Below are 57,209 nucleotides of genomic sequence, written 5' to 3'. Positions count from 1 at the left end.
CCCGTTCCTCAACAACTTCAGTCTGTGGCTGACGGTGTCGGGTGCGGTATTGGTGATGATTTCGCTGTTTGTGGGCGAGTTTTCGACTGCAGGCTGGCTGGCCTATGCGCCATTCTCTGGGCTGGAGTACAGCCCGAGTGTGGGCATGGACTACTACCTGTGGGCGCTGAACATCGCCGGTATCGGGACGACATTGTCGGGCATCAACCTGGTGGTCACCATCGTCAAGATGCGTGCCCCCGGCATGACCTACATGAAAATGCCGGTGTTCACCTGGACCACGCTGTGTACCAACGTGCTGATCGTCGCCACCTTCCCGGTGCTGACCGCCACGCTGGCGCTGCTGACCGCTGACCGCTACATCGGCACCGCGTTCTTCACCAACGAATTGGGTGGTAGCCCGATGATGTATGTGAACCTGATCTGGATCTGGGGCCACCCTGAGGTCTATATCCTGATCCTGCCGGTCTTTGGCATCTTCTCAGAGATTGTGCCGACCTTCAGCAGCAAACGTCTGTTTGGCTATACCTCGATGGTGTACGCCACCTGTGTGATCATGGTTCTCAGCTATATCGTGTGGCTGCACCACTTCTTTACCATGGGGGCGGGTGCCAATGTGAACGCCTTCTTTGGCATCACCACGATGATCATCTCGATCCCGACAGGGGCCAAGATCTTCAACTGGCTTTTCACCATGTACAAAGGCCGCATCCGGTTCGAAACCCCGATGCTGTGGGTTATGGGCTTCATGATCACCTTTGTGATCGGAGGCATGACCGGCGTGCTGCTGGCGGTTCCGCCGGCGGACTATGTGCTGCACAACTCGCTGTTCCTGATTGCGCACTTCCATAACGTTATCATCGGCGGCGTGGTGTTCGGTATCTTTGCCGGCATCGTGTTCTGGTGGCCCAAGGCCTTCGGATTCTCGCTGGATCCGTTCTGGGGCAAGGTAAGTTTCTGGTGCTGGCTGATCGGCTTCTATCTGGCGTTCATGCCACTCTACATTCTGGGTCTGATGGGCGTCACCCGTCGTCTGAGCCAGTTCGAAGACACCTTCTATGCCGTCTACTTCATCATCGCGCTTGTAGGCGCTGTGTTTGTCGCCATCGGCATTGCGGCCTTTATCATCCAGATCGTTGTGTCGATCTTGCGTCGCGAAGAGCTGCGGGATCACACAGGTGATGCATGGGGAACTGGCCGTACGCTGGAATGGTCGACCTCGTCGCCGCCACCCTACTACAACTTTGCCTTTACGCCGCGTGTGCACGAAATCGACGCCTTCACTCATATGAAGCGCGTGGGCTTCACCCGCCCGTCCGAAGGCTACATGCCGATCCATATGCCGCGTTACACTGCGACAGGCGTGATCATCTCTGGCCTGCTGACTGTGCTGGGCTTTGCGATGATCTGGCACATGTGGTTCATCGCTGCGATGACCTTCATCGCAGCGGTGGCCTACGGCATCCTGCACACCTTCAACTACAACCGCGACTACTACGTCCCTGCAGACGAAGTGCGCGAGACTGAGCACAAGTTCCTCAGCAAATTGGCGGAGCCCGCGGAATAATGAGCGCAACCACCGCAAACCAACCGCTTGAGTTTTTTGTCACCGAAGATCCCCATGCAGCGCATGGGGACCATGGCGGCGATCACGCAGAGCACCACCACGAAACTGGCACCATGCTGGGTTTCTGGATCTACCTGATGAGCGACTGCCTGATCTTTGGTATTCTGTTCGCAACATACGCCGTTCTGGGCGGCAACTACGCTGCTGGTCCCGCACCTGTTGATCTGTTTGATCTGGATCTGATCCTGATCAGCACTTCGATGCTGCTGTTTTCGTCGATCACCTATGGCTTTGCGGTTTTGCGCATGGACAAGGGTGATCTGAATGGCACCACGATCTGGCTGATCGTCACAGGCGTTTTCGGCGCCTGCTTTCTGGGGTTGGAAATCTATGAATTCAACCACCTGTGGCACCTCGGCGCCACGCCGATGGCCAGCGCGTTTCTGTCGTCTTTCTTCTTTCTGGTCGGCACCCACGGTCTGCACGTTGCCTCTGGCACCTTGTGGCTGATCGTGCTGCTGGTGCAGTTGCGGATGCATGGCCTGACCCACGCCAACAAGCGACGCGTGATGTGCCTCAGCTTGTTCTGGCACTTCCTTGACCTGATCTGGATCGGCGTCTTTACCCTGGTTTATCTGACAGGAGTCCTATTGTGAGCGCAGACACCCATGAAGGCGGCCACGGGTCGCTGAAATCCTATCTCATCGGTTTTGTCCTTTCGGTTGTGCTGACCGCGGTTCCGTTCTGGATCGTGATGGGCGACGTGATGGACAACAAAACTCTGGCCGTGGTCCTGATCTTCGTCCTCGGCGGTATGCAGATGCTGGTGCATATCCACTACTTCCTGCATGTTACTATCAAGGCCGAAGCAGGCTGGCAGGTTATGTCTATGGGTCTGACCATCCTGCTCTTGGTCATCGTCCTGTCCGGCTCTATCTGGGTTATGTTCAACCTCGAAGAAAACATGATGCCGGCCCACGAACAGATCGAGCGGGTACGCAACCTGCCGTAAGGGATCACAGACGTGACCAAGCGACCTGAAAACACGGATCTGCCGGACGCCGTTCCGGCAGATTTGGTTCCACCCCATCGCCCACGCTGGATGACATGGGGGCTGCTGGTCGTGTCCGCTGGGCTGGTGGTGGTCTTTGTCCTTCTGGGCAACTGGCAGGTCAAACGCCTGACGTGGAAGAACGACTTGATCGCTACAGTGGATACCCGTGCCTTTGGCGTTCCCACCACGCTGCCCCCCATTTTTCGCCCCGAAACCCACGAATACCTGCGTGTCAGGGTAAGCGGCACACCACTAGAGCACGCGCTACTGGTCAAAGCGGTGACAGAGCTGGGGCCGGGTTACTGGGTGATGACCCCCTACCAAGTCGGCGCTGATATCCTCTGGATCAATCGCGGCTTTGTGCCCAATGACCGCAAGGATCCCGCCAATTGGACCGCTCCGAAACCCCAGCTAACCGGCCTGTTGCGCCCTACTGCGCCGGACGGCACATTACTGGAACCCAACCGGCCCGATATTGACCGCTGGGTGTCGCGCGACACGGCCGCGATGTCTTCACGCCTTGGTCTGGGCCGCACGCGGACCTACTTTCTGGACGCTGACCATGACGCCGCCCCTGACACGTGGCCGCGCGGCGGTATGACGGTGATCGCGTTTCCGAACAACCATCTGTCCTATGCACTGACTTGGTATGCGATGGCGCTGCTCTTTGCGTTGACTGTCGCGGTAATGGTGGTGCGGGTGTTGGATGTGCCCTTGATGTGCTGGCGCAGCCCCCCCGACTGAGGTCAGAGCGGGGCGCATTCGGCTAGACGCCCTGCCCCTCCGGTTCCAGCAGTCCCTGACGCGCGGCGACTGCGACTGCCGCGGACATCGTGCCTGCCCCCAGTTTCTTGCGGATGTTACGGCAGTGCATGTCCACGGTTGGCAGGGCAATTCCCAGCGCATGAGCAATTCTGTCCCGTCGCAACCCCGCCGCGGCAAGATCCAGAACCGATTTTTCCCGCGCGGTAAGCCGAACAGCAATAGCAGCAACCGATCGCTGCTGTAGATGCGGCAGAAATAAAACCACGCGCAGCCGATCCTGCTGGAAGGGCAGCACATTCAATTGGACCTCGCCCCGCAGATCGACTGTTCGGCAGCGCATCACTGATGCCTGTGGGGCAGTCGGACGGGTGGCCCGGGCAAGTGCCGCAGCAAATGCGGACCAAGGGACCGGCCGGAACCGCATCCCGACACCTGTACCATACTGACCGAGATAGGCCCGCGCCCGCTCACAGGCCGCAAGAATACGGCCAGATGGCGACACCTCGAAACAGGCAATTTCCAGAGCATCAGCCGGTGGCGGCGCTGAGGGCAAAGGCAGGGGCTGCTGTAGGGGCATCTTGGCACTCAACGGTTTGGCACCGCTGTCCTGGCTGTGAATGGCTGGACCTATCTCAGGCCAAACACCCGCCTGCCGCGCCCCCCAAATGGGGGGTATGCAGTTCGATTATTGCCCCTTAAGATCATTGAGCAGGCCAAATACCCCTATTGGACCCTTCACCGATGACCGATCAGAAACCAGTACAGACTGGCAGAACCCAGTTTATGGCAACCCTTGATGATGTGTTGCCGCAGACCCGCGCGGTCACTCTGGGATCAGAGGCAGCGCTGCTGAAACGATCAGAACAACAGGCCAGTTACGAACGGTTTCTGCATTGGCATTTCGCCCGCGTCAGCTACCCGCTGAACCTTTATGATCGCGACGGGCAGCGTCTGGTCGAGGGGCTGTTGGAGGGATCCGAGAATATCCTTCCTGACCACATAGTGATGCCCGCACCCAATGCGGCCGGCAGCCATTTTGTCGTCGTGGACGCGCAGCTGTTCTTCCTTTTTGACCGGCTGGACCGATGGCCCGACGCGCCGGCTGATGTGGCCTTCGTCGCGATTGAAGTGGCACGCGACCGGATACCGGGATTTCTGGGAGATGAAGTACCCGATAGCGATCTAACCAAAAGCGAATATGAACTTCTGGCCCACCTCCTTAGCGGTCTGGACCTGAAAACAGCGGCCGAAGTGCTGGGCGCCTCATACGACACCAAGCGTAAGCAGGTTCAGGTATTGCTCAGCAAGCTGGGCAGCCGGTCACAAAACGCCCTGCTGCGGCGACTGTCGATTGAAATCACCTCGCGCCTGCTGGATGAACTGCTGCTGCATCCTGAACGCAACAAGGAAACCGCCCTCGTCCGGCGACAGTTCGGGCGTGATGTGGTGGTGAATCGCATCAGCGTCGGCGAAGGCATCGAGGTGCCGATCTGGGATTTCGGCGATCGGCAGGGCCAGCCGGTCCTATATTTTCACAGCATGCTCTGCCCGACAATCTATCGCGATGATTTCTCAGAGAGCTTGAAACAAAACGGGCTGCGCTGGCTGGTGGTACCGCGTCACTTCCTCGGCTTTGGCGGCACGCAAAGTGCAGCGCAGCGGATGGCGCATGTATCCGCTGCGATCCGTGCGACGCTGGACTATCTGTGCGACCAGCCGGTCATCTGCCTGGGCGAAAGTGCGGGCGTCTCTTGGGCACTGCACTTCAGTCGTCACAACGCTGATATTGTAAACCACCTTATGCTGGTCTCTACCCCGCAGCCTGCCTATGCGTGGGAAACCGCCCGCACCACCTCGATCTATGCGGAACTGTCACTGCGCCTCAAACGGAACCCGCAGGTAATCACCGGTTTGGCGCGGGTCTATAATGCGCTGGCCCGATCAAACAGATTTGCGCAGAAGGGCCTGAATCACCTCTACCGCAACGCCCCCGCCGATCTGGCCGAAGTAGAACGCCTGTTCACCCAGGACACTTTCGCTGACTGGCTGCAACTGATCGCCAACGAAGCTGCGATGAGTTCTATGGATGAGTTTCAAAACATCAATCGCAACTGGGCAGCGGATCTGAAGCATGTGTCCTGCGGTATCAGCTTTCTACAAGGCGCGCAGGATCCGTTTTTTCCGCCCGACGAGATCGCAGAAATGGCGCGATCCCTGCCCGGTGCCTCGTTTGAACTGTTGGAAGAGGCAGGCCATCTGGCGATGGGGGCGGAGTTCCCCAAAATTGTCGCGCATCTGGCCCGCATCCCCCATGACAGCACGGCCAGCACCGCCTGATCTCTGCCCTAGAACTGATAAAACCAACCCAGTTCACAGGCCGTCGTTTCACGGGAATACAGTGCCACATTGGACCGCTGACGTTCATAGCTACAGCTGACCTTGGGCGTGGCGCCGAAAACACTGATCTTGCGATGGATGGCCGAGAGACCAACTGTCCAGACCCTGTCACGGCGTGCGTAATCCAATGCGGCAAAGTGGGCATCATACTGCCGAATGGTAAGACCGGCGTTCAGCCCCATGCGCAGATGGTCGGTCACCTTGGTTTCGCCGCCCAGCTGCACCCCCACGCCCCAGTAACGGTGATAGTCCAATTCTGTATTGCGCCGTTCCAACCGCAGGCCAAGGGTGCTCACCCTTCCTTTGGAATGGATGGTCCTGAAAGACCCGTTAAGGCTGAGCACAGGACCGCTAAACGTCGGGGTGTTCAAATAATCGCGCTGTTCAACCACGGCGCCGAGATTGAAACGGCGGCCCGCCGTCAGATCGGTGCTGAAGTTGGCGCGCACGCCATAACGCAACACTTCGGCGCTGCTGTCAGGGATATCGCTATAGCGCTTGCGGCTGGCAAAAATGCCCAGCCGCCAGTCTTGGGAAGGCCCGATTTGTTTCAAATCGGCCGACAGGCGCGCGCGCCAGAAACGCAATCGGTCGTGCTTATACAGCCCACGCGACAGCCCCCCCCCAAAGACAAGGCTGCGCCCTGTACCTAATGGCAACCGATAGGACAGATTGCCCCCCACTTCGGCACCGATACCGAATTCCTCTGCCCCGCCTTCACTGATATTGAAGCGCCCCAAAAGCGTATCAAAATGACGTTCCGAGGAGACATTATTAACGTTACTCGTTGGCCGCAGAACAAAGGATCCCGAGAGCAAGACAGGCTGCCTAAGCGCAAGACGATCAAGCGCCTGCAGGTAGACATCTGCATTCTCACGCTGCCCCGGCTGTTTGATCAGTCCGCGCAGGTATGTTTCGGCGCGGCGAGTCTGACCTGCCTGAAAAAAAAGCTCTGCCAGCAGCAGATGCGCTTGCGCGTTTTTCGGGTCTATTCGGGCCGCAGTGGCAAGGGCTTGCGCCGCTTGGCGTGGATCTTCGGCCTCTCTGCCGATCCGCACCAGCCTGTGATAGAGCTCTGCCCGATCCCCCCTTTTTTCCGCGCCTGCCGAAACGGGTTGACCAACTCCAAGCAACAAGGCGACAGCCATCAAACCGCCGCACAGAAACCGTATCGTAAAAAGACGCGCCCCTGCAGCATCAAGCCTGCAGGGGCGCTGGATGGTTGAATTAGTTCTCAATGGCTGCAAAACCGCCGGACACATTTTCCGTACCGCCGGATGTCGTCAGGGTTGCGTCGAAATCGCCCGTGGTGGCCAAATCGCCATTGTAGTCGAAGAAGTCACCGGCGATGACACCGTCTACTGTGATGTTGTCCGGCCCATCCACCAGCATGCCGTCGACATCAGCGTCAAATGTGGCACCAGAAACCGATCCGGCAGCGCCCGCGATGGTCAGCGTACCGCTGATTGCATCGCCTTGATTGCCGTTGCTATCATAAACATCAAAACCGGTGGCAGACCCAGACACCGATCCATCGTTGAAATCGACTGAAAGTGACAGGTTGCCAATCACCTCATCGTTGCCACTGTCACCTACGTCGCCAACGCCAATGGCACCGGTCATATCAACGGTACCTGACATCAGGGATGCGTCAGCGGCATTCAGCGACCCCGCATCAGCCCGCGTCAACAGATCCTCCAGATTGGAAAATTCCGCCGGCAGATCAATATCACCATCGGAATCACCACCAGAGGAGCTGCAGGCCGCCAGAGAGACCGCGACAGCGGCCGATGCTAGAATTTGGAAAGACTTCATGATTTCCCCTCAAATTTTGTTCCGCGCTTTGACTGATGCCAAAGCTGACAAACCTGAATGTGAGGAAACGCGCCACTGGCACAATCTGCGAGAAGTTGTAGGTTGACGCAGCGGTCAATCTATGTGGTTCAGAATTCAAAGCGCAGGTGACAGCGCGCGGGTATTCGGTCCGGGAAATCGCCGAACGGCTGGGTATCAGCACCCAATCTCGCTATACATGAGTGGCCAGATTTTCGGCACCTCAAAGGCAGACGGACCAAGAAGCGGACGTTCACCGCCTTAAGAAAGAGCTGGCTCGGGTCACGGAAGAACGTGACATCCTAAAATAGGGCGAGGCTTTTCCGCCATTAGCCCCTAGACAATGTCGACCGCGTGCTGCGCCAGAGATGCAAAGTGAGGTACGCGTTTCTTGATGCCATCGCAGAGAACATGCCGTCCGCCTCCTTTGCAGGGTCTTGCGGGAAAGATACCCCCTAATGACTCATGGTATCGTATCATTTCACCCCAAACAGACTTAAGCTTCTATTGGTTTATGACCTTGATTTTCAGAGCGATAATTTTCAGAGCGATCAAACCACGAGTTTCTGCTCTTTCAGCAGATCAATCTCAGTCCTGATCACCTCAAGAAAGGCCTGCCCGACTGCGCTGATCTGACGGTCGCGCGGGACAAACTGTGCAATTTCCCAGCTTATCGAAGGTAAAAGAGGTCGCGTAACCGCCTTGTCAGGATCCAGCAACCGGCAGGCAACCGGGTCCACAATCGCCAGTCCCATACCCATTTCCACAAGCTTTACCACACCGCGCAAATTGCGCATTTCTGCGGCGATCTCACGTTTTACGTCGATGGTCTGCATCAGGAAATCAACACGTGTTCGCAAAGGGCTCCCGAGAGACAGATCAATGAAGGTTTCCTGACGCAGCCTTGGAAGGGGCAAGACGTCAGTTTCGTTAAGGGGGTGATCTATGGGGAGAATACAGCAGGCTTCGCATCTGGCCAGCGTTGTCGCGGTCGCGCCGAAGGCTTCGGCGTCAAGCGTGATTCCCAGCGCCATGTCGCAAGTCCGTTCTGCCAGCATCCGGGTCATTTCCTCGAGCCCTACATCGACCAGTTTTACGCTGACGCCCGGGTGTTTCTCACGGAAAATGGCAACAGCATCCAGCAGGAACGTGTCGCAAAACACCGGTTGCGCGGCAATGACCAAATGCCCGGTTTTCTTGTTGGCAATGGCCACAGCTTCTTCTTCGGCGTCGCGAAGTGCTGCAAGGGTACGCTGCACAGTCTGGTGGTATTGAAGCGCCTCTGGAGTAGGCGTTAACCTGTTGCGTTTCCTTACAAAAAGAGCGAACCCGATCTGTGCTTCAAAAGTGACCAACAGGCGGCTGATCGCAGGCTGACTGAGGCCAAGCAATTCCCCGGCCCCCTTCATGTTTCCAAGACGCATGAAAGCGTCAAAAGCCTCTAACTCTCGCTGTTTAATCATCGCGCCCTCTCAGTATGAGGAAATATTATACTGAACGATACTATTGTCAAAAAAAATTATACTACAGATACTTGTTTCGTTATTACGGGCCGGACATCCGGCCTCATCTTGGGAGGAAACCATGAAGAAACTCATCACCGGATTGACATTGGCGGCAACGATGGCTGCTGGCGCGGCGTTTGCGGCCGACTATCCAGAAAAAGCGGTCACATTGGTGATCCCATACGGGCCTGGCGGCGCCTCGGATCTGGCGGGTCGTGCCTTGTCGGAAAGCGCCAAACCCTATCTGGGTCAACCTGTGACGGTCGTGAACAAACCGGGCGCAGGGGGAATGAATGGCGCGCGGTTTGTAACTGAATCCGATGCCGACGGTTACACGCTGTTGCTGGCCCGTGTCGGCATGGCACTGACACCGGCGGTCAACCCGCAGGCATCCGTCGATTGGGACGCCTACACCTTTGTTGGCGCTCTTGAAGCAACGCCAATGATCCTCGCGGTCAAGTCGGATGCGCCTTATGAAACAGTTAAGGATCTGACTGACGCAGTGACCGAATCGGGTGGGCGTATGGCTTATGCCGCCTCCGGTGCGACCTCGATTGATGGGTTTACGGTTCAGACTTTGCTCTCCGATGCAGGGCTTGACCCGCTGACGGCCGCGACGCTGGTGCCCTACAAAGGCGGCGGCGCCCTTGCGACTGCTCTGCTGGGCGGTCATGTCGACTTTCTTGCCATCTCGGCCGGGTCTTTGATGCCCCATATCGAAAGCGGAGACATGAAGGCGCTGATGGTTTTTGCACCTTCGCGCATGGACAACCTGCCGGATGTCCCGACCGCGTCGGAACTGGGCTATGAGCAAGCAGGTCAGGTCACAGGCTGGAGCGCGCTCTACGCCCCCAAAGACCTGCCCGCAGACGTCGTTGCCAAATGGCAGGGTGTTCTGGAGCAGGTCGCCACCGATGAAACCTGGCTGACGCTTGCTGAACGCCGCGGGTCGATCTCGACTGTCGGGTCCATCGACATGCCGGCCTATGCCAAGGCGCAATACGAACTGTTCAATGGACTGGCCAAAAAATTCGGCTACATCCCTGAATAAACTCCTTTGAAACGACAAAAGCGGCGCTCGATCATAGCTTGCGCGCCGCTTTACAATTGGCAAAGGAGTCCAGCTATGACTAAATCTCTTTTTCGCGGTATTTTAATCACCGTGCTGTTTGCTTTCGTCGCTTTCGTCCTGATCCCGATCTATGTTCCGCGACCAGCCTTCATCCCGGGATTTGCGCCCCCCCCTGACATGTGGCCCCGGGTGATCTCAATCATCGGTATGGGACTCGGACTTGTAGCGTTTTGCCTGACCCTGCTGGGCAAAGGCGAGGCCGAAGACCCCGCGCCGAAATCGGACGGCGCCCCCACCAAAACCCTTATTCTCAGAGCCTTCGGAGCCGCCGCTGCATTTGCCGGATTTATCGTGATCCTGCCGATTGTGGGGTTCGCGATCGGGGCGATGCTGTTGACCGGCGTCTGCATCCTGCTGACGGGCGAGCGCGGGCATGTGATCTGGGCGGTTGCCATCTCGGTGCTCGGTCCACTGGCGCTGACATTCTTTTTTCAAAAAGCGCTCGGCACGCAGTTCCCGCAAGGGGTGCTCGGTCCGGTTATCGGACTGTGAGGAGACACAGAAATGCTCAATGACATCCTAATGGCGCTGCAAGCAGTTGCCACTCTTGAAAACCTTCTCATCATGATCGCCGGGATCTGGGGGGGCGTCATCATCGGCGCCATTCCGGGCATGACCGGCACGATGGCAGTCACCCTGGCCCTGCCGTTCACGTTTTATATGGATCCGGTGCCTTCAATCCTGATGTTGGTTGCCCTCTACAAAGGGTCAACCTATGGCGGATCGGTCTCGGCCATTCTGATCAAAACGCCGGGAACCGCGTCGGCCGCCTGTACTGCGCTTGATGGATATCCGCTGGCGCAACAGGGCAAGGCGGGCAAGGCGCTCAATATGGCGCTTTATTCCTCCGTGACCGGGGACTTTATCTCGAACTTGTCACTGATCTTTCTGGCGGCCCCACTGGCCATTTTGGCGCTGCGCGTCGGGCCTCCGGAATATTTCATGTTGATGCTGTTCGCTCTGACAACTGTGGCGGGCGTATCCGGAAACTCCCTGCTTCTGGGCTTGGTGTCCGCAGCCATGGGTCTTTTGCTGGCCACCGCTGGTGAGGACATCTACGGTTCCTTCCGCTTTGCTTTCACCGAAGACATGCAGGCGGGGCTGTCAGTGGCACCGGTTCTGATCGGTCTGTTTGCGCTGCCCGAGCTGATCAAGATGATCGTCATGCGCGCGGCTCCTGACAATGAAACCGCCAAACTCGGGGACCAGAAGGTCAGCCGGGCGGAGTTCATGCGCTCGTTCAAGTCGATCCTGCGTGGCAGTTCAATCGGCGTGATCATGGGGGCCATCCCCGGGATCGGACCTTCGGCAGCAGCCTTCTTCTCCTATGGCGAGGCACAGCGCTCGTCCAAGAACGGGAAGAATTTTGGCAAGGGCGAGTTGGAAGGCATTGCAGCCTCGGAATCGGCAAACAACGGTGCCTGCGGGGCGACTATGATCCCTCTGTTGGCCTTGGGCGTGCCCGGTGACGTTATCACAGGGGTCATGCTAGGGGCTTTCATGATCCAGGGACTGACGCCGGGGCCGCTGTTATTCCAGACGAACATTCATGAAATCTACATGCTGTTCATCGGGATGCTGTTCTCGTCCGTACTTTTGTTCGGCGCAGGAAAACTGACCATGCGTATGTTCTCCTATGTCGCGCATATTCCCCAGACATTGCTGACACCGACCGTGTTGCTGTTGTGCCTGTTCGGGATCTATTCGATTTCGTCCAGCATGTTTGACGTCACGGTGCTCTTGATCATGGGCTGCGTCGGCTTTGGCATGTTCCTGCTGAACATCCCAGCCGCGCCGTTCCTGATCGCCTTCATCCTCGGCCCGATGATCGAAGACAACCTGCGCCGTGCACTTGCCATTTCGCGGGGCGAACCTGGTATCCTGTTGTCTTCACCGATAACATGGGTATTCGCAGCTCTGATCATCTTCGTTGTCACCCTGACCGTTCGAAGAGAAATTCACAAAGCCAAAGAACGTAAAGGTGAAGTAGCATGAGTATGACTGCAATGACTGTTGACACAATTCAGTCCCCATTGGAGCGCGCCAAGGCGCATCTGCAGAACCTGATCAGCTTTGATACGGTGTCTGACAAATCGAACTTGCCAAGTATTGACTACTTGGCAAGTCACCTCAAAGAACTGGGCGCCGAACTGACTATATTGCCTGACGCAAGTGGGGAAAAAGCAAACCTTGTCGCGCGTTTCGGCCCATCTGACAAACCTGGGATCGTCCTGTCCGGCCATACTGATGTCGTGCCTGTGAACGAGGGGGAATGGACAACCCCTCCATTTGAAATGCACGAACGCGATGGTCGGCTCTATGGGCGGGGCAGCTGCGACATGAAGGGCTTTATCGCCTGTGTCATGGCGATCGCCCCGGACATGGCCGCAGCCCAGCTTGAGCGCCCGTTCTACCTGTGCTTTTCTTATGATGAAGAGGTCGGGTGTTTGGGCGCGCCCGATATTGCACGCTATCTGGCAGGTCTGGATGTGCCCCCCGATTTTGCCATCATTGGTGAACCGTCTGACATGCAGCTCATCACCGGCCAAAAGGGTAAAATCGCAATGCGCGCGATTGTCAAAGGCACATCTGGCCACTCATCCCTGGCCCCGTGCCACGTGAATGCGGTCGAATATGCAGGACGGCTTCTGAACCTGATTACGGCACAAGCGGAGCGCTACGCCACCGAAGGCCCGTTTGATCCTGAATTTACCGTGCCCCATGCGACTTTCATGACAACAACGATTGCGGGTGGCGTCGCAACGAACATCACGCCGGATCGGTGCGAACTCACCTACGAGCTGCGTTCAATCGGTGAAAACGATCCCGAACGGGAAATGGCCCAATTCATGGAAGACGCAAAGCAAATAGAGGCCGAGATGCAGGCCAAAGCATCGGATGCGGGTTTTGAATGGCAACCGATTTTCTCATATCCCGCGATGAATGACGCCCGCAATTCCCATGGTTTCCGCAGGTTTTCAGATCTGATGCCGGACTATGGCGGGAAAGTCTCGTTCGGCTCCGAAGGTGGCGTTTTTGAGAAAATCGGCGGCATACCCTCTGTCATTGTGGGCCCTGGGTCTATCAAGCAAGCTCACAAGCCGAACGAATTTGTCGAGGTTTCTCAAATAGAAATCTGCTTGGATTTCTTGAGTGGTCTTGTCGCTGCTGAGACCCGTTGATCGCTTGCCACTCCCTTAGTTTTTCATGATTTCGGGACGACGTTGGGCAGCGGCCCGCTGTCTCTTTCTCTTTTGCTGGGCCACTGATTGCGGTTTTCTCATATGGTTGCCGAAACTGGTGGGGGTAAATTGAGCGCCTGATGTGAAGGGGTAAAGGTGTGTTGCCAAACCAGTCAGTCCTGCATCGCACGTGGCTGCAGGCTCTGCTCCGCAACACCTTCACACTGACGTTGATTTAGAGGCTATGATTGCCTGCGCAGCCCTCAAATAGCGCAAGGCAATCATAGCCGGGTCTCAGGCCCTGACAGTGGTTTTGCACAACCACACTGCAAGGGAGATCGACTATGGCTAAGACCACTATCCCACAGCACGGTCCTGTTTAGGTCGCGATTGATATCGCAAAGCCCACCATGACACATTGATCTCGGCTCCGTGCAGAACACGCCGGCGCAACTTGCCTACAAGGAGAGATCAAATCAAGTCGGGGAACGGGCCTGATCTATAAAGATAGTCATACAGTCTAAGCAGGTAGGCGTGCAGGTCTGCATCAGAATCGAAACTGACATCTGTTTGGTTCTCGTCGTCTACGGCGGTCACGTTTCTTTCCGCGAGAACATGCTCAAAATTCACTCGAAAACGATTGGCCCATAAACGTTGCCTCCGGCATAAATGAACATGTCATCTAACCATGCCTTCGTTCTTGGATCGATCATCATTTTACTCCTCGCAGCCTGGGGAAAATGACGACGAAACACTCTAATCACAAATGGCCCGATTTCCAGATTTCAGAGCAGGTGATCAGGCCAAGCAAGCAAAGGCTGAAATTAGACGCCAGTACAAAGAGCTGGATAAGCAGCAGGATGCGCTTGTCGAACGCATGGTCGAGACCTTGAATCCAAAGGTCATGGCTGCGCTCGAAAGCAAGATCGCGAAGCTGGGAGAGGACAGGTTTTTGCTGACAGACAAGCTATCCCAAAACACCAAACCGAAGAGTACACTCGGCGAAATTATCGAACTATTGAGAGAATTCCTCTCAAATCCTTGGAATATATACGAAAAGGGATCACTAGAAGTGCGCAAAACCATCCTAAAAACAGCTTTCAAAGCACCATTGGCATACGACCGCCAAAACGGTTATCAAATTCCACATACGCCTGTAGTTTTTGAGTTTTTAGCGGATTTCACATCAAAATGTGAAATGGTGCGGTCGAGAAGACTCGAACTTCCACTCCGGTTAAGGAACAGCGACCTCAACGCTGCGCGTCTACCAATTCCGCCACGACCGCACGTGCTCAGATGAGTGAGGGGTGTGTAGAACAGGCTTACAGGGATGTGAAGAGGCAAAAACGGCTTTCTCAAAATTTTCTTATCCATGCAAGAGAAAGAGAAAGCCCACCGAATACGGGCGGGCCTTCTTGGCTTTCATACCGTCGGGATTTCCGCCCGATGAGGGCGCAGGTTCTTATTCACCAAGGTTAAAATTGGGCAATGCACCGGTGTCTGTTGCGGGCATTGCTGCAACCTCACTCAGACCTTTCGCAGCCGCTTTGATCAGCGCGATCCGCTCGGGCTGCGCCGGGGCAAATACTGGTGCCGCGCCGCCTTCCAGCGCAGTGACGGCCAGCGCATACCAGTCGCGGGCATGATCAGTATTGGCGGCGGTGCCAAAGCCCTGCGACAGGTGGTGGCCCACCAGTTCCGCATAAGGCAACTGACCGACGCCCACCATCAACAGCGCTGAACCAAGTGCCACTGGCATGTTGTCACGTCGATAACCAGAATAGAGGCAGATCTGCGCAGTACTGGACAGTTGTTCAATCGACATACTGGCTGACAGAACAAACTTCTGCACATCGCTGATCACCTCTGTTGCGGGCTTCACGCCGAGGGCTGCGATATAAGGCGCGGCCGCCGGACCAAACGCATCACACTGACCATCAATCTGCGCGGCGGTGGCGCCTTGCACCTTAGCAACCAGCGCCTCGCCGTTACCGATGGCATAGCTGCGCGTCAGGCAGAACTGTTCGCCCAGCGCCAGATCAGGATCACGCAGAGTCGCAAGCGTCATGAAACCGCCGTTGGAATTGGTCATCAGCCCCACTTTGCTGCAGTGGCTAGCCAGTGACACCTCCGCTGGCGCATCCGCAGCAAAAGCAAACGGCTGAATGCCCACGGTGGGCGCTGTGGCCGCTGCCATCTGCGTTACAGGCTGCTGTGGTGTAGGCTGCACGGATTGCGGAACAACGCCCCCCGCCGTTGTCGTGACAGGGGCCGCCGTGAGGGCGGCCTGGGGATCGACCACCTGACACGCCGACTGCTGACATTGAAAATTGGCTGGGGTCAGGCCACCACGGGCCAGAAAGTCCGAGCGCTGATATCCCTGTGCACTGGAGGCGAAGACCATAACAGTACAATTCGCCGCCCCACACCAGAAGCTGCTACCCGAAACCGACGTGTCCAGAATATAGTCGTTGCGCCCATCGCCATTCAGGTCAGACAGTTGCATGAAACCAGAACGCTGCATCAACTGTTCCGCGCTGGGATCAGAACTGGCGGCAATTTCATCGATCGCTTGGCTCACTTCAATCGGCAACCCACCATATCCGGTGCCAAGGCTGGCCATCGAGCGGGTCGTGCCCATCGCCTCATCGCGCCAAGTCTGCAACAAGGCGCGCACGCCCGTCGGGCCCTGCATCGCCTTAATCACCTGTGGGCCACCAATCTGGGCCCGACTGTACGAGGACACAAGGAAATCCCGCTCGTATTGGGTCAATTGACCGGTGCTTGGGTAGCCCATGAATACCTGATACTGCGCCACTGCCGACCGCGAACGTTTGCCCATCACGCCATCGGGCGTGCCTGCGGGGAACCCGAAATAATTGAGTGCGCTCTGGGTCTCTCGATTTTGCTGGCGGGCAACACTATTGCTGGAGCTTTTTCGAGGGCTGTAGATCTTGCGTTTATTTTTGTTGGCTTCGTTGACCAGCGCGCCACCGATTATCCCCCCAATGAGTGCAGCGCCGACATTGTCCGCCAACACGGGCGCGGCACCTGACGTCATAAGAAAACTGGCCATCACTGCTGTCTTAATCGACTTGGAAAACATCTGCTTTCCTCCATATAAAGATAGAGTAATGGAATCATTTTAGCGCACTTTCATCCTGGCGCGAAACAAAACCAACGCACACACGTAAAGCGGTGTGAAATCAGCAGGTTCCCTCATGGTCGAATGGATCGTCAGCAAAGACCTCGTCCCCTATCAGGAGGCCGTCGATTTCATGGAGGCACGCGCCAACGCCATCGCAGCCGGTGAGGCCGAGGAATGCGTGTGGCTATTGGAGCATGCACCTCTTTATACCGCTGGCACCTCAGCCAAGGCCCCGGACCTAACCGATCCCGACCGGTTCCCCGTGCATGTGACGCGGCGCGGCGGCGAATACACCTACCACGGTCCCGGCCAGCGCGTGGTTTATGTGATGCTGAACGTCGGCAAACGCGGCCGCGATGTGCACAAGTTCGTCAAACAGCTGGAACAATGGGTCATCGACACACTGGCCGAGTTTAACCTGACCGGCGAAATCCGCGATGGCCGCGTTGGCGTCTGGATCCAGCGCCCGGAGAAGCCAAAAACCATCACCGGCGGCATTGCCGAGGACAAGGTGGCTGCAATCGGAATCCGTCTGCGCAAATGGGTTAGTTTTCACGGCATCTCCATCAATGTGGAACCGGACCTGGACCACTTTAGCGGCATTGTGCCCTGCGGCATCACCGAATACGGCGTGACCAGCCTCGTCGATCTGGGTCTGCCCGTCACGATGGAAGACGTGGATGTGGCCCTGCGCCGCCAGTTCGATCAGGTCTTTGGCGAGCTGCCCGCCTAATTGAATTGCAGCGGCCCTCGCGCTTTATCGCCAAAGCGCCGAAGCCAGATCGCGCGCGCGCCCAGCGCCAAGAACGCCAGTGCGATCACATATATCCCCGCCTGCCCCGCCTCGCCTAACAGGGCGCGGTTGGTCGTGCGACCGGGGAGGAAGTTCAAGATCCCCGCAATCACCAGCCCATACCAATACAGGCTACGCATCGACCTCTGATGCGCGATGACCCGGCCTGATCTGGCATAGTGAAACGACAGCCACAACGTCGTCAGCGTCGAAATGGACAAAAGGTGGATCGGACTAAAGGGACCGATCCAGCCAAAGCCCCCGATTCCAAACGACGACAGCGCCGTCAGGGCCATCATCACAAACCACAGGTATCCCACCCGCCGATGCCAGCGCCCCGCCGCTGCGTGCCCTTTGCGCCCATAAAGGGCCACAGGCCCCGCTAGCAGGGCCATCAAGGCAGCAAACGCATGGATTTGAATGATCAGCGGCGCGGTGAGAAACGGGGCAAGGGACATGGCGGACCTTCTGAAAACACGGGTAATTGTTGTCCCCAACAACCGCCGCGCCATCTATCTGAATTGGACATGCGGGGCGAGGCTGGGCATGTTAACAAAATCGATAAAACAGGCACGGGGCCCCTGCTATCGCGCCTACGCAAAGGATGAGGAAACATTCGTGACTGACCCGTACGCGCATTCCGCGCTTCGTGAATGGCGGACCCATATGTCCCGCGCAGAAACGCTGATCGTGCTGAGCGCTGTTGCCGCGGTGCTAGGGCTCGCGGGGCCCTTTGGCACCGCCGAACGGCTGAACCTGGTAGAGCGTCTGGCCTATTGGGGCGGAATGTGCGGGCTGGGCTATGCTTGGGGCAGTCTGGCGTCCGCTCTAGTGCAGCTGCGTTTTGCCGGGCGCGGGCAACTGGCACGGGTTCTGATCAGCACACTCTGCACCACGCTTGGGATCACCGCGTTGGTTCTAGGCCTCAATGCGCTGGTCTTTCACTGGCTGCCAGATCGCGCGGCCTTGGCGCAACTGGTGCCGGTGTTGTTTGCAATCTGCCTGATTGTAACCGGTTCTGTCACCTACCTCAGCCAAAAACACACGCTCACGCCAGCCGTTCAACCTGCAGCCCCCCAAGACACCCCCATATCCCAGCTGCCGCAAATCCCGTTGCTGGACCGCCTGCCACTGGACAAACGCGCGCCCCTCGTCGCGCTTTGCGTTGAGGACCACTATGTGCGCGTCAAAACCCTGAAGGGCGAAGAAATGCTGTTGATGCGCCTTTCCGACGCCATCCGCGAGGTTGGCGAAACCTCTGGCGCGCAGGTGCACAGGTCCTATTGGGCCGCCTTTGATCAGGTGAACGCGGCGCGCAAGGAAGGGGACCGCGCCATCCTCACCATGACCACTGGGGAAGAGATTCCCGTCAGCCGCGCCAACCTGCCTAAGGTCCGGGACGCGGGCCTACTGCCCCGCTAGAGCAATGCAAAACGCGCAAACGCCCTACAGACAACGCCGATACGCACCGGGCGTCAGCCCCATCTGCGCCTTGAAGCTGCGACTCAGGTGGCTTTGACTGGAAAAGCCTGTGGCGCTGGCGACCTCGGCCAATTCGTCACCGTGCGCAATCATGCCTTTCGCCGCCTCGATCCTCAGGCGCAAAAGCCAGTCGCTCGGACTGATCCCCATTGTGGCGCGGAAACTGCGTTGTAGATGAAACGCCGACAGATCGCAAAGCCGCGCCAGATCCTCCAGCGTGACCTTACGCGACAGATCCGCACGCACATGATCACGGATCTGCCGCATCCGATAAGGTGACAGACCGCCCGCCAATTGCCGCCGCTGCTGGGTCACCCCGATGCCCGCAGCGAATATAGCGTGGATCAGTTCGCTCACCGCCTCTTCGGCCTGCACCGGATTGCCGCTGGTGGTGGCCTGTTGGATGGTCAGGAAATGGCCCGCCAGCCACGGCGCGTCGAAATAGGTTTCATCGCTCAGCTCCATCAGTCGGCTATCGCAATCAAACGTCTCGGCAAAGGCGCGGCGCAATTCGACATCGGTGAGGTAGAGGTGGACGAAGGAGAAAGGATCAGTGATCTCCCACTCCGAATCCATGCCATGAGGCAGGATACAGACCGCCCCAGCCCAGCCATTGATCGGCGCGCCATCGACGCGGCGCGTGCCACGTCCCCCTTGAGCGTAGAAGCTGAAACAATGCCCTTCTGGGGCCACATAGCTGATCCGGTCATGGCAATTGCGCCAAAGCGAGGCCTGCCGCTGAAAGCCAAGGTCAATATACCCCTCCTGCCGCGCCTGAGGCGAGGCCGCCAGAAATCCGGCAACAGAAGGTGGGATATCAGGCATCAGTGAAGACTTCTCGTTATCAGGTTGTTCCGTTCTAAGCCCGCAATGGCCGCGATGAAATGATCAAATCACGCCGTCCGCGCGATTACCGCAAGATTGTGCAATACAGCAGACCACAGCAGACGCTACCCCGCCTCCGTAATCGGAGGCCGAAGAATGACGATGTTTCTCTTTATCACCACTGTCCTGATCTGGGGCACCACATGGATCGCCATCGCGCTACAGTTGGGCGATGTGCCGGTGTTGGTATCGGTGTTTTACCGCTTTGCCCTTGCGGGGGTGGTGTTTGTGCTGACGCTAGCGCTGATGCGGCGGCTGGAATGGCCTGCGTGGCGCCAACAGCGCTGGATCTGGGCGCAGGCGATGTGCCTGTTCAGCGTCAACTTCATCTGTTTTTACATCGCGGCGGGGTATTTGCCGTCTGGCGTTGTCTCTCTCATCTTCTCTCTGGCGACGGTGTTTAACGCGTTGAACGCACGGCTGTTCTTTGGCGACCGGATCAACGGGCAGACGTTGATGGCGGCGGGGCTTGGTTTGGGCGGGTTGGCGCTGATCTTTGCTGGTGACATTGCGGATGCGCGGGTTGGGACGGATGCGTGGATCGGGATGGTGTTTGCCGGCGTCGGGACCGTGTGTTTTTCGCTGGGCAACATGGTGTCGCGACGCAACTCGGCGCATGGGATCAGTCCGGTGACCGCCAATGCCTGGGGGATGTGTTATGGCGCATTAATCCTGCTGGCGCTTATCGGCCTCAGCGGCACAACCATTACCCTGCCGAACGATCCGGTCTATCTGGGCGCTTTGGCGTATCTATCGGTGATCGGGTCCGTCATCGGGTTCACAACCTACCTCATCATGGTCGCCCGCATCGGATCGGCCAAAGCTGCCTACGCCACAGTAATGTTCCCGATTGTGGCGCTAGCAATCTCCACAGCGGTCGAAGGGTACAGCTGGGGCCTGATGAACACCGCCGGTCTGGCGCTGGCGCTATGCGGCAACCTTGTGATGTTTGCGCCTGCCAAAATGATGCGCCGCTTCACGCCTCGGGCGCGCCACGCAATCTGACCCAGAGCGCGCCCTAACCGCAAAACGCCCCGATGCTACCATCGGGGCGTCTGCTCTGTGAAAAGGATCTGAGCGTTACGCGCTGATCATCAGGTCAAGGTTCTGCACCGCCGCGCCGGATGCGCCTTTGCCGAGGTTATCCAGAACCGCAACCAGCACCACGCGCCCGTCTTCCGCATCCCCGCGCACATGCACGGTTAGATCGTTGGTGTCGTTGTTTGCGGTCGGATCAATCCGGCTGTCCTGATCGGCAAGATCCGCAACCTTCACATGCGTCGCCCCCGCATAGGCCGCAGCCAATGCCGCATGCAGATCACCCATACTGACATCTCCCGGCAGGTCCGCCAGATGCAGCGGGATCGACACTGCCATGCCTTGGGCGAAGTTGCCAACCGAGGGCACGAAAATCGGCTTGGCCGTCAAACCAGTGAAGGTCATGATCTCTGGCAAATGTTTATGCGCCATGCCGGTTGCATAGAGAAAGGCGTCAGGTGCGCTGCCTTCTTCATATTCAGAAATCAGCCCCTTGCCGCCGCCAGTGTAACCGGAAATCGCGTTGATGCTAACAGAGGCATCTGCCGGCAGCAGGCCTGCCTTGACCAGCGGAGCCAATAGAATGATAGCACCGGTCGCATAGCAGCCGCAGTTGGCCACATAGCGCGCCGATTGGATCTGCGCCTCTTGATCCGCGGACAGTTCCGGCAGGCCATAGGCCCAGTCAGAGTTCACCCGATGCGCAGTAGAAGCGTCGATGATGCGCACGTCCAGATCTTTGGACAGTTCAACCGCCTCAATCGCCGCCTGATCGGGCAGGCACAGGATGGCCACATCCGCAGCAGCAAAGGCCGCTTTACGCGCCTCAGCATCCTTGCGCAGAGCCGGGTCGATCTGCACCAATTCGATGTCATCGCGACGGATCAGGCGGTCGCGGATCTGTAGCCCCGTCGTGCCTGCTTCGCCGTCGATGAAAACCTTGGTGGTCATGGATCTAACCCTTTCGTTGATCGTGTCTTAATCGTGTGTGTTGTTCAGTTACCAGCCGCGCAATCGGCGCAGCCGCGCCTGCCTTACAGGAAATCACGCAAAAACAGAAGAGGCCATTGCACTCTGGCGCCACCCTGCCCGCACAGAGGTTTCTATAAAGTCAACGCAGCGCACGCGATTAACAAAACCAGCCGTCATTGTCGGATCGCAGGCATATATTCGCCTGCGACAATGCGTTGCGCACACAAAGTCGCGATGACGGTTGTTATTCTTTCACCACCATTATTTAGTGGCGTCGACGCGAACCCAAGCAAACACGAGGCACGCAAACATGAAGAAACTGCTGATCGCAACCGCAGCACTGGCCGCACTGGCCGCCCCCGCTTTCGCAGAAGGCGATGCGGACAAAGGCAAGAAAGCCTTTAACAAGTGCAAATCCTGCCACATCCTGAAATCTGACGAAGGCGAAGTGATCGTCAAAGGCGGTAAAACCGGTCCCAACCTCTATGGCATCATCGGCAAGCAGGCCGGCAGCGTCGAAGGTTTCAAATACGGAAAATCCATCGTTGCCGCTGGTGAAGCAGGTCTGATTTGGGACGAAGCAAGCCTGACGGAATATGTCAAAGACCCAAAAGCCTACCTGAAAGAGGCCACTGGTGACGCCAAAGCGAAATCCAAAATGACCTTCAAACTGAAGAAAGGCGGCGAAGACGTCGCAGCCTATCTGGCATCTGTTGCGCCGGCGCCTGCCGCGACCGAAGACGCCGCCGCTGAAGAAGCACCTGCAACCGAATAAGCAGGCCGCTCGCCCAGCGCATGCCACAAGGCACCCGTATCACATTCAACAGGCGTCCCGTTGGACGCCTGTTTCCGTTTCCACCCCCCTTCTCTTACGCACTCTGCGGCGGCCGTCGTTGGGCACAAAATCCGCCACAACAAGAGGGTGCGACAATTTAATTTGATCTAAATCAAATTCACCAATTGCCCGATCCGTAACGTCAAACTAAAACGAGTATCAATCACAGGCGCAGGGAGGCTGCCCTCCTGCGTTTTTTACCCGCTAATGAGGAGGTAAGAATGGCAGACGCAGCCATTGACGGCCACGCACATGAGGACGAGCGCAGCTTTTTCACGCGCTGGTTCATGTCCACCAACCACAAAGATATCGGCATCCTGTACCTGATCACTTCGGCCATTGTTGGTCTGATTTCGGTCTGTTTCACCGTTTACATGCGACTGGAACTGATGGAGCCGGGCGTTCAATACATGTGCCTCGAAGGCTTCATGGCTGAACCCTGCACCCCCAACGGCCACCTGTGGAACGTCTTGATCACCTATCACGGTGTACTGATGATGTTCTTTGTTGTGATTCCTGCCCTCTTCGGCGGTTTTGGCAACTATTTCATGCCTTTGCAGATCGGCGCGCCGGATATGGCCTTCCCGCGTATGAACAACCTGTCTTACTGGATGTACTTCGCTGGTACCGCTCTGGGTGTGGCGTCGATGCTCAGCCCCGGCGGCAACGGCCAGCTGGGTTCCGGTGTTGGCTGGGTTCTTTACCCGCCGCTGTCGACCAATGAGGGCGGCATGTCGATGGATCTGGCGATCTTCGCGGTGCACGTTTCCGGTGCGTCCTCGATCCTGGGCGCGATCAACATGATCACCACCTTCCTGAACATGCGTGCCCCCGGCATGACCTTGTTCAAGGTTCCGCTGTTTGCTTGGTCGATCTTTGTCACCTCGTGGCTGATTCTTCTGTCCCTGCCAGTTCTGGCCGGCGCAATCACCATGCTGCTGACCGACCGTAACTTCGGCACCACCTTCTTTGACCCCGCTGGCGGCGGCGACCCGATCCTGTACCAGCACATTCTGTGGTTCTTCGGTCACCCCGAAGTGTACATCGTGATCCTGCCCGGCTTTGGTCTGGTATCGCACGTGTTCGCAACCTTCGCCCGCAAACCCGTCTTCGGCTACCTGCCGATGGTCTGGGCGCTGATCGCCATTGGTGGTCTGGGCTTCGTGGTTTGGGCGCACCACATGTACACCGTTGGCATGTCCCTGACCCAGCAGTCCTACTTCATGCTGGCCACCATGGTCATCGCGGTTCCAACTGGTGTTAAGATCTTCTCGTGGATCGCGACCATGTGGGGCGGTTCGCTGGAGTTCAAAGCGCCTATGCTGTTCGGACTGGGCTTCCTTGTGCTGTTCACCATCGGTGGTGTCACCGGCATCGTGCTGTCGCAGGCTGGCGTAGACCGCGCCTATCACGACACCTACTATGTTGTGGCGCACTTCCACTACACCATGTCGATGGGTGCTGCCTTCACCATCTTTGCCGGTATCTACTTCTACTTCGGCAAAATGACAGGCCGTCACTACAATGAATTTGCCGCCAAGATTCACTTCTGGCTGTTCTTCATCGGTGTGAACGTGACCTTCTTCCCACAGCACTTCCTGGGTCGTCAGGGCATGCCGCGTCGTTACATCGACTACCCAGAGGCATTCGCCTACTTCAACAAGATCAGCTCCATGGGTGCCTTGATCTCGTTTGCATCGTTCATCCTGTTCTTCGGCATCGTGGTTCACGCCCTGCTGCGTGGCCGCAAGGTTGAAGAGAACAACTACTGGAACGAATACGCAGACACGCTGGAGTGGACCCTGCCCTGCCCGCCGCCGGAGCACACCTTTGAGACGCTCCCAAAACAAGAAGACTGGGACAAGGCGCCCGCGCACTAAGCGCTGCCTGCCCCTGAATTGTGAAGGCCCCGGAGTACTGCTCCGGGGCCTTTTCTTTGCCTCTTTCCCTATGCTCATAGCGCCCTAGAACTGATCCATGCCCCATCAATGGTCCCCCACCCCCGCCACACCAGACAGCGATCAGCCCGTGCTAACACTTTGGCCTTACCGGTCGCTGCCGCGACGCGGATTTGCATTGATAATCCTGATGGCTTTCGGGCTCAGTATGATCCCGCTTATCGGTGTATTGGGCACACTGGCACTTTGGGGGGTACTGCCATTTGTCTTACTGATGGTGGCAGGCCTGTGGTGGGGGCTGGAACACTCCTACAAATCCGGCGAGATTCTGGAGGAACTGCGTCTGGAGGGCGAAGACCTGTGCCTGACCCACAGCCCCGTCAAAGGCGCCGCACAGGAATGGCGCTGCAATGGTTACTGGGCGCGGGTGGAAATGCATGTTTCCGGCGGCAGGGTGCCGTTTTATGTGACACTTTCGGGCAACGGGCGACAGGTCGAAATCGGCAGCTTCCTCTCCGAGGATGAGCGCAAGGCGTTGTTTGGAGAACTGAAGGACTACCTGACGTCTCTTCAACAGCCTCAACCCACCTGAGGGGCATCGGCATTTTCTCCGCGACATCGCGCGCTGTTTAGACGATCCTGCCCGCGCTAGTTGAGGGAGAGATTTGGACAATGGCGCCACCGACACCACCTGCATTTTCACGCCTGAAACCGATGCTGTTTATGCTGGTGGCATTGACCTGTCTGGCCCTTGGCCTTGCCGGTCTGAACGGTCGTTCTGCGACGAACCCGTTGATCACCTCGGCAGAACACCGTGTACAAGAGGTCGCAACAGCGACGGTGGCCGTCTACATCTCGTTACGCGCGATCAACGCGGCCCTGTCTACCGCGCAAGAGATCGAGGTCGGCGCCTCTGCGGTTGGCCAAGCCAGTCTGCAACCGCTTAAGGTGCTGGAACCTGTCGATGACACCGTAGAACGGGTCGCGAATGTGCTATTCTTTGTGGCAGCTGCGGCAGCGCTGGCAACGGTGGGTCTGGGACCGGTCACCTCACTAGGGTTGATCCTGCTGGGGCTTGGCCTGATGCTACGCTTGTTCCCTGCGTTACCGGATCAGCTGCGCGTCCTTGGGAACACGGCAGTGCGCTTTGGTCTGATAATCGGCGTAGCGCTGCCATTGGTCTTTAGCTTTGGCAGCACACTCGGCACTTGGGCCACAGAAGCACAGCTCACCACGGCGCAGGGCGAGATCGACCGCGTGGCCCAGCAGGCCAACCTGTTGCTTGGCAACGACACTGACAGGCTCTCGCCTACTGTGGCCGCAGATGACGAGGATGACGGCTGGTTCTCCGCCATCAGCAGCACCTGGAATAATGCTGCCGACGGGGTGCGCGAGGTGTTTCAGCGCAGCCGTCAATATCTAGACGCCGCCAGCGTGTTCATCAGCGCGGCGGACACAATTCTCAACGCCTCTCTCACGGTGATCGGGGTGTTTGCACTGCGGATGGTCGTCTTGCCGCTGCTTTTGCTGTGGGCTGCATGGGCACTCTTGCGCAGCGGCGGGCGACAGGGCGGCTAATGCCGTCAGCAGATACATCCCCAGACACAGAAAAGGGGCCGCGTGGCCCCTCCCTGTTGGCGATGATCAGACGATCAGGCGCTTAGACGTTGTTTGATCATCGGGCCAACCGCGCCGAAGTCCATCTGGCCGGTGTACTGGCCTTTCAGCACGCCCATCACTTTTCCCATATCCCGAATCGAGCTACCGCCCACTTCGGCAATCGCTGCTTCCACCGCATTGGCGACCTCATCCTCGTTCAACTGGCGTGGCAGGAAGTCTTCGATCACGGTGATCTCAACCTGCTCCCGCTCTGCCAGATCGAACCGGCTGGCCTCTTCGTACTGGCGGGCACTTTCCTGACGCTGCTTGACCATTTTGCCAAGGATTGCCAGCACATCCGCATCGCTGACGCCTTCGTCGCGGCCTTCGCCACGGGCGGCGATATCGCGATCCTTGATCGCAGCATTGATCAGACGCAGGGTCGATACACGGGTGGTGTTTTTATCTTTCATAGCCTGTTTCATTTCGGCCATGACGCGGTCACGCAATTCCATTTGGTCCCATCCCCAAGGGTTTCCGATAGCCGCCGACCCTAGCCCGAAGTCCCCCCAGTGACAACCACCGCCTTGCGTCAGCCATCGCCGGATGGCACGCTTTAGCGAAGTCGCACGCAAAACCTGCGCTGCTTGGGCCAAACAGCCTTGACCCCCGCCCCGTGCCCCCGTATTACCCGCGCAATTTGCCTACACCGGAGATGAGACACATGGCCCACGAGCCCGACACCCGCCCCACCGCATGTCTTGCCCTTGCCGACGGCACCGTTTTCTACGGTCGCGGATTTGGCGCAACCGGTGTGACGCAGGCGGAACTGTGCTTCAACACCGCGATGACCGGCTATCAGGAAATCATGACGGACCCCTCCTATGCGGGCCAGATCGTGACCTTTACTTTCCCGCATATCGGCAACACCGGCACCAACCCTGAAGATGACGAAACCGGCGATCCGGTTGCAGCGGGAATGGTGGTGAAATGGGATCCCACCGATCCCAGCAACTGGCGCAACGTTGAAGTGCTGGACGACTGGATGGCCAAGCGTGGCCGCATCGCCATCGGCGGCATCGACACCCGCCGTCTGACCCGCGCGATCCGTCAGCAAGGCGCACCGCATGTGGCACTCGCCCACGATCCAGAAGGCAACTTCGACGTAGAAGCGCTGGTTGCACAAGCGCGTGACTTTGCCGGTCTGGAGGGCATGGATCTGGCCAAGGATGTGACCTGCGCGCAATCTTACAAATGGGACGAAATGCGTTGGGCATGGCCCGATGGCTACCCGCGTCAAGAGGCCCCCAAACACAAGGTTGTCGCCGTTGATTTTGGCGCCAAACGTAACATCCTGCGCTGCCTGGCATCTGCTGGCTGTGACGTGACAGTATTGCCTGCCACCGCAACCGCGGAGGAAGTGCTATCGCACAAACCCGATGGTGTGTTCCTGTCGAACGGCCCGGGCGATCCGGCCGCCACTGGCAACTACGCCGTGCCGATGATCAAGGGTGTTCTGGCTGCAGACCTGCCCGTTTTCGGCATCTGTTTGGGGCACCAGATGTTGGCACTGGCGCTGGGGGCCACAACCATCAAAATGAGTCACGGCCACCACGGCGCTAACCACCCGGTCAAGGAACACGCAACTGGCAAGGTCGAGATCACCTCGATGAACCACGGCTTTGCGGTTGATGCGCAATCCCTGCCCGAAGGTGTTGAGGAAAGCCATGTGTCACTGTTTGACGGATCGAACTGTGGTATCCGCCTGACAGACAAGCCTGTCTTCTCTGTGCAGCACCACCCCGAGGCCAGCCCCGGTCCGCAGGACAGCTACTACCTGTTTGAACGCTTTGCCGAAAACATGGCGGCGCGCAGTTGATAGCACCCTGATATAACCGGAAAAGGCGCCTTAACCCCGTCTTAACCAAGCTTTGAGATCCTCCCCCGTGTCCTGCACGGGGGGATTTTCTTTGGCCTCAAAGCCCTTTTATAATGCACTTGATAGAACAGCACAGCAGGCTGTCGCGGATCGCCTTGGCAGCCTGCAGTCCGGTGCGCGGCCATCCCGCAGACCAGCGCAGGTTCAGTTCGGTCAGTACCTGCTGGACAATGGCGCACTCACGGCGACCGATCTGTTACGCGCACAACATCTGGCGTTGCTGCGCAGTCACGATCTGTTTGACTGCCTCGTGCACCTGCACCCCGCGCAGGCCACCACGCTGGCCCAACACCACGCAGATTGGCTGGGCCTGCCCTATTGCCCCGCCCCCGAGGCGCAGGCAGATGTTTCGCTACTGCCACGATTTGATCCCCAGCGCTGCGTGCAACTAGGATTGCTGCCGCTTTATCAGCGGGACGGGAAACTGCATATCGTCGCGGCAGACCCTGCGCGATTTGATCCTGCTCTATTGCGTGCAGATCTGGCCATCGATCGCTGTCGCCTGCACTATGCGCCGCGCGCCGCGATCCATAAGGCACTGCAAAGAATGCAGGCCCCACGTCTTTCCCTCGCGGCCAGCACCCGCGTTGACATCAGTGAAAGCTGCCGCAATTGGGGCCTGCGTCCGCTGCGCCGCACTGTAATGCTCACACTGATCCCTGTCGTCCTCGCATTAGCCTTTGTCATCTGGCCACAGATCACCTTTCTGTGCCTCGCACTTTGGGCGTGTCTGACACTGGTTCTGGCCTCATCTATGAAAATTCTGGCACTGCTGTCCTATGTCACCGGCCAACTTCAAAGACATCCGCCCGCATCCAATCTGCTCACCACCCAAGGACCATCACAACGCGGCCCACCGCTGCCCCGCATCAGCGTTCTTGTCCCGCTGTACAAAGAACCAGAGGTGCTGCCCGCGTTGCTGAAACGCCTCGGCGCACTTGACTATCCCAGTGGGCTGCTGGAAGTGCTGATTTTGCTGGAGGAGGAAGACCAGCTCACACAATCCGCCCTCAGTCAATTACGACTGCCGGACTATCTGCGCACACTGGTTGTTCCTGACGGCACCCCGCGCACCAAACCGCGGGCGATGAACTACGCGCTGGACTTTTGCCGCGGCGACATCATTGGCATCTACGACGCCGAGGATGCGCCAGAACACGACCAACTGCTGAAGGTGGCTGCTGCGATGCAGGACGCACCAGAGGATTTGGCCGGTGTGCAGGGGGTGCTGGATTACTACAACCCGTGCCAGAACTGGATCGCGCGCTGTTTCACCATCGAATACGCAGGCTGGTTCCGTGTGGTTCTGCCAGGTATGAGGCGCCTGGGCTTTGCCATCCCTTTGGGCGGCACCACCGTGTTCTGTCGCCACGATGTGCTGCGGCGCGTTGGCGGCTGGGATGCCCACAATGTGACAGAGGATGCGGATCTGGGCATCCGGCTGGCACGCCACGGCTACCGAGTCGAAATGCTCGACAGCACCACCTATGAAGAGGCGAACTGCCGCCCTTGGCCGTGGGTGCGTCAGCGGTCGCGTTGGCTGAAGGGATACATGGCCACCTATCTGGTCCATATGCGCCAGCCGTGGCAATTGCTACGACAGTTGGGGCCGTGGCAGTTCTGCGGCGTGCAGTTGCATTTCGTCACCGCACTGTCGCAGTTCTTTCTTGCGCCGATATTGTGGAGCTTCTGGTTGCTGCCTTTTGGCGGCGCCCATCCGTTGCATGGCTTTGTGCCTTGGCCTGTGCTGCAGGCGATGGCCGTCGGGTTCATCACTGTTGAATGCATGAGCTTGCTGATCGCGCTGACCGCCTGCACCGCACGGCGCAGTCTGGATCTGCTGACATGGGTGCCAACCCTGCACCTCTATTTCCCGATGGCCGCACTGGCGGCCTATAAGGCGCTGGCAGAACTGATCTTTGCCCCCTTCTACTGGGACAAAACGCAACATGGCCTTGCCCCAGAGGAAGCAGAGGCCACATCAATGCCCGCGCCTATCCCAGACGGTTGATGTTGCGCGAATCCAGTTTCAGACGGGTGGTGAACGCCTTGGAAATATGTTGTTTCAGCGCATCCCCAGCGCGCTGCTCATCCCCCGCAGCGATAGCCGAAACGATTGCATCATGTTCCGCCAGTGCGTCCACACCGCGCCCTTCGGCGGCCAGCGATGTGGTGGCCATCAGCGCCATGGTGCGATGCACCATTTCCAGCTGCTGGACCAGATAACGGTTATGGGACGCCAGATGGATCTGTTTGTGGAACCGGCGATTGGCGCGGCTGAGGGCGGCGGGATCATCGACCAAGGCGCGATCCTCTTCGACCATTTCGCGCAGCAGGCTGACCTCTTCTTTAGAGGCATGGCGAGCCGCCAGACGGGCCGCCAGCCCTTCCAGTTCCGCGCGCACAGCATAAAGTTCGCTCAGCTGGTTATGATCCAGCGAAGCGACAATCAGACTGCGCCCGTCGCGCGACAAGAGTGACTGTGTCTCCAACCGCTGCAAAGCTTCGCGAATCGGGGTACGCGATACGCCGAACCGGTCTGCAAGTTCGCTTTCCACCAAACGATCACCGGGGCGGTAAACGCCAGTATCTATCGCCTCAAGTATCAGGCGATAGGCATCTTTTTGGGGTTTGGGTTCGGACATGGCGCCTCTCCGGGGTGGGCAGATGTGATCGGGGCACAGTAACGCGCCACTGCGCAGGATCAAGGCAAACCGCGCATACCGCCGCCTTATCGCACACCTTCTGTTCAGCTTGTCCTAACACGGGCAACGGCCTAAGTTCCACGCATGCCCAAACAAGATTTTTCCCACGTGGATCAATGGGTCTTTGACCTTGATAACACGCTTTACCCACCCCGCGCCCGCCTCTTTGACCAGATTGAGGTGAAGATGACCACTTACGTCATGCAGACTCTTGGCGTCGATCAGGCCCGCGCCGATTACCTGCGCAATCATTATTGGGCCACCTATGGCACCACGCTGGCTGGCCTGATGCGCGAACACGACGTAGATCCTGCCCCCTACCTGACCGCCGTGCACGATATTTCGCTGGATCATCTGGAACAGGACCATGATCTGGCCGCTCATATTCGCAATCTGCCGGGGCGGCGGATTGTCTACACCAACGGCTCCGCGCCTTATGCGGAACGGGTGCTGGCCGCGCGCGGACTGAGCGGCCTTTTCGATGCGATCTACGGGGTTGAACACGCCGATTTTTGCCCCAAACCCGAACTGGAAGCGTTCCAAACGATCTTTGCCAAAGATGGGATCGCAACAGAACGCGGGGCAATGTTCGAGGATGATCCGCGCAATCTGGCAGTTCCGCATCAATTGGGCATGAAAACCGTGCATGTGGCACCGGATCCGCATCATGCGGAGCATATTCATCACCACACTGATGACCTGACCGCCTTTCTGGCGCAACTGATCAACGCTTAAACCCAAACAGGCCAAAGGATGGCTGCGCGGCGCGTTGCCGCAGCGCGACTTTGTCCACTGGGGTTTCTTCGGCGCGGCGATTATGTGACGGGCAACCGCAGGGGTCTGAGCAGATCACTGCACAAAAATTCGCGCAAACGGAGATACGTCATGACCACCATGGACACCACCATCGAAGCAGAAAACACCGCCGCAGTTGTTGAAAAACCGTCCAACAAGAACCAGGGCGAAATGATCGGCTTCCTGTTTGCGTTGGTGGCTGCGGTCCTGTGGGGCCTGTCGATCTACACCTTTGGTGTGCCCGGCCTCTACATCCCCGCGCTGGCAGCTGTTCCAGTCGTCTACATCATGCTGATTATCATCAGCCGCGGGTGACAGGATGCCGCTTGGACTGCCTGACAGATAGAGCTAAATTGCCGCTCAACAGGAGGCAGTCCAATGCAAACTTATGACGTAGATATCCTAGTGTCCGGCGGCGGGGTCGCCGGTCTGACCGCCGCCGCAATGTTCGGTCAGGCGGGTTTTTCGGTTCTCTGCGTTGATCCTACGCCGCCCGTGACGGAACGGGACGTGCAGGGATCGGACATGCGCACCACCGCGTTTTTGCAACCCTCGCAAGCCCTGCTGGACGAGGCTGGTGTTTGGGCCCGTCTGGCGGATGAAGCAGCGCCGCTGCAGATCATGCGCATCGTGGACGCCGGTGGGGTCGAGGCAGAGCCGCGCATCGTCAAGGACTTCAACGCCTCCGACATTTCAGACAAACCGTTTGGCTGGAACCTGCCCAACTGGCTATTGCGCCGCGAGCTGACCGCACATCTGAAGGCGATGGAAAACGTTACCTTCCGACCCGGCACTGGCACAACGACACTGTTCACCCGCACCTCGATGGCAAAGGTCGGTCTAAGCGATGGCAGCACCGTCACCTGCAAACTGGTGGTCGCCGCAGACGGGCGCAATTCGCCCATGCGCGAGGCGGCTGGAATCAAGGTCAAGACAACCCGCTACGGCCAAAAGGCACTGGCTTTTGCCGTGACCCATCCGATTCCGCATGAAAATGTTTCGACCGAGGTACACCGGTCCGGCGGGCCGTTCACCCTGGTGCCATTGCCCGATTACAATGGCCTGCCCTCCTCCGCGATCGTGTGGATGGAACAGGGGCCGGAGGTGCAGCGCTTGGCTGACTTGCCAGAAGCGGAGTTTGAGGCGGCGATGAACGAACGCTCCTGTCAGCTGTTCGGCCCACTGAAATTAGCATCGCGCCGCACGGTTTGGCCCATCATCAATCAAGTGGCCGAGCGTATGGACGGGGAACGTATCGCCTTGGTGGCAGAGGCCGCGCATGTGGTCCCCCCCATTGGCGCACAGGGTCTGAACATGTCGCTGGGCGATATGCGGGTGCTGCGCGATCTGGCTGTGGCGCGGCCCGAAGGCTTGGGCGATGCCAAAATGCTGGCTGAGTTTAACCGCCAACGCCACCGTGAAGTGCAAGTGCGCGCCGCAGGGATTGATGTGTTAAACCGCGCCTCGATGATGTCATCGCAAACGATGCGCAATCTGCGAGCAACAGGCCTTAACGCGATCTATTCGCTAGCACCGGTCCGTAAGCTGATGATGCAAATGGGGCTGGGTGCGCGCGGATAAAGCGCCCTACCCCTTGCGGTTTTCAGCAAAGGATCCGGCCAACGGTCCTGGACGGCGCTCCTCGCTCAGCAGCACGTTTGCCTCCACATTACCCGCCCCAGGCAGAGTCATAATCCGGCGCCGCAGCACCCGTTCAAAATCCGAAATGTCTCGTGCCGTCACCCGCAAGCGGTAGTCATACATGCCCAAGACGTGCTCGACCGTCTGCACCTCTGGGATCGCGGCAACGGCGCGTTCAAAATCTTCTAGGCTCACGCGCCCCTTGGTAGCCAGTTTGACGCCGAGGAAGACGGTCACCCCAAATCCCAACTTCTCTTTATCCAGATCCAGCTTGCGGCCCGCAATGATACCTGCGTCCTGCAACCGCTTGATCCTCCGCCATGTGGCAGGTTGGCTAAGGCCGAAGCGCCGCCCAAGGGCAGACGCGCTTTGCGTTGCGTCACGTGACAGCGCCAAGAGGATCTGGCGGTCGATGTCATCAAGATCAATCATATCGGCAGGCTTTCGTCTGACTTGATCCGCGCCACCTGCATCAAGGCCTCAATATCGTTGATATGGGGCAGTGTCAGGATCTGTTCGCGGTAGATGTCCTGATAATGGGCCATATCGCGGGCAATCACCGAAAGGCGCACATCCACTTGACCAAGGAAGGTCTGAATTTCCACCACCTCGGGGATCAGACGGGCAGCTTCAATAAATTCGTCAAAGGCACGGGGCTGGGTCTTATCAAGCGTTATGCGCAGCGACACCTCCACCGCATATCCCAACGCTTGCCAGTTGATCACAGCCCGGGTGCCAAGCATGACGCCGGTTTCGCGCAACTTGTCCAGCCGCCGCGACAGACGTGATGCGGTCATCCCGATGCGATCCGCCAGATCGGGGATGGATGTATCAGGGTCACCCTGCATGTATCGCAATATGCGCCGGTCCAGATCATCAAGCATGATTTTAACGTTAATAGCCAATATTGCAAATAGATATCACAGTATCATAGTCAATTCTATGCATTTCTCTCTCGCACTCGTCGTGCCAATCCCTATGCTGATCGCAGACAGTTTAACACACAACACAGTGAGAGGAGCGCCCGATGCGCGTTTACTACGATCGCGATTGCGACATTAACCTGATCAAAGACATGAACGTGGCCATTCTGGGTTACGGCTCGCAAGGCCACGCGCACGCGCTGAACCTGCGCGACTCGGGCGCGAAAAACGTTGTTGTTGCTCTGCGCGAAGGCTCCCCTTCGGCCAAAAAAGCCGAAGCCGAAGGTCTGAAAGTTATGGGTATCGCCGAAGCAGCAGCCTGGTGTGACGTGATCATGTTCACCATGCCCGACGAACTGCAGGCAGAAACCTACAAGAAATACGTTCACGACAACATCAAGCCCGGCGCAGCCATCGCATTCGCCCACGGCCTGAATGTACACTTCGGCCTGATCGAGCCGAAAGAAGGCGTTGACGTGATCATGATGGCCCCGAAAGGCCCAGGTCACACCGTACGCGGCGAATACACCAAAGGCGGCGGCGTTCCTTGCCTCGTAGCCGTAGACACCGACGCAACCGGCAAAGCGCTGGAAATCGGCCTGTCCTACTGCTCCGCCATTGGTGGCGGCCGTTCGGGCATTATTGAGACCAACTTCCGCGAAGAGTGCGAAACCGACCTGTTCGGCGAACAAGCCGTTCTGTGCGGCGGCATCGTAGAACTGATCCGTTGCGGTTTTGAAACTCTGGTCGAAGCAGGCTACGCCCCTGAAATGGCCTACTTCGAGTGTCTGCACGAAACCAAGCTGATCGTTGACCTGATCTATGAAGGCGGCATCGCCAACATGGACTACTCGATCTCCAACACTGCAGAATACGGCCAGTACGTCACCGGCCCGCGCATCCTGCCCTACGAGCAGACCAAGAAAGCGATGAAAGAATCGCTGCAGGACATCCAGTCCGGCAAGTTTGTGCGTGACTTCATGCTGGAAAACGCTGTTGGCCAGCCGACCATCAAAGCGTCGCGTCGTCACAACGACGAACACCAGATCGAAGTTGTGGGTCAGAAACTGCGCGACATGATGCCGTGGATCTCTGCCGGCAAAATGGTCGACAAAGCCAAGAACTAAGGTCTTGGCGGGCAGATCCCGCTAACCTAAAGATTTGGGGCGCGCCGATGATCTGGCGCGCCCTTTTCATTTGAATACAAAGACTTCGTCATGACCGATACGCCTACCTCTCCCGGCCTCACCAACTGGATCAAGCTGATCACCCTTGGCATTATCTGGGGCGCGTCGTTTATGGCGGTCACGGTAGCGCTGGACGGCCTTGGCCCGATGACTATAGCTGCCACCCGCATCGCCATCGGCGCGCTTAGCCTTGTGGCGCTGATCACCGTCATGGGTATTTCGCTGCCCTCCTTTGCGACCCGTCAGGGCCGCATCATCTGGGCCTGCGCGCTGGGAATGGGCGTCTTTTCTAACGCCCTGCCCTTCACCCTGCTCAGCTGGGGGCAGACCTATGTGGCCAGCGGGTTTGCTGGCGTCTGCATGGCGATTGTACCGCTGTTTGTGCTGCCTCTTTCTCACCTCTTGGTGCCCGGTGAACGAATGACATTGCGCCGCAGCTTGGGATTCTCGGTGGGCTTCGTCGGCGTTGTGGTACTGATCGGCCTTGATGCCTTCACCAGCGCGGGCAGCGATTATGAATCGCTGGCGCGCCTCGCCTGTCTGACGGCGTCGCTGTGTTATGCGATCGGGGCGATTGTCACCCGCCTGTGCCCGCAGGTGAATATGCTATCCCTCTCCGCCGCTGCGCTGATCTGCGGCGCCGGGATCATCCTGCCGGTTGCCCTGTGGCAAGAGGGCGTGCCTGCGATGCCAGACACCAAACCCCTCCTCGCGATCCTCTACCTTGGCCTGTTCCCCACGGCGGTAGCTCAGATCCTGCTGGTGCAGGTCGCCCGCTCCGCCGGACCGGCGTTTCTATCTACGGTGAACTATCAGGTGCCGGTCTGGTCGGTGATCTTCGGCGCAGCTTTGCTGTCCGAGGCGGTGCCGCCCCAACTGTTCGCCGCGCTCGCACTGATCCTTGGCGGGTTGATGCTGTCACGCCAGCCGAACCGTCGCAACGCCGCCTAAGATCTGCACAGAACCAGTTCATCCTTGCACAACCACCCCAGTTGCGCCGCACGCCACGCGTACCCACCTGATGGTCATGTCCCAATATGACATCACCGTCAGACAGGGTCTGCCCGAGGAAATGCAGACCCTGCTTCGGGATTATCCGCGCGATGCGTGGCCGGATCACCCGAACTTCGCCGCCTCTATCGAACGTTGGATGGGGGCACACACAATGTTCCGGCAGATCGCCGCAATTGTGGCCACCGACACCGAAGAAATGCTGGACAAGCAGATCGATCCCGACTGGTACGCCATGCGGCTGGGCCACTTTGGCAACGCGCTGGTGCGCAATCTGCATGGCCATCACACATGGGAAGACCGTAAATTCTTCCCCGAGTTGATGGCAGCGGATGACCGGTTTACCGCCGGGCTAGAGATGCTGGAGGCAGACCATGACGCAATGGACGGCCTGCTGGATGGGCTGGTGCAATCATCAAACCGCTTCATCAAACTGATGGATCTGTCACCGCAGGACGCCCCATCGGAACTGCCCGAGGTTTTGAAACAGGCAGAGGGCATTCAAACCTTCCTGATCCGTCATCTGACGGATGAAGAGGATCTGACCGTGCCGATCCTACTGCATCACAAATTGCGCGGCTGAAGAAACCGCGTGGGGGCCTGGAAACCGGCCCCTTTAGTATGCCTAGCGCACTGCCCTCTTGACCTTGAGCACTGAAACCGATCAGGTCGCGCGAAGACAAACAAAGGGCACCTCATGCAACCGACAATCACCCGCGCCTCTTGGGCGATGATCGTAGCCCTTGGTCTGGTCTGGGGCGGCACCTTTATGGTGATGGAGCTGGCCCTGCGAGGGATTTCGCCGATCTGGCTGGCCTTTGCCCGGCTAGGTTTCGCCGCGCTTTTGCTGACCACGGTCTGGCAATGGCGGGGTGGACAGCTGTGGTTGAGTGAGGATCGTCCCTGGCACATGCTGTTGCTCGCCGGGCTTCTCAGCGCAGCGCTGCCGTTTATGCTGCTGAGCTGGGGGCTGCAATTTGTGACCTCTGGCTTCGCTGGTGTGTCGATGGCGGCGATCCCGCTGATCGTGCTGCCGCTGGCGCATTTTTTCCTAGTGGGTGAGCGGATGAGCCTGCGCCGCAGCATCGGTTTCGTCACCGGATTTGCGGGCGTGTTCATCCTGATCGGCGGCCCTGCGGTGTTTGAGGCCAGCGGTGCGAACGGGGAAACATGGGGGCGTCTCGCCTGTGTCAGCGCCGCCATTTGCTATGGCGTCAATTCCATCATCACCCGTCGCCTGCCCCCGATTGATCCTGTCGGTCTGTCGGCCAGCCTGATGCTGATCGGTGGCGCGATCCTCCTGCCATTGGCCCTGTGGAAAGAGGGCATTCCCAGCTCTATCAGTTTGGAAACATTCGGCTATCTGGCGTTACTGGGGCTGGTGCCCACGGCGGCCGCGAACCTGCTGCGGGTCCTGGTCATCCGATCTGCCGGATCAACGTTTATGTCACTGACCAATTACATGGTGCCCGTCTGGTCGATTTTCCTAGGCGCATGGCTGTTGGATGAGGCGCTGCCCGACGGCATTCTCACTTCGCTGGCGCTGATACTTGGGGGTGTGCTGGTGTCGCAGTTGGGTGCGCTCAGGCGGATGTTCAGCCGCTGACCGCCTGCCACAGGTTCAGCGCCGAACGCGTTTCAAACACGTCATGCACCCTAAGCACCTGTATCCCCTGCGCCACCGCGGCCAAGGCTACGGCAACGGACCCCGCCACGCGATCGCGCGGCTCCTCAGCATTGCCGAGCGTACCAATGAATTTCTTGCGCGAAACACCCAGGAGGATTGGGCAACCGAGGCTATGAAATAGTGAAATCCGTTTCAACAACGCCAAATTATGGGCCACCGTCTTGCCGAAACCAATACCAGGATCGACCATAATCTGATCTCGCGCAACGCCAGCGACGACCAGCGCCTCTACCTGCTCTTCAAGGAAATCGAAGATGTCCAAAAGAACCGCATCATAGTTCGGATCGTCCTGCATGGTGGTCGGATCACCAAGGCTGTGCATCACGCAGACCGGCAGTTTCTGCTCGCCCACGTAAGCCAGCAAGTCGCTGTCGAAGGTGAAGCCCGACACGTCATTGACCAGATCGGCACCAGCAGCAATCGCTGCCTCTGCCACCACCTGTTTACGGGTGTCGATAGAGATCGGCACATGCATCTCTTCACGCAGCGCCTTAATCACTGGCGCTGTGCGCTGGATTTCTGCCTGACGCTCCACTTCCTCGGCGCCGGGGCGCGTAGATTCGCCGCCCACGTCGATCATATCCGCCCCCTGATCACGCATCGCATGGGCATGGCGCACCGCCTCCGACAGCCCCTGATGCTCACCGCCATCGCTGAAACTGTCAGGAGTCACATTGAGGATCCCCATGATCTGCGGCTGGCTAAGATCGAGGCGGGCAATATCACTGCGCGGTGCGGTCAGACGGTCGCGCATTTCACCGGGCAGATCCAACGCCGAGATCCGTTGGGCAGCGTCGTGGCGGCTGAGCACCTCCACTTCAGAAAACCACGCCCAGCCACCGGCCAGAGTCAACGCATGATCGGGGCGAGAAGGGTCGGTTTGCACGATAGGCCGATAGTAGGCTTTCATCTCTGCCCCTCCCTCAGATCGCGATGGTCTGGCACGGCAAATCTAGCGCTGGCGCATCCGTGCCGATCACAACCAGATCCTGCGCATCCATCTCTGCCGCGAACCATGACAGGAGCGCATTGCCATCAACGGTGTCCGGCGGCGTGGTGGCGTCCAACACCATTTTGGCCGGGGCCCAGATACTGACATGGCCCTGTTTCATCGCCCAGTCCAGTTCCGTGCGCGTGTTCGCCACGTTCAACCGTTCATCCCGTGCCATCAGGGTCCATGCGGCCTGATCGGCATGCAAGAGATCAATGTTCAATTGCGCGCGTGCATTCGCTACCGAATGGTCGCCAGCAACAGGCGGTTCCAGACACAAGATCAACGGCGCCGCGCCGCTCAGATCATCCAGCCACTGCGCCAGTGCATCCGAGGTTTGCGCCACGCGGCTGAGGTATGCCAGACGGGGGCGTATGGTCTGCTCATCCTTACGCCCGGCCACATCGGCACGGCTGCGCACAATCTCTACCCCCAGTTTGAAGGGGCCGCGGTCCAATTTCTCGATCCGCAAGAACACCCGCATCGCCTGCGGTTCCGCCAGAATGCGGGCCGCGATGTTATCGGCCAATGTTTCCAATAGGTTCAAACGTTCTGCTGCCAGTTCGGTTGCAATCGCCTCTGTCACCTTGTCGTAGGACAGGATGCGATCCACGTCATCCTCTAACGGGGCCTCAACAGATGCCACCTCAACAGCGACGTCGAACGACAGGCGCTGCGTCAGATCACGTTCCACCTGAAAGGCGCCAATTTCGACTGCAACCACATGGTCACGTACAGAAATACGGTCCAGCGGCGCGGTGGCCATCGCCGCAGCACGCTCTTCGGGATGGGCGAAGGCCTGAGTGATTTCAGAAGCGGTGTCAGACATGGTCGGCCTCTCAGCAGATACAAACAAAAAGGGGGCCACGCCCCCTTTTCCCAGCTAGCTTAAATGCTGTGCCCCGACAAGAGACTCAGTTCAGCGAAACCTCGGTCGGGTGACGATAGAAGTGATGCACGCCAATGGTAGCGGTGCGGGCAAACTTGCGCGACCAACTGGGACGTACGGCCTTGGTATGGTAATAGGTCGCATTGTCTGTCAGCGCGCGCGGGCCGTCGTTGATCATCAGCTGCGCCACTTTAGACACACGATCATATGCCTGTTGTTCATGCACCACTTCGGCGTGGCCATCGCAGGTATAGGTGAACTGGCACTGATACTTGCGCCCTGTGCCTTGGTTAACCACACCGCAGATGGTGTCGGGAAATCGGACCGAGTCGACGCGATTCATGATCACCTCAGCGACAGCGAACTGGCCTTTCACACTTTCACCCCGGGCTTCAAAATAAAGTGCCTCTGACAAGCAGGCCCATTCCTCATCCCCCTGCGCCTTGGGCAGGCTGTCGAGGTATTCGCGGCTATAACTGATCTTGGCCGGCGCTGCCTTGGGGTTGAAAAGCTGGGCCAGCAGACCGGCGGGAACAGCTTCCAGCGCACGATTTTCCTGCTTCAACACGGTTTCAACCTGCACCTCGGCCTGTGCAACGGGGGCAGCAGCCATGAGGGACGCGGCACATGCCAGCGCTGCCCAGAGGCCTGTTTTTTGAACTTTGCGATCCATTACGATCTCCTGCTTAAGCTCCCGAATGGTCCCCACCCCGGTGGACAAACTCAGATAAACAGGCGGCGAAATAGCTAAAATCTCGCAAATAGTCCAGCAAATGCAGAAGAGCGCGACGTTCCGCGCAACACATCGTTACACAAAAATCGACGATTTTAGAAAGATTCTACATAAATCACAGATACTTATTCCACACGGCACCCTAGCCTATCCAGAACAGCGAATTGAGCAGCCGCCAGCCGTGCAACAGGTACACGAAAGGGCGAACAGGACACATAATCGAACCCTGCAGCACGTGAAAAGGCGATTGATTCGGGGCTGCCCCCGTGTTCGCCACATATCGACAAGACCAGATCCTCGCGCGCGGCGCGACCCCTTTCTGCCCCGATCTGCAAAAGTTCGCCGACACCTTCCGTGTCCAGCTCGTGGAACGGATCTTCGGGGAAGACACCTTGCTGCACATAGGCCGACATGAAACGCCCCGCGTCATCGCGCGACAAACCGTACGTCATCTGAGTGAGGTCGTTGGTCCCGAACGACAGGAAGGCGGCATGCGGCGCAATCTCCCCCGCTTTCAGTGCAGCCCGCGGTGTTTCCACCATGACACCAAGGCGATAGTCAAAATCCTGCCCCTTCTCATTGCGCACCGCCACAGCAACCGCATCAACCCGGGTTTTGACCAGTTCCACCTCACGCTTGGCCGAAACCAGCGGGATCATAATCTCCGGCACCACAGGATCGCCGTCCTGACTGGCCTCAATCGTCGCCTCAAAAATGGCGCGGGCCTGCATGTCGTAAATCTCTGGCACAGTGATCCCCAAACGCACGCCACGCATACCCAGCATCGGGTTATATTCGCCCAATGCCTCCACCCTTCGGGTCACATCTGATAGGGGCAGGTCCAATGCTTCGGCCAGTTCACGATGCCCGGTGCGGTCAGATGGCAAAAATTCATGCAACGGTGGGTCAAACAGGCGAATACACACCGGTTTGCCCTGCATGATGCGAAACAGTTCAGCGAAGTCAGCGCGTTGCATCGGCAGCAAGCGGTCCAGCGCCGCCTCCCGATCCTGTGAGGTATCGGCGAAGATCATCTCGCGCATCACAGTCAGGCGGTCCGCTTCAAAGAACATGTGTTCTGTTCGGCACAGACCAATCCCTTCGGCAGCAAAGTTTTTGGCCGTCTGCGCATCCGCTGGCGTGTCGGCATTCGCGCGCACGCCAATGTCGCGCACCGCATCAGCCCATGACATCAGGCTGCGGAAAGCGTCATCTTGCGCCGCCTCAAGCATCATAGGTTCACCCCACAGAACTTCGCCGTTGCTGCCGTCGATCGTAACCATATCGCCCGCGTGCAACTCACGTCCGTCTGGCGCGATCAGCTGCTTTTTGCGGAGGTGAAACTTGATATCCGACGCGCCCACCACACAAGGCAGACCAATGCCACGGGCAATCACCGCCGCGTGGCTGGTCATTCCACCACGTTCAGTCAGAACGGCGGCGGCCGCGTGCATGCCGCGGATGTCTTCGGGGTTGGTTTCACGGCGCACCAGAATGCAGGCCTCGCCCCGGGCGGCACTGGCCTGCGCCTCATCAGCGGAAAACACAATGCGCCCGCTGGCAGCACCGGGGCTGGCGGCAATGCCCGTCGCCAGCGTGTCGCGCGGGGCGGCGGGATCGACCTGACGGTGCAGCAATTCGTTAATCGCGCGGGGGTCGATACGGGTCAGCGCCTCTTCGCGCGGAATGATTCCATCTTCGGCCAGACTGACGGCAATGCGCACCGCAGCGCGGGCAGACCGCGCCACGCGTACCCCGTCAAGGATATGCACACGACCGTTTTCGATAGTGAATTCTGCCTGCATTTCCTCGCGCAGACGGGCGCGCATCAGGCGGGTGTGTTCCAGCAGCTGTTCAAACGGCTCCGGCAGCACCGATTGCAGTGACGGGCCGCGGCCATCCTCCTCTAGGAACATAGATTCGGAACGGTTCAGAAGCGCATCGCGCCCCTGCGACTGGCACATGTAGCGCCCGGTGATCTGTGTCTCACCGGTCTTGGAATTGACCAGTTGGATCACACCGGATCCGCATTCGCCCAGACCAAGCCCATGCGCCATTTCCTGCACCACGAGGCCAAGGCCCGCATCCGCAGGCGCCCCCTTTGCCTGACGCAAGAGACGTGCGGTCGTCCCCTCCCACGCGCGCGCCATTGATCGGAGTACTTCGGCCAGTTGCACGGCAGGGTCTTGGGGAAATTCTTCTTCGGTTTCATCCTCGTATGCACGCAACGCTTCGCTGAGGGCATCGGCGCTATCCGGCAGGATGTGGTCGAACATATCAGGGTCAAGGCGGGCGACGTGGGTCGCATAGGATTGCACGAAACGCAGGTAGATCGAACTGGCGGCTTCCCGCCCCAATGTTTCGCACAGATCCACAAACCGCGCGTCATTCATACCGATATTCAAGATTGCACCAGGGCCGCCCCAATCGGGATCTTCAGACGATGGGCGCACACACAGCAGCGCATCTTCGCCAAAGGGCGCCAGCATCGCCACCATATCCGGCATGTCCCCCGCCGCAATAGAATGCACCTCATCAAAGGAGAGCGCCACGGTTTTCGGCACCGGCAGATCCAGCCGCACCAGACGCTGCAGGCATTTCGCCCGCCCGCCATGGGTTTCGGTCGCCAGATTGGCGGTGGGGGTGATGACGGTAATTTCTTGATCGTGCTGCACTGCCGCATCCTTTCTGCGTCTCCGCAGCATAGACGGGATGGGCCGCAAGGCAAGGGCGGGTTCAATAGGAAACGTGAGGGAAGCAACCGTTACTCAAGTCATTTCACACAACACCCAACAAACAGAAAGGCCGAGGGGATGAACCCTCGGCCTTCTGCAATTCAGTCATCTGAAAGCGTTCAGCCCTCAACCCGCGCCAGGTCCGCAACGCCGCCACAGATCTGACGGATACGGCTGAGGAGGTTGAGGCGATTACGGCGCACAATCTCGTTGTCGCTGTTGACCTGCACCCCTTCAAAGAAGGCGTCGATCGGCGCACGCAACCCGGCCATCGCAGTCATCGCGGCCTCAAAATCCTCGCCTTGCATGGCGGGGGCGATGGCAGCGTCGGCTTGATCGAGGGCCGCAAACAGCGCTTTTTCCTCATCGGTTTCGGCAAATTTCACATCCGCACCGAAGGAGTATTCAACGCCATCCTTGTCCTCAGCCTGCGTGAGGATGTTGTTCGCGCGTTTGTAGCCCTGCAACAGATTTTCGCCATCATCCGTTTTCAGGAAGGCGCCCAACGCACGGGCACGCTTGACCAAGAGCGACAGGTCATCATTGCCCGGCATCGACAAGCAGGCGTCAATCACGTCATGACGCAGGCCTTCGTCTTTCAGATAGACCTTCAGACGGTCATGGAAGAAGGAGAGAAGGTCCACGGCATTTGCACCTTCATAGCCCTTACCGAACACCTCCGTCAGGCTGACACGCACCCCATTTTCCAGCACCAATCGGATCACACCCAATGCGGCACGACGCAGAGCGTAGGGGTCTTTGGAACCCGTAGGCTTTTCATCAATCGCCCAGAAACCAGTGAGCGTGTCGATCTTATCCGCCAGCGCCACAGTGGCCGAGACAGGCGCAGTGGGCACATCGTCGGACGGGCCGAGGGGGGAATAGTGTTCCTCACACGCCGCAGCTACATCAGACGGCAGGCCAGCAGCATGGGCATAATAGCGGCCCATCAGGCCCTGCAGTTCGGGGAATTCATAAACCATTTCCGAGCTTAGATCCGCCTTGGCCACCCGTGCGGCCTGTTCGGCCAGATCAGCGTCCACGCCCAGAACAGGCGCAATTTCACGCGACAGGGCAGCGATACGGTCGATCCGTGCGGCCTGCGAGCCCAGTTTGTTGTGGAAGGTCACGTTCGACAGCTGATCGGTCCACACCTCCATGCCGGAATTGGCAACGCGCAGGTCGTTGGTCCAGAAGAATTTGGCATCCGCCAGACGGGCCGACAGCACCTTTTGGTTGCCCGCCAGAATGGTTGCGCCCTGATCCTTGGTTTCACGGTTGGCGACGGTGATGAATTTTTCAATGCGGCCGGTTTTGGGGTTCTTCACGCTGAAAAACTTCTGGTGCTCTTTCATAGAGGTTTGCAAAACCTCGGCGGGCAATTCCAGAAACTCCTCATCAATGGCGCCCATCAGAACGACGGGCCATTCTACCAGACCCGCGACCTCACGCAGAAGGCCCTGATCCTCAACCACTTCCAGACCAGAGGCAAAGGCCTGATTGGTCGCGTCCTGCCAGATGGCAGCCGCACGTTCCGCCGGATCCAGAACCACATGATCGCGCTTCAGCTTCACCGCATAATCCTCAAACGAGGTGACAGCGAAACGGCCCGATCCCATGAAACGGTGACCTTCGGTGGTGTTGCCGGATGTGATGCCGTCGATGTCCAGATCGACAACCTCTGCATCGCCCGCGTCATTCGTCAGGATACACAGGATCGAATGCAGCGGACGCACCCAACGCAAAGACCCCGCGCCCCAACGCATGGATTTCGGCCAGGGGAAATTACGAATGGTCGCTTCCAGCACCTCGGCGACGATCTCGGCCGCAGGACGACCAGGCTTTTCGATGGTGGCGAAGTAGACTGCGCCTTTCGGCGTCTCGCGCTCCTCCAGCTGGTCCATGGTCAGACCTGCGCCGCGCAGGAAGCCTTCGATGGCTTTTTCGGGCGCGCCGACTTTCGGCCCCTTGCGCTCTTCGCGCACGGTAGGGCTTTCGGCCAACAAACCTTCCAGCGCCAGCGTCAAACGGCGCGGCGTGGAAAAGGCGGCGGCGCCTGCGTAGGTCAATCCGGCCTCTACCAGACCGTCGGTGATGCGTTTTTTCAGATCCTCAGCCGCTTTGCCTTGCATGCGGGCGGGGATTTCTTCGGAAAAGAGTTCGATCAGCAAATCGGGCATATCATTCACCTTCCGGGGGTGTGGGGCAGTCTGCGGGGGTGGGTTGACCGTCGAAGACAACCTCACCGCAATGATTGATCTGGTGCCAGACAAAGCCGCGTCCGTCGTCCATCACGGCGACAATGCGGTCGATGCCATAGCGGTGGTTTTCCTGCCCCATGAAGGCCAGCGCCTTGCCGCTTTCCAGCGCAGCGCCCACTTCTTTGGCATCAAAACAGTCAAACCAGCCGGGAGCCACCAAAGGAGCAGCACCTTCGTACATTTCATAGGTCTCAGTCATCATCGCCTGCGACATAGGGGTGGTGAAACAGGCGCGGTAGCGGATGGGGGAACTGTCAGAGTCGATCGCGCGAAAATCCTCATAAAGGATCGGCTCCGCTTGACCAGAGGCCAGCGCGGTCAGAACCACGTCATTGGTGCCCGTGGCCTGAACCTCATCATAGTAGGCGTAGACCTGCAGGTAATACATCGCAATGCCAGCAATGACAGAAATCACAATGAGTGCCCCCGCAAACAGCTTGCCTGACATTATGCGCCCGCCTCGGCAGTGGCGGCGTCATAGCCCCCCGCCGCCGTCATCACAAAGGCGTCCGCACATTGCTTCGCCAGCGCGCGAACGCGTCCGATGTAGGCCTGACGTTCGGTGACCGAAATCACGCCACGCGCATCCAAAAGGTTAAAGAGGTGGCTGGCCTTGATGCATTGGTCATAGGCCGGGTGCGCCATGATGATGCGTTTGCTGGTTTTGGGATCCATATACTCTTGGGCCAGGATCTTCTCACACTCAGCCTCCGCCTCTTCAAACTGTTTCAGCAGCACATCGGTATTGGCCACGTCGAAGTTCCAGCGCGCGTATTCTTCTTCGGTCTGTTTAAACACATCACCATAGGACAGCGCGATGGTGCCGTCGGGATCGTTGAACGGCATATCCATCACATGATCGACGCCAAGGATATACATCGCCAGACGTTCCAGACCGTAGGTCAATTCACCTGAAACAGGGCTGCAGTCGTGACCACCAACCTGTTGAAAATAGGTGAACTGGCTCACTTCCATACCGTCACACCACACTTCCCAGCCCAGCCCCCAGGCCCCCAAGGTCGGGCTTTCCCAGTCATCTTCAACAAAGCGAATGTCGTGCATTTCCATATCGATGCCGATCGCCGCGAGGGATCCCAGATACAGTTCCTGCAGGTTTGGCGGCGAGGGTTTGATCAGCACCTGATACTGATAGTAGTGCTGCAAACGGTTGGGGTTTTCACCATAGCGGCCATCGGTCGGGCGACGCGATGGTTGAACATAGGCCGCCGCCCAAGGGCGCGAGCCGAGAGAGCGCAGCGTGGTCGCCGGATGGAAGGTGCCAGCGCCCACTTCCATGTCATAGGGCTGCATCACGGCGCAGCCTTTGCCGGCCCAGTAATTCTGAAGCCTCAGGATGATTTCCTGAAAACTGCGCGGCTTGCTGATCGTTTCTGTCATGGCTTTTGTCATGGCTCCGTCCACACTGCCCTATTCAACCCTTCGCTGCCCCTGCCTCTCACCGGATACGCAGGCCAAAAGGCGCGCAATCGACAGCTCCGACGGGTGCTCGCCCTACCTACGGGGGCAACAGCACGGGGTCAATTGCATGCACGCGCATTATTTAAGTGCAGTGACGACTGAATTTGCTAAAAGAGCGACCAGACATACAGACGCGACAGGTAAGGACACCGCTGATTATCATGCGAACATTTGTTTCTTTTGTTATTTCCCTGCTGATGCTGGCGCGTGTTGCCAGCGCACAGGAGCAACAGGTCTGGATCCAGATCGAAGCGCAACCAAACTTGGCAGAGGCGCAGGAACGCATCCGCGACTATGCCCCCTCGCTGGCAGATCTGAACGGATTTGCCATGGATGGTGGCTGGTATGCACTGGCGCTTGGCCCCTATAGCCGCACGGATGCCGATCAGGTGCTGCGGGTTCTGCGCCGCGAAGGCCAGATCCCTCGCGACAGCTACATCGCCTTTTCCAGCGGCTACGGCCAGCAGTTCTGGCCAATCGGCGTAACAGAGCAGGCCACCGTCCCCCCTGCCCCCGCAGCAGAAGAGGCAAGCACTGCCGAAGCGATCCCGCCGCAGCCAGTGATCCCGGATGAAACCAAGGCAGAGGCGCGCCGCTCCGAACAGCGCCTGACCCGCGATGAACGCAAAGAACTACAAAGCATGCTGCAATGGGCAGGTTTCTACACCTCCGCCATCGATGGTGCCTTTGGCCGTGGCACCCGCCGCTCCATGGCAGCATGGCAGCAGGCAAACGGTTTTGAGGAAACTGGCGTGCTCACCACCGGCCAGCGCCAGATGCTGCTGCAACAGTTCAACGCTGTCCTGGAAGGTCTGGACCTGCAACAGGTCGAAGACACCACCGCCGGCATATCAATGCAACTGCCGCTTGGCGCAGTTAGGTTCGACAAATACGAAGCGCCTTACGCACAGTTCAATGCCACCGGTTTTGTCCCTGAGGCGCGTGTTCTGCTGATCTCTCAGCCCGGTGACAAGCGCACGCTATTCGGTCTTTACGACATCATGCAGACGCTGGAAATCGTGCCGCTGGAAGGTAAACGTGAACGTGGCAAAAGCAGTTTCCTGTTGACCGGCAGCAACGACCGCTTCACCTCGCACACCCAAGCAGCGCTGAAGGACGGCGAGATCAAAGGCTTCACCCTGATCTGGCCCACCGGTGATGAGGAACGCCGCGCACGTGTGTTGGGCGCGATGCAGGAAAGCTTCGCCCGCCTCAACGGCGTCATGAACGCGGCCGCTGGCACCAATAACACCCAGCGCATCGACCTGTTGTCCGGCCTGCAGATCCGCAAGCCGCGCGTCGCACGCTCTGGCTTCTTTGTAGATGGTGCTGGCACGGTTGTGACCAGCCTTGACGCTGTAAACACCTGCACCCGCATCACGCTGGAGGACGGTGTGATGGCAGAAGTGATCGGCACCGACGCAGCCCTCGGTCTGGCCGCGCTGAAACCAGTAGAGGCGCTGGCCCCATCCGAAGTGGCACAGTTGCAACGCGCAACACCGCGGCTGCAATCGGATGTGGCCGTCGCAGGCTATTCCTACGGAGGTGCCCTTGGTGCGCCGACCATGACCTTTGGCACACTGGCCGATATCGCTGGTCTGGCAGGTGAGCAAGAACTGACCCGTCTGGCACTGGCTGCACAACCCGGTGATACTGGTGGTCCGGTCTTTGATGCTGGTGGTGCGGTGATGGGCATGTTGCTGCCGCGCACAAGCGGCGCACAGCAACTGCCGCAGGACGTCAGCTTTGCCGTTGATGCGACCGCGATCGAAGGGTTCCTGACGGGCCTTGGCGTGACACCTGCAGCAACCGATGCGCTGGTCAACATGGCGCCCGAGGATCTGACCGCAAAGGCGACACAGCTGACCGTGCTGGTCAACTGCTGGGACTAACGGACACAGTGATAAAAACACAAACGGCGCCAAGAGAGGCGCCGTTTTTTATGGGCAAAGGTCTAGCTTGTCGCATGTGCGATCTGGCACCAGATTACGCCGCTCTTTCCAACGCCAGAAAAGCATAACCTCACGCGCGCCAGAATGTCACCGTCAGCATGGCGTAGACCGCCAACAGCTCTAACCGTCCGATCAGCATCGCTACGGAGAGGAGCCATTTGGCCGGATCATTCAGGCCCGCAAAGTTGCCCGCCGGTCCAATCTCATCCCCCAGCCCCGGGCCGATATTCGCCAGCGCCGAGGCGGCCCCAGACAGAGAGGTGATGAAATCCAACCCCGTCATCCCCAGAGCGACCGACAGGATCCCCATGGTGACAAGGAAGAAAACAAAGAACGACATAACAGAGTTCAAGACATCATCGTCAATCTTGCGCCCGTCAAATCGTGGCGGCACCACAGCGTTGGGGGAATGGGTTTTCATCAGCTGCGATTTGATCGAGGCAAAGAGGATCTGATAACGGAACACCTTGATTGAACAGGCGGTTGAACCCGCGCAGCCGCCAATCAACCCGATGAAGAAGAACATCGCAATCAGCAAACTGCCCCATCCCATATAATCAACAGAGGCATAGCCGGTTCCGGTCATGATCGAAGTCACATTAAACACCACCTGCCGCAGCGATTGTTCGGCGGCACGATCCTGAAACAGCACCAGCACAACTGTGGCAAAGGCAACAGTCACAACCAAAGCGCCCATAAAGCCGTATACCTGACGGTCGGCAAACAGCGCGCTGTGATGGCCGTTCAGCATCTGCACATAGCGCACAAACGGCAGCGCTGACAGGATCATGAAGATCGATGCCACATATTCCAGCGGACCGGAAAACGCCCCAAAAGAGGCGTCATAAGTGGAAAAGCCGCCCGTAGAGATGGTGGTCAGCGCATGCACCCCGGCATCGAAGGAATTCATTCCAAGGAACATATAAGACAGCGCGCACACTGCGGTCAGCGCCACGTAGATGACGGAGATCTGGCTGGCAATTTCTGTCGCGCGGGGCAGGATCTTGCCCATCGTATCGAACCCTTCGGTACGGAAAATCTGCATCCCGCCCACCCGCAGTTCGGGCAGGAACACCATCGCCACAACAATGATACCAATACCGCCCAGCCACTGCAAGATCCCGCGCCACAACAGCAATCCCTTTGCCATGTCGTCCAGCCCTGAAAACACCGTCGCACCGGTGGTGGTCAGACCTGACATCGCCTCAAAAAACGCGTCCACCGGCGCGGCCTGCGTCTGGCCGTAATAAAACGGCAGCGCGGCAAAAATCGGCAGCGCCAGCCAAACGCCGGAAGTCAGGATAAAGGTCTGCTGGATATTCAGTCCGTCCTGATTGCCGTTCTGACAGGCCAGCGACACGGTGCCGCCGATAAAGAAGGTGAGCAGCGCACTTTGAGCAAAGCTGCGCCAGTTGGGATCGCCATGCCACAGGTCCACCACCAGCGGCCCCAGCATCGTCAGCCCCAGCACAGCCACCAACAGGCCAATCACATATCCGACAGGTCTTAGATCCAACATAGATACTGCGATGGACCGCCCTGACCTCCGTGTCAAGCCCGCCCAAAATGCAGCCGCAAATACGACAAAGCCCACCGCGTCTGATCGACGGCGGCAGGCCTTTGTCTTGTGCTGCTTTGCATCCACTTTGGACCGGCATGCGCGCGGCTCAGCGGTAGAACTGGCCGCGCAGGACGTGGCACAGGATGTCGTCGCGCTTCGGGCCGATTTCGACCAGTTCAACGTCAGATCTGCGCATGCCGCAATCCAACGTATGCAAATGCGCTGTGTTTCTGGCCCGTTTCAAGGGGCCATGCCATCAACCAGCGTGATGCAGGGTCGCAAACATCTTGGGATCATAGCTTTCGGCGGCGAAAGTATCGCCTTCGGTCAGAATCGACACAGCGTCATGGCTGTGCAGGCTTTCCTGATGGCTGGCCACAACGCGGAAATCCCCCACACGCGGATCGTCTTCCAGTGCTTTGGAAAACAGCCGCGCGGCATCTTCGACGAAGATGGGATTGGCGGCATTCAGCTCGGCAAATGCCTGTTCATCTTCGCGCTTTACCATCACTTGGGTTTCGGTCGGCACCGCGTCGCGCGCCAGTTCCAGCAAATCTTCAAACCAAAGGCGGTTCGACCCCACCAGTTCGACCGAAATCCGCGCAACAGAGCGTTGCGAATGCGGCGTCGCCAGTTGACCGCGCATTTCGCGGGCGTGTTCACTCAGTTCCAGCGAACAGGGACACGTCGACGAATAGACGTAATCCAAATGCATGATCTTCTTGCGAACCCCGTTGGTCTCATTCAGTTCCAGCGCGATGTCGTAATACTGATAGCCCCAAAGGCCAGAGCGCAGCGATTGTACCTTCACCGGATAGGAAAAGCGCATCTGGATCCGCGCATCAAAGCTTTCCAGATCAGTTTTGTAATCCTCCAGCGCGGCGTTCACCACCTCGAAACTAAAGGTCTTCTCTGCATGGCGGTAGAAGGAGCGCATGATGCGCGACATGTTGATGCCCTTCTTCTCTGCCTCCAGGCTGACCGTGCCCGTGACAGAGGTTTCAAGGGTGATGTCCCCGCCATCGCGGGTGTGAAAGCGGATCGGCAGGCGGAAGTTCGAGATGCCCACATGCTGGATCGCCCGTTTGGCGCCACGGATCAGGCTGGAGGGACCGTTTTGCAGATCCGGCAGCGTGTCCTTATAGGCCGAGTCCACGACAAAATCGCTGGGGTAGTCGCGGCTGAATTCAGGGTAGGCTTTCCCCTTTAGCAGCGCCGACAAATCAGCGCCCATTTCAGCCAAATCTGCCTCGGATGCGGTTTGCGCCCAGACACGCAGACGGGCCAGCGCTTCGCGCGCCTCGTCCGCTTGTGTGTCCGCGGCAGTCACATCACCGTCGATTTCAGAGGCATGAACGTTCATGGCAAGTGTTCCCCAACCTGCTGTTGCCAAGGCAACCGGTGAACCGACAACCTAATGCAGTTCCCGAAAATTGCCAAACTTTACCGTGAAGTAGTAAAGCCAAAGCTCTGCTGCAATGCCACTTACGGCAAAAGGAGGACGCAAAGCGTCCCCCCAAGATCTTTTTCGCCCAGTAGGCGCCTGAGCACAGGGATGACCAATCAGGCCTGATCCAGCGCCTGCATAAGGTCAGCGATCAGATCATCCGCATCCTCAAGCCCGACGGAGAAACGCACCAGGCCAGGCGTGATACCCAGATCAACCTTCTGCTCTGCGGGCAGACGCTGGTGGGTGGTGGTTGCCGGATGGGTGGCGATAGATTTCGCGTCGCCCAAGTTATTGGAAATCACCGCAATCTGGATCGCGTTGAGGAAACGGAAACAGGCCTCCTGGCCGCCCTTCACCTCAACCGACAGGACGGTGCCGCCCTTTTCCATCTGCGCAACGGTCAGGTCATACTGAGCATGATCTTTAAGACCGGGGAAGATTACACGATCCAGTTTTGGATGGCCTTGCAGCGCCTCAGCGATTTTCAGCGCAGACTCGGCCTGTGCGCGCACCCGCAGGTCGATCGTTTCCAGACCCTTTAGCATAATCCATGCGGAGAACGGGCTCATCGCGGCGCCGGTGTGTTTCAGATAAGGTTCTACCGTGCCGCGAATAAACTCTTTGCTGCCCAGAATCACACCGCCCAGCGCACGCCCCTGACCATCAATATGCTTGGTCGCAGAGTAAACGATCACATCAGCGCCCAGTTCCACCGCGCGGCTGTAAACAGGGGTAGAAAAGACGTTATCGACCACCACCAGTGCGCCAACCGCATGGGCCAGTTCCGACACGGATTTGATGTCGATGACTTCCAGTGTCGGGTTCGACACCGATTCAAAGAACACCAATTTGGTATCCTCGCGGATCGCGTCACGCCATTCATCCAGATCGGTACCATCAACCAGTGTCACCTCAACGCCGAAACGCACCAGAATATCCTCAAGGATATAGAGGCAGGAGCCAAACAGCGCCTTGGCCGCAACCACATGATCGCCAGCCTTCAGCCCCGACATCAGTGCGCCGTTCACAGCCGCCATACCCGATGCGGTGGCAAAGGCGTCCTCAGTCCCTTCCAGCGCGGCAATGCGGTTTTCGAACATGGCAACAGTCGGGTTACCATAGCGGGCATAGATAAATTCATCATCGCCCGACTTCAGAAACCGCTGTTCAGCTTGTTCAGCGGTGTCATACACAAAACCCTGCGTGAGAAAGATCGCTTCGCTCACCTCATTGTACTGCGAACGGCGGGTGCCGCCATGAACCAGTTTCGTGCGTTTGTTCCAGCTGTCGCTCATCTCAAAACCTCCGGGCCTGTGCCCAAAATAAAAAAGCCCCGACGCGGTCAAGCGAAAGGGACTCTTTCCTCCTGACCTCTTTAGCGGCATGTTTAACGTGGCCCGCAATCCGGTAACAAATCGCCACGGCTGTCTGATACGCCTCTGGCTGCCGTGGGTCAAGCATCGCGCCTGCCCTGCCCGCGCGACGTTCAGATCACATCTGTTTGAACGCACAACTCCTGTGCGTCGCTACCAGCCCACTTGCACGAGCGTGCAAATCCGCCATCATCGTCCCAGTTTATCAGGAGCGTGACATGCCACAACCGATTGATCTTTATTACTGGCCAACCCCGAACGGATGGAAAATCTCCATCGCGCTGGAGGAAATGGGCCTGCCTTATAACCTACATCTGGTCGACATCGGCGCAGGCGCGCAGTTTGAACCGGATTTTCTGAAAATTGCCCCGAACAACCGCATGCCTGCGATTGTTGACCCCGAAGGCCCTGACGGTGCGCCGATCTCACTGTTCGAAAGCGGCGCGATCCTGCAATATCTGGCGCGCAAAACCGGCAAGTTCTACGGATCGAATGCCCGTGAACAGGCAGCGGTAGAGCAGTGGCTGATGTGGCAGATGGGCGGCGTGGGTCCAATGGCCGGTCAGGCGCACCACTTTCTGAAATATGCGCCTGCGATGGATCCGCCGCATGATCTGCCCTACGCCAAGGACCGCTACCGCAATGAGGTCAGCCGTCTGTATCGCGTGCTGGACACCCAACTGGCCGACAATGAATTCGTCGCCGGTGATTTCTACTCCATCGCCGACATGGCGATCTGGCCATGGGCGCGACTTTGGGAAGGCCAGCAGCAGGATCTGAGTGATAAGCCCAACCTGAAACGCTGGCTGGACCAGATGGAAGCGCGCGAAGCCGTTACAACCGGCTTCAAACTGGCCAAGGATCAGCGTTCCAAACTGGAAGACGATAAAGCAGCGCAAAAACTTCTATTTAAACAGAAGGGCTAAGGCCACTCGCACCGGAATTTGACGCCAAATTCCGATGGGCTTTCTCGCGTCAGAAAGCCCGCATCACGCCATCGATCAGGACGCTTTGCTGTCCTGATCACCCTCTTCCTGCAGCGCATGAGCCTGAAACAGCTTTGCCTGCGTCATGAAGAAGATGAAGATCGCAGCCGTCAGGCCGAAGGTTTTGAAATAGACCCAGGTTTCTTCGCTGAAACCACGCCACATCACCTCATTCAGCGCGGCCAGCCCGAAGAAGAAAAACATCAACCGACGGGTCAGGATCATCCACCCCTCATGCGTCAACGACAGCGCCGAATCCATCAACGTCGCCAGATAACTGGTGCCACGCAGCAGCCCAAATCCCAGCGCCCCGCCAAAGAATAGATAAAGCAGCGTCGGCTTCATCTTGAAAAATCTGTCGTCATTCAGCCAGACTGTCAGCCCACCAAAAAACACCACCAACACCAGCGTGAAAATCTGCATCGTCGACAGGTGACCTGTCAGACGCCACAGGATCAAGGTCGACAAAACCAACAACGGAATGAACCCTGCAGTGACCGCAATGAACCCATCATAGCTGTTCCCGCCCACAATAAAGACCTCGTCCTTCAGCAGGATATAGGCTGCAAAAAACGCCGCGATCGGGCCGAACTCCAATACGGATTTCAGCATCGGGTTCACGGTTTTCACCGCTTGATCTTTGGCCGGAGTCGGCTGGGTCATCTTGGTTCCTTACAAATATCTGTCGCGCTACTGTGCCAGCGTTCCCCCCATATTGGGGTTTTAACCACCAAGTTCAACAATCACCGCCCCCAGCGCAATCAGTGCCATCAGCGCAATGCGACGCGGGCCGACGGTTTCTTTCAGAAACAGCCAACCAATGAGGGCGGCAAAAACAGTGGATGTTTCACGCAAAACCGCCGCCTCCCCCACCTTGTCCAGACGGGTCGCCATCATCACAGACCCAAAGCTGGCAAAGGCGACAAGCCCTCCAATCACACCGCGCAGCATCAATGGGCCGGGTGCAGGCGGATTGGGGAGGTTACGCCAGCGCAGATAGGCAATAGGCGGCATCGCCAATCCGTCGATCAGGAAAAACCAGGCCAAAAACGTAAACGGATCTGCGGTCGCTCGGATGCCATAGGCGTCGTAGGTGGTGTATAGTGCCACAAACAACCCCGTCGCTGCCGCCAACGCCATAGCCACACCCAATGTGTCGCGCGATGAGGTGAGGAAGATCATATTGTAGATCGCCAAGCCAAAAATCCCGCAGAGCAGCACACCAACACCGGTCCATTGAACCCAGCTGAACGTCTCACCAAACACGAGATAAGCGCCCACCACGGTGAACAGCGGCCCCATGCCCCGCACCACCGGATAGACCACGGTAAAGTCGCCTTTGGTATAGGCAAAGCTTTGCAACAGCTTGTAGCCCACATGGATCAGAAACGCGCCCGCGAAGATCGGCCACATATGTGGTTCTGGCCAAGGCACCACAAACAGTGCAAAGGGCGCGGCCATTGCGGCATAGCTGAAATCAATGGCCCCTCGTGAAAGCCACGGATCATGACGCCCCTTTTGCAGCGCACCAAAGACGGCATGCAAAAACGCCGCTGCCAGCGCCAGCACAAGCGCCAGTTGATGCCCTGCCTCTGTGCCCTCCAGCGATGTTAGCCATGCGCTCATATCAGGCACTCATATCAGAAAAGAAAGGCGCTTAGATCACGCGGGGTTCGAACTGCCCCATCTCGATGTCGCGCAGACGCTCCAGACGTTCCGAGATATCCATCTCGCGCCCGTCATGGCCCAGAACCACAGTGCCGCCATCGGCGTGTTTGGCGTATTCGTCAATCAGCGCCGACACGATGGTGTCGATAGTAAACGGGCTGCGATATCGGCGCAGCAGGCACAGATCGGTGATCCGCGGCAGCGCGTCCTCTTGCGCAGAATCCCAGATCAGGCGGCCCGCGCCAATCAGAATGTCACCGTGGGTGACAACCACCTCTGCATAGAGAATACGGTCAGACCCCCATTTGTCATCGCCCGGAAACGGATAGCTCAACCGGCAGCCGTCCAGCAGTTCATCTACCGCCTCATGCAGCGCCACGATATCCCAACCGTGTTCGTTTTTCAGTGTGTCATGAATTTCAAGCATCGTGACCCGTCAGCGCCTTTGCAAAGTCTTCGGGATCAAAGGCTTGCAGATCGTCGATCTGCTCCCCCACACCAATGGCGTGGATCGGCAGGCCGAACCTGTCGGCCAAGGCCACCAGCACGCCGCCCTTTGCGGTCCCATCCAGTTTCGTCATTATCAGGCCAGACACATCCGCCAATTCGCCAAAAGTGGCCACTTGGTTCAATGCGTTCTGTCCGGTGGTCGCGTCCAGCACCAACAGGGTGTTGTGCGGCGCGGTTTCATCTTTCTTGCGGATCACCCGCACGATCTTGGCCAGTTCTTCCATCAGGTCAGACCGGTTCTGCAAACGCCCTGCGGTGTCGATCAGCAGCAGGTCCGCACCGTCTGCCTCGGCCCGTGCCATGGCGTCAAACGCCAGACTCGCAGGGTCCGAACCCTCAGGCGCGGTCAAGACCGGAACGCCAGCGCGTTCGCCCCAAACCTGCAGCTGTTCAACCGCAGCGGCGCGGAAGGTATCACCGGCGGCAATCACCACCGATTTGCCCGCAGCGCGAAACTGACTGGCCAGTTTCCCAATAGTGGTGGTCTTGCCCGACCCGTTGACGCCCACAACCAGCACGACCTGCGGCTTCTTGGCGTAGATCGGCAAAGGTTTCGCAACGTTTTCCATGATCCGTGCGACCTCTGCGGACAAAAGGCCCTTGATCTCATGTGTCGACAGCTTCTTGCCAAAACGCCCTTCGGCGATG

The 57,209-nt window shown here is 58.2% G+C and carries 53 protein-coding genes, 1 tRNA gene and 1 riboswitch (2 of these 55 running past the window's edge); of the genes, 27 read left to right on the top strand and 27 right to left on the bottom strand.

Annotated features, from left to right (window positions below):
* The 4 genes in view from cyoB to MHM86_RS12575 are tightly spaced (at most 12 nt apart) and all read left to right on the top strand, a layout consistent with a single transcriptional unit that may run on beyond the window.
* On the top strand, positions 1-1,567 hold the 3' portion of the coding sequence (gene cyoB, locus MHM86_RS12590; protein ID WP_239200113.1) for a cytochrome o ubiquinol oxidase subunit I. The gene continues 473 nt to the left of window position 1, outside the view; the window shows 1,567 of its 2,040 coding nt (coding positions 474-2,040); its start codon lies beyond the left edge, outside the window; it ends in the stop codon at positions 1,565-1,567.
* Entirely contained in the window at positions 1,567-2,223 is a 657-nt protein-coding gene (cyoC, locus tag MHM86_RS12585) for a cytochrome o ubiquinol oxidase subunit III (RefSeq protein ID WP_239200110.1), read from the top strand. Before cyoB ends, cyoC begins: the two co-directional genes overlap by 1 nt.
* Positions 2,220-2,579, top strand: coding sequence for a cytochrome o ubiquinol oxidase subunit IV (gene cyoD / locus MHM86_RS12580; RefSeq protein WP_239200107.1), 360 nt, complete (start codon positions 2,220-2,222; stop codon positions 2,577-2,579). Before cyoC ends, cyoD begins: the two co-directional genes overlap by 4 nt.
* A 12-nt stretch (positions 2,580-2,591) precedes the next feature.
* Entirely contained in the window at positions 2,592-3,365 is a 774-nt protein-coding gene (locus MHM86_RS12575) for an SURF1 family cytochrome oxidase biogenesis protein (RefSeq protein WP_239200104.1), read from the top strand.
* A 22-nt stretch (positions 3,366-3,387) separates the two neighbouring features.
* Here the strand turns inward: MHM86_RS12575 and MHM86_RS12570 are convergent, their stop codons facing one another.
* A complete protein-coding gene (locus MHM86_RS12570; RefSeq protein ID WP_239200101.1) occupies positions 3,388-3,726 on the bottom strand; it encodes a helix-turn-helix transcriptional regulator in 339 nt (112 codons plus the stop codon).
* Between the two features lie 401 nt (positions 3,727-4,127).
* On the opposite strand from MHM86_RS12570, the gene MHM86_RS12565 reads away from it, so the two are divergent.
* Complete coding sequence (locus MHM86_RS12565; RefSeq protein WP_239200098.1) at positions 4,128-5,723, top strand: alpha/beta fold hydrolase; 1,596 nt, start codon at positions 4,128-4,130, stop codon at positions 5,721-5,723.
* 8 nt (positions 5,724-5,731) lie between these two features.
* Here MHM86_RS12565 and MHM86_RS12560 read toward each other — a convergent pair whose 3' ends face one another.
* The 3 genes from MHM86_RS12560 to MHM86_RS12545 form a co-directional block, all read right to left on the bottom strand.
* Positions 5,732-6,931 carry a surface lipoprotein assembly modifier gene (locus MHM86_RS12560; protein WP_370644140.1) on the bottom strand — a complete coding sequence of 400 codons (1,200 nt, stop codon included), beginning with the start codon at positions 6,929-6,931 and terminating at the stop codon, positions 5,732-5,734.
* 79 nt (positions 6,932-7,010) lie between these two features.
* Entirely contained in the window at positions 7,011-7,598 is a 588-nt protein-coding gene (locus tag MHM86_RS12550) for a hypothetical protein (protein ID WP_239200095.1), read from the bottom strand.
* 569 nt (positions 7,599-8,167) lie between these two features.
* On the bottom strand, positions 8,168-9,079 hold the full coding sequence (locus tag MHM86_RS12545) for a LysR family transcriptional regulator (RefSeq protein WP_239200093.1): 912 nt from the start codon (positions 9,077-9,079) through the stop codon (positions 8,168-8,170).
* Between the two features lie 121 nt (positions 9,080-9,200).
* On the opposite strand from MHM86_RS12545, the gene MHM86_RS12540 reads away from it, so the two are divergent.
* The 4 genes from MHM86_RS12540 to argE all read left to right on the top strand — a co-directional run bounded on the left by MHM86_RS12540 (position 9,201) and on the right by argE (position 13,435).
* Entirely contained in the window at positions 9,201-10,172 is a 972-nt protein-coding gene (locus MHM86_RS12540; protein ID WP_239200091.1) for a tripartite tricarboxylate transporter substrate binding protein, read from the top strand.
* 75 nt (positions 10,173-10,247) lie between these two features.
* The gene (locus MHM86_RS12535) at positions 10,248-10,745 is read left to right on the top strand and encodes a tripartite tricarboxylate transporter TctB family protein (protein ID WP_239200089.1); all 498 of its coding nucleotides are present in this window, start codon (positions 10,248-10,250) and stop codon (positions 10,743-10,745) included.
* A gap of 12 nt (positions 10,746-10,757) precedes the next feature.
* Positions 10,758-12,248 carry a tripartite tricarboxylate transporter permease gene (locus MHM86_RS12530; RefSeq protein WP_239200087.1) on the top strand — a complete coding sequence of 497 codons (1,491 nt, stop codon included), beginning with the start codon at positions 10,758-10,760 and terminating at the stop codon, positions 12,246-12,248.
* A 38-nt stretch (positions 12,249-12,286) separates the two neighbouring features.
* Positions 12,287-13,435 carry an acetylornithine deacetylase gene (gene argE, locus MHM86_RS12525; protein ID WP_239200085.1) on the top strand — a complete coding sequence of 383 codons (1,149 nt, stop codon included), beginning with the start codon at positions 12,287-12,289 and terminating at the stop codon, positions 13,433-13,435.
* Between the two features lie 1,199 nt (positions 13,436-14,634).
* Here argE and MHM86_RS12520 read toward each other — a convergent pair.
* Positions 14,635-14,721 (bottom strand) — tRNA-Leu (locus tag MHM86_RS12520).
* 176 nt (positions 14,722-14,897) lie between these two features.
* A complete protein-coding gene (locus MHM86_RS12515; protein ID WP_239200083.1) occupies positions 14,898-16,541 on the bottom strand; it encodes a peptidoglycan-binding domain-containing protein in 1,644 nt (547 codons plus the stop codon).
* 115 nt (positions 16,542-16,656) lie between these two features.
* Between MHM86_RS12515 and lipB the strand changes: the two genes are divergently transcribed.
* Positions 16,657-17,316: a lipoyl(octanoyl) transferase LipB gene (gene lipB, locus MHM86_RS12510; RefSeq protein ID WP_239200081.1), complete on the top strand. Its 660-nt coding sequence runs from the start codon at positions 16,657-16,659 to the stop codon at positions 17,314-17,316.
* Here lipB and MHM86_RS12505 read toward each other — a convergent pair.
* Complete coding sequence (locus tag MHM86_RS12505) at positions 17,313-17,834, bottom strand: DUF2306 domain-containing protein (RefSeq protein ID WP_239200078.1); 522 nt, start codon at positions 17,832-17,834, stop codon at positions 17,313-17,315. The two genes, lipB and MHM86_RS12505, sit on opposite strands and share 4 nt — an antisense overlap.
* Positions 17,835-17,994: 160 nt before the next feature.
* On the opposite strand from MHM86_RS12505, the gene MHM86_RS12500 reads away from it, so the two are divergent.
* Positions 17,995-18,798, top strand: coding sequence for a LytTR family DNA-binding domain-containing protein (locus MHM86_RS12500; protein ID WP_239200075.1), 804 nt, complete (start codon positions 17,995-17,997; stop codon positions 18,796-18,798).
* Positions 18,799-18,822: 24 nt separating this feature from the next.
* Here the strand turns inward: MHM86_RS12500 and MHM86_RS12495 are convergent, their stop codons facing one another.
* The gene (locus tag MHM86_RS12495) at positions 18,823-19,683 is read right to left on the bottom strand and encodes a helix-turn-helix domain-containing protein (protein WP_239200072.1); all 861 of its coding nucleotides are present in this window, start codon (positions 19,681-19,683) and stop codon (positions 18,823-18,825) included.
* A 156-nt stretch (positions 19,684-19,839) separates the two neighbouring features.
* On the opposite strand from MHM86_RS12495, the gene MHM86_RS12490 reads away from it, so the two are divergent.
* Positions 19,840-20,748, top strand: coding sequence for a DMT family transporter (locus MHM86_RS12490; RefSeq protein WP_239200069.1), 909 nt, complete (start codon positions 19,840-19,842; stop codon positions 20,746-20,748).
* Positions 20,749-20,823: 75 nt separating this feature from the next.
* On the opposite strand, the gene argC is transcribed toward MHM86_RS12490, so the two are convergent.
* A complete protein-coding gene (argC, locus tag MHM86_RS12485; RefSeq protein ID WP_239200066.1) occupies positions 20,824-21,732 on the bottom strand; it encodes an N-acetyl-gamma-glutamyl-phosphate reductase in 909 nt (302 codons plus the stop codon).
* A 331-nt stretch (positions 21,733-22,063) separates the two neighbouring features.
* Between argC and MHM86_RS12480 the strand changes: the two genes are divergently transcribed.
* From MHM86_RS12480 to MHM86_RS12465, 4 genes are all read left to right on the top strand, one after another.
* A complete protein-coding gene (locus MHM86_RS12480) occupies positions 22,064-22,528 on the top strand; it encodes a cytochrome c family protein (RefSeq protein WP_239200063.1) in 465 nt (154 codons plus the stop codon).
* A gap of 281 nt (positions 22,529-22,809) precedes the next feature.
* Positions 22,810-24,468, top strand: coding sequence for a cytochrome c oxidase subunit 1 (locus MHM86_RS12475; protein ID WP_239200061.1), 1,659 nt, complete (start codon positions 22,810-22,812; stop codon positions 24,466-24,468).
* A gap of 97 nt (positions 24,469-24,565) precedes the next feature.
* On the top strand, positions 24,566-25,078 hold the full coding sequence (locus tag MHM86_RS12470; RefSeq protein ID WP_239200059.1) for a DUF2244 domain-containing protein: 513 nt from the start codon (positions 24,566-24,568) through the stop codon (positions 25,076-25,078).
* An 80-nt stretch (positions 25,079-25,158) separates the two neighbouring features.
* Positions 25,159-26,064 (top strand): hypothetical protein, encoded by a 906-nt coding sequence (locus MHM86_RS12465; protein ID WP_239200057.1) that lies wholly within the window; start codon positions 25,159-25,161, stop codon positions 26,062-26,064.
* A gap of 74 nt (positions 26,065-26,138) precedes the next feature.
* Here the strand turns inward: MHM86_RS12465 and MHM86_RS12460 are convergent, their stop codons facing one another.
* A complete protein-coding gene (locus tag MHM86_RS12460; protein ID WP_239200055.1) occupies positions 26,139-26,600 on the bottom strand; it encodes a GatB/YqeY domain-containing protein in 462 nt (153 codons plus the stop codon).
* 209 nt (positions 26,601-26,809) lie between these two features.
* Between MHM86_RS12460 and carA the strand changes: the two genes are divergently transcribed.
* The gene (gene carA, locus MHM86_RS12455; protein ID WP_239200053.1) at positions 26,810-27,964 is read left to right on the top strand and encodes a glutamine-hydrolyzing carbamoyl-phosphate synthase small subunit; all 1,155 of its coding nucleotides are present in this window, start codon (positions 26,810-26,812) and stop codon (positions 27,962-27,964) included.
* 91 nt (positions 27,965-28,055) lie between these two features.
* A complete protein-coding gene (locus MHM86_RS12450) occupies positions 28,056-30,035 on the top strand; it encodes a glycosyltransferase family 2 protein (RefSeq protein WP_239200051.1) in 1,980 nt (659 codons plus the stop codon).
* Here MHM86_RS12450 and MHM86_RS12445 read toward each other — a convergent pair.
* Entirely contained in the window at positions 30,019-30,669 is a 651-nt protein-coding gene (locus MHM86_RS12445; protein WP_239200049.1) for a GntR family transcriptional regulator, read from the bottom strand. The genes MHM86_RS12450 and MHM86_RS12445 overlap by 17 nt on opposite strands.
* A 144-nt stretch (positions 30,670-30,813) precedes the next feature.
* Between MHM86_RS12445 and MHM86_RS12440 the strand changes: the two genes are divergently transcribed.
* From MHM86_RS12440 to MHM86_RS12430, 3 genes are all read left to right on the top strand, one after another.
* Positions 30,814-31,464 (top strand): pyrimidine 5'-nucleotidase, encoded by a 651-nt coding sequence (locus tag MHM86_RS12440; protein ID WP_239200047.1) that lies wholly within the window; start codon positions 30,814-30,816, stop codon positions 31,462-31,464.
* 150 nt (positions 31,465-31,614) lie between these two features.
* Positions 31,615-31,839: a hypothetical protein gene (locus tag MHM86_RS12435; RefSeq protein ID WP_239200045.1), complete on the top strand. Its 225-nt coding sequence runs from the start codon at positions 31,615-31,617 to the stop codon at positions 31,837-31,839.
* A gap of 63 nt (positions 31,840-31,902) precedes the next feature.
* On the top strand, positions 31,903-33,105 hold the full coding sequence (locus MHM86_RS12430; RefSeq protein WP_239200043.1) for a UbiH/UbiF family hydroxylase: 1,203 nt from the start codon (positions 31,903-31,905) through the stop codon (positions 33,103-33,105).
* 6 nt (positions 33,106-33,111) lie between these two features.
* On the opposite strand, the gene MHM86_RS12425 is transcribed toward MHM86_RS12430, so the two are convergent.
* Together MHM86_RS12425 and MHM86_RS12420 are read right to left on the bottom strand one after the other, a co-directional pair.
* On the bottom strand, positions 33,112-33,597 hold the full coding sequence (locus tag MHM86_RS12425; protein WP_239200041.1) for an Lrp/AsnC family transcriptional regulator: 486 nt from the start codon (positions 33,595-33,597) through the stop codon (positions 33,112-33,114).
* Positions 33,594-34,049, bottom strand: coding sequence for an Lrp/AsnC family transcriptional regulator (locus tag MHM86_RS12420; RefSeq protein WP_239200039.1), 456 nt, complete (start codon positions 34,047-34,049; stop codon positions 33,594-33,596). The genes MHM86_RS12425 and MHM86_RS12420 overlap by 4 nt, the downstream gene beginning before the upstream one ends.
* 143 nt (positions 34,050-34,192) lie before the next feature.
* Here MHM86_RS12420 and ilvC point away from each other — a divergent pair, with 143 nt between their 5' ends.
* The 4 genes from ilvC to MHM86_RS12400 all read left to right on the top strand — a co-directional run bounded on the left by ilvC (position 34,193) and on the right by MHM86_RS12400 (position 37,892).
* Complete coding sequence (gene ilvC, locus MHM86_RS12415; RefSeq protein ID WP_058317999.1) at positions 34,193-35,215, top strand: ketol-acid reductoisomerase; 1,023 nt, start codon at positions 34,193-34,195, stop codon at positions 35,213-35,215.
* A gap of 90 nt (positions 35,216-35,305) precedes the next feature.
* Positions 35,306-36,226, top strand: a complete 921-nt coding sequence (locus tag MHM86_RS12410) for a DMT family transporter (protein WP_239200036.1) — start codon at positions 35,306-35,308, stop codon at positions 36,224-36,226.
* Positions 36,227-36,302: 76 nt separating this feature from the next.
* A complete protein-coding gene (locus tag MHM86_RS12405; RefSeq protein WP_239200033.1) occupies positions 36,303-36,869 on the top strand; it encodes a hemerythrin domain-containing protein in 567 nt (188 codons plus the stop codon).
* A gap of 114 nt (positions 36,870-36,983) precedes the next feature.
* The gene (locus tag MHM86_RS12400) at positions 36,984-37,892 is read left to right on the top strand and encodes a DMT family transporter (RefSeq protein WP_239200030.1); all 909 of its coding nucleotides are present in this window, start codon (positions 36,984-36,986) and stop codon (positions 37,890-37,892) included.
* On the opposite strand, the gene folP is transcribed toward MHM86_RS12400, so the two are convergent.
* The 7 genes from folP to MHM86_RS12365 form a co-directional block, all read right to left on the bottom strand.
* On the bottom strand, positions 37,882-38,883 hold the full coding sequence (gene folP, locus MHM86_RS12395) for a dihydropteroate synthase (protein WP_239200027.1): 1,002 nt from the start codon (positions 38,881-38,883) through the stop codon (positions 37,882-37,884). The genes MHM86_RS12400 and folP overlap by 11 nt on opposite strands.
* Before the next feature lie 13 nt (positions 38,884-38,896).
* Positions 38,897-39,793 carry a dihydroneopterin aldolase gene (locus MHM86_RS12390; protein ID WP_239200024.1) on the bottom strand — a complete coding sequence of 299 codons (897 nt, stop codon included), beginning with the start codon at positions 39,791-39,793 and terminating at the stop codon, positions 38,897-38,899.
* Positions 39,794-39,878: 85 nt separating this feature from the next.
* Complete coding sequence (locus tag MHM86_RS12385; RefSeq protein ID WP_239200021.1) at positions 39,879-40,526, bottom strand: cell wall hydrolase; 648 nt, start codon at positions 40,524-40,526, stop codon at positions 39,879-39,881.
* Positions 40,527-40,711: 185 nt separating this feature from the next.
* The gene (locus MHM86_RS12380; protein ID WP_239200018.1) at positions 40,712-43,291 is read right to left on the bottom strand and encodes a putative PEP-binding protein; all 2,580 of its coding nucleotides are present in this window, start codon (positions 43,289-43,291) and stop codon (positions 40,712-40,714) included.
* A 149-nt stretch (positions 43,292-43,440) separates the two neighbouring features.
* Entirely contained in the window at positions 43,441-45,501 is a 2,061-nt protein-coding gene (gene glyS, locus MHM86_RS12375; RefSeq protein WP_239200015.1) for a glycine--tRNA ligase subunit beta, read from the bottom strand.
* 1 nt (position 45,502) lies between these two features.
* Complete coding sequence (locus MHM86_RS12370; RefSeq protein ID WP_239200013.1) at positions 45,503-46,030, bottom strand: DUF6446 family protein; 528 nt, start codon at positions 46,028-46,030, stop codon at positions 45,503-45,505.
* Entirely contained in the window at positions 46,030-46,980 is a 951-nt protein-coding gene (locus tag MHM86_RS12365) for a glycine--tRNA ligase subunit alpha (RefSeq protein WP_239200362.1), read from the bottom strand. Before MHM86_RS12365 ends, MHM86_RS12370 begins: the two co-directional genes overlap by 1 nt.
* Positions 46,981-47,222: 242 nt before the next feature.
* Between MHM86_RS12365 and MHM86_RS12360 the strand changes: the two genes are divergently transcribed.
* Entirely contained in the window at positions 47,223-48,953 is a 1,731-nt protein-coding gene (locus MHM86_RS12360) for a trypsin-like peptidase domain-containing protein (protein WP_239200011.1), read from the top strand.
* Positions 48,954-49,083: 130 nt separating this feature from the next.
* Here the strand turns inward: MHM86_RS12360 and MHM86_RS12355 are convergent, their stop codons facing one another.
* The 3 genes from MHM86_RS12355 to metZ all read right to left on the bottom strand — a co-directional run bounded on the left by MHM86_RS12355 (position 49,084) and on the right by metZ (position 53,319).
* A complete protein-coding gene (locus tag MHM86_RS12355) occupies positions 49,084-50,532 on the bottom strand; it encodes a TrkH family potassium uptake protein (RefSeq protein WP_239200009.1) in 1,449 nt (482 codons plus the stop codon).
* A gap of 298 nt (positions 50,533-50,830) precedes the next feature.
* On the bottom strand, positions 50,831-51,937 hold the full coding sequence (gene folE2, locus MHM86_RS12350; protein WP_239200007.1) for a GTP cyclohydrolase FolE2: 1,107 nt from the start codon (positions 51,935-51,937) through the stop codon (positions 50,831-50,833).
* A gap of 200 nt (positions 51,938-52,137) precedes the next feature.
* Positions 52,138-53,319, bottom strand: coding sequence for an O-succinylhomoserine sulfhydrylase (metZ, locus tag MHM86_RS12345; protein WP_239200005.1), 1,182 nt, complete (start codon positions 53,317-53,319; stop codon positions 52,138-52,140).
* Positions 53,320-53,378: 59 nt separating this feature from the next.
* Positions 53,379-53,456: riboswitch (SAM riboswitch) on the bottom strand.
* Between the two features lie 159 nt (positions 53,457-53,615).
* On the opposite strand from metZ, the gene MHM86_RS12340 reads away from it, so the two are divergent.
* Entirely contained in the window at positions 53,616-54,323 is a 708-nt protein-coding gene (locus MHM86_RS12340) for a glutathione S-transferase N-terminal domain-containing protein (protein ID WP_239200003.1), read from the top strand.
* A gap of 75 nt (positions 54,324-54,398) precedes the next feature.
* Here the strand turns inward: MHM86_RS12340 and MHM86_RS12335 are convergent, their stop codons facing one another.
* The 4 genes in view from MHM86_RS12335 to ftsY are tightly spaced (at most 60 nt apart) and all read right to left on the bottom strand, a layout consistent with a single transcriptional unit that may run on beyond the window.
* Entirely contained in the window at positions 54,399-55,046 is a 648-nt protein-coding gene (locus MHM86_RS12335; RefSeq protein ID WP_239200001.1) for an inner membrane-spanning protein YciB, read from the bottom strand.
* A gap of 60 nt (positions 55,047-55,106) precedes the next feature.
* Positions 55,107-56,009 carry an EamA family transporter gene (locus MHM86_RS12330; RefSeq protein WP_239199999.1) on the bottom strand — a complete coding sequence of 301 codons (903 nt, stop codon included), beginning with the start codon at positions 56,007-56,009 and terminating at the stop codon, positions 55,107-55,109.
* A 31-nt stretch (positions 56,010-56,040) separates the two neighbouring features.
* Positions 56,041-56,478, bottom strand: coding sequence for a hypothetical protein (locus tag MHM86_RS12325; protein ID WP_239199996.1), 438 nt, complete (start codon positions 56,476-56,478; stop codon positions 56,041-56,043).
* Positions 56,471-57,209, bottom strand: partial view of a signal recognition particle-docking protein FtsY gene (ftsY, locus tag MHM86_RS12320; RefSeq protein WP_239199994.1) — the 3' portion only. The gene runs 374 nt beyond the window's last position; the window shows 739 of its 1,113 coding nt (coding positions 375-1,113); its start codon lies off the right edge, out of view; the stop codon is at positions 56,471-56,473. Before ftsY ends, MHM86_RS12325 begins: the two co-directional genes overlap by 8 nt.

Origin of the sequence: Thalassobius sp. Cn5-15, assembly GCF_022347685.1 — a bacterium.
Lineage (GTDB): Bacteria > Pseudomonadota > Alphaproteobacteria > Rhodobacterales > Rhodobacteraceae > Thalassobius.
Note: the sequence above shows the minus strand (reverse complement) of the source record. Positions and strands in the feature narration are given on the sequence as shown.

What these genes read in the sequence shown, in the direction of transcription:
- cyoC (WP_239200110.1), top strand. Translation starts at nt 1,567, where the DNA reads ATGAGCGCAACCACCGCAAACCAACCGCTTGAGTTTTTTGTCACCGAA.
- MHM86_RS12570 (WP_239200101.1), bottom strand. Translation starts at nt 3,726, where the DNA reads ATGCGCTGCCGAACAGTCGATCTGCGGGGCGAGGTCCAATTGAATGTG.
- MHM86_RS12565 (WP_239200098.1), top strand. Translation starts at nt 4,128, where the DNA reads ATGACCGATCAGAAACCAGTACAGACTGGCAGAACCCAGTTTATGGCA.
- MHM86_RS12560 (WP_370644140.1), bottom strand. Translation starts at nt 6,931, where the DNA reads ATGGCTGTCGCCTTGTTGCTTGGAGTTGGTCAACCCGTTTCGGCAGGC.
- MHM86_RS12550 (WP_239200095.1), bottom strand. Translation starts at nt 7,598, where the DNA reads ATGAAGTCTTTCCAAATTCTAGCATCGGCCGCTGTCGCGGTCTCTCTG.
- MHM86_RS12545 (WP_239200093.1), bottom strand. Translation starts at nt 9,079, where the DNA reads ATGATTAAACAGCGAGAGTTAGAGGCTTTTGACGCTTTCATGCGTCTT.
- MHM86_RS12540 (WP_239200091.1), top strand. Translation starts at nt 9,201, where the DNA reads ATGAAGAAACTCATCACCGGATTGACATTGGCGGCAACGATGGCTGCT.
- MHM86_RS12535 (WP_239200089.1), top strand. Translation starts at nt 10,248, where the DNA reads ATGACTAAATCTCTTTTTCGCGGTATTTTAATCACCGTGCTGTTTGCT.
- MHM86_RS12530 (WP_239200087.1), top strand. Translation starts at nt 10,758, where the DNA reads ATGCTCAATGACATCCTAATGGCGCTGCAAGCAGTTGCCACTCTTGAA.
- MHM86_RS12515 (WP_239200083.1), bottom strand. Translation starts at nt 16,541, where the DNA reads ATGTTTTCCAAGTCGATTAAGACAGCAGTGATGGCCAGTTTTCTTATG.
- lipB (WP_239200081.1), top strand. Translation starts at nt 16,657, where the DNA reads ATGGTCGAATGGATCGTCAGCAAAGACCTCGTCCCCTATCAGGAGGCC.
- MHM86_RS12505 (WP_239200078.1), bottom strand. Translation starts at nt 17,834, where the DNA reads ATGTCCCTTGCCCCGTTTCTCACCGCGCCGCTGATCATTCAAATCCAT.
- MHM86_RS12495 (WP_239200072.1), bottom strand. Translation starts at nt 19,683, where the DNA reads ATGCCTGATATCCCACCTTCTGTTGCCGGATTTCTGGCGGCCTCGCCT.
- MHM86_RS12490 (WP_239200069.1), top strand. Translation starts at nt 19,840, where the DNA reads ATGACGATGTTTCTCTTTATCACCACTGTCCTGATCTGGGGCACCACA.
- argC (WP_239200066.1), bottom strand. Translation starts at nt 21,732, where the DNA reads ATGACCACCAAGGTTTTCATCGACGGCGAAGCAGGCACGACGGGGCTA.
- MHM86_RS12480 (WP_239200063.1), top strand. Translation starts at nt 22,064, where the DNA reads ATGAAGAAACTGCTGATCGCAACCGCAGCACTGGCCGCACTGGCCGCC.
- MHM86_RS12475 (WP_239200061.1), top strand. Translation starts at nt 22,810, where the DNA reads ATGGCAGACGCAGCCATTGACGGCCACGCACATGAGGACGAGCGCAGC.
- MHM86_RS12470 (WP_239200059.1), top strand. Translation starts at nt 24,566, where the DNA reads ATGCCCCATCAATGGTCCCCCACCCCCGCCACACCAGACAGCGATCAG.
- MHM86_RS12465 (WP_239200057.1), top strand. Translation starts at nt 25,159, where the DNA reads ATGGCGCCACCGACACCACCTGCATTTTCACGCCTGAAACCGATGCTG.
- MHM86_RS12460 (WP_239200055.1), bottom strand. Translation starts at nt 26,600, where the DNA reads ATGGAATTGCGTGACCGCGTCATGGCCGAAATGAAACAGGCTATGAAA.
- carA (WP_239200053.1), top strand. Translation starts at nt 26,810, where the DNA reads ATGGCCCACGAGCCCGACACCCGCCCCACCGCATGTCTTGCCCTTGCC.
- MHM86_RS12445 (WP_239200049.1), bottom strand. Translation starts at nt 30,669, where the DNA reads ATGTCCGAACCCAAACCCCAAAAAGATGCCTATCGCCTGATACTTGAG.
- MHM86_RS12440 (WP_239200047.1), top strand. Translation starts at nt 30,814, where the DNA reads ATGCCCAAACAAGATTTTTCCCACGTGGATCAATGGGTCTTTGACCTT.
- MHM86_RS12435 (WP_239200045.1), top strand. Translation starts at nt 31,615, where the DNA reads ATGACCACCATGGACACCACCATCGAAGCAGAAAACACCGCCGCAGTT.
- MHM86_RS12430 (WP_239200043.1), top strand. Translation starts at nt 31,903, where the DNA reads ATGCAAACTTATGACGTAGATATCCTAGTGTCCGGCGGCGGGGTCGCC.
- MHM86_RS12425 (WP_239200041.1), bottom strand. Translation starts at nt 33,597, where the DNA reads ATGATTGATCTTGATGACATCGACCGCCAGATCCTCTTGGCGCTGTCA.
- MHM86_RS12420 (WP_239200039.1), bottom strand. Translation starts at nt 34,049, where the DNA reads ATGCTTGATGATCTGGACCGGCGCATATTGCGATACATGCAGGGTGAC.
- ilvC (WP_058317999.1), top strand. Translation starts at nt 34,193, where the DNA reads ATGCGCGTTTACTACGATCGCGATTGCGACATTAACCTGATCAAAGAC.
- MHM86_RS12410 (WP_239200036.1), top strand. Translation starts at nt 35,306, where the DNA reads ATGACCGATACGCCTACCTCTCCCGGCCTCACCAACTGGATCAAGCTG.
- MHM86_RS12405 (WP_239200033.1), top strand. Translation starts at nt 36,303, where the DNA reads ATGTCCCAATATGACATCACCGTCAGACAGGGTCTGCCCGAGGAAATG.
- MHM86_RS12400 (WP_239200030.1), top strand. Translation starts at nt 36,984, where the DNA reads ATGCAACCGACAATCACCCGCGCCTCTTGGGCGATGATCGTAGCCCTT.
- folP (WP_239200027.1), bottom strand. Translation starts at nt 38,883, where the DNA reads ATGAAAGCCTACTATCGGCCTATCGTGCAAACCGACCCTTCTCGCCCC.
- MHM86_RS12390 (WP_239200024.1), bottom strand. Translation starts at nt 39,793, where the DNA reads ATGTCTGACACCGCTTCTGAAATCACTCAGGCCTTCGCCCATCCCGAA.
- MHM86_RS12385 (WP_239200021.1), bottom strand. Translation starts at nt 40,526, where the DNA reads ATGGATCGCAAAGTTCAAAAAACAGGCCTCTGGGCAGCGCTGGCATGT.
- MHM86_RS12380 (WP_239200018.1), bottom strand. Translation starts at nt 43,291, where the DNA reads ATGCTGCGGAGACGCAGAAAGGATGCGGCAGTGCAGCACGATCAAGAA.
- glyS (WP_239200015.1), bottom strand. Translation starts at nt 45,501, where the DNA reads ATGCCCGATTTGCTGATCGAACTCTTTTCCGAAGAAATCCCCGCCCGC.
- MHM86_RS12370 (WP_239200013.1), bottom strand. Translation starts at nt 46,030, where the DNA reads ATGTCAGGCAAGCTGTTTGCGGGGGCACTCATTGTGATTTCTGTCATT.
- MHM86_RS12365 (WP_239200362.1), bottom strand. Translation starts at nt 46,980, where the DNA reads ATGACAGAAACGATCAGCAAGCCGCGCAGTTTTCAGGAAATCATCCTG.
- MHM86_RS12360 (WP_239200011.1), top strand. Translation starts at nt 47,223, where the DNA reads ATGCGAACATTTGTTTCTTTTGTTATTTCCCTGCTGATGCTGGCGCGT.
- MHM86_RS12355 (WP_239200009.1), bottom strand. Translation starts at nt 50,532, where the DNA reads ATGTTGGATCTAAGACCTGTCGGATATGTGATTGGCCTGTTGGTGGCT.
- folE2 (WP_239200007.1), bottom strand. Translation starts at nt 51,937, where the DNA reads ATGAACGTTCATGCCTCTGAAATCGACGGTGATGTGACTGCCGCGGAC.
- metZ (WP_239200005.1), bottom strand. Translation starts at nt 53,319, where the DNA reads ATGAGCGACAGCTGGAACAAACGCACGAAACTGGTTCATGGCGGCACC.
- MHM86_RS12340 (WP_239200003.1), top strand. Translation starts at nt 53,616, where the DNA reads ATGCCACAACCGATTGATCTTTATTACTGGCCAACCCCGAACGGATGG.
- MHM86_RS12335 (WP_239200001.1), bottom strand. Translation starts at nt 55,046, where the DNA reads ATGACCCAGCCGACTCCGGCCAAAGATCAAGCGGTGAAAACCGTGAAC.
- MHM86_RS12330 (WP_239199999.1), bottom strand. Translation starts at nt 56,009, where the DNA reads ATGAGCGCATGGCTAACATCGCTGGAGGGCACAGAGGCAGGGCATCAA.
- MHM86_RS12325 (WP_239199996.1), bottom strand. Translation starts at nt 56,478, where the DNA reads ATGCTTGAAATTCATGACACACTGAAAAACGAACACGGTTGGGATATC.